This window comes from Sphingobium sp. EM0848, assembly GCF_013375555.1.
Lineage (GTDB): Bacteria > Pseudomonadota > Alphaproteobacteria > Sphingomonadales > Sphingomonadaceae > Sphingobium.
On the sequence record NZ_JABXWB010000001.1, the window covers coordinates 502,804 to 560,474 of the forward strand.

At 61.1% G+C, this 57,671-nt stretch carries 50 protein-coding genes, 1 tRNA gene and 1 pseudogene (2 of these 52 only partly in view); 36 read left to right on the forward strand and 16 right to left on the reverse strand.

The genetic code is table 11. The features are described 5' to 3' along the window. The 18 genes from gspD to tnpA all read left to right on the forward strand — a co-directional run. Positions 1 to 1,716, forward strand: partial view of a type II secretion system secretin GspD gene (gspD, locus tag HUK73_RS02495; RefSeq protein ID WP_176590480.1) — the 3' portion only. It extends 468 nt beyond the left edge of the window; the window shows 1,716 of its 2,184 coding nt (coding positions 469–2,184); its start codon lies beyond the left edge, outside the window; its stop codon occupies positions 1,714 to 1,716. After that, entirely contained in the window at positions 1,713 to 3,260 is a 1,548-nt protein-coding gene (gspE, locus tag HUK73_RS02500; RefSeq protein WP_369805420.1) for a type II secretion system ATPase GspE, read from the forward strand. The genes gspD and gspE overlap by 4 nt, the downstream gene beginning before the upstream one ends. Next, positions 3,253 to 4,470 carry a type II secretion system inner membrane protein GspF gene (gene gspF / locus HUK73_RS02505; protein ID WP_176590481.1) on the forward strand — a complete coding sequence of 406 codons (1,218 nt, stop codon included), beginning with the start codon at positions 3,253 to 3,255 and terminating at the stop codon, positions 4,468 to 4,470. Before gspE ends, gspF begins: the two co-directional genes overlap by 8 nt. A 10-nt stretch (positions 4,471 to 4,480) precedes the next feature. Continuing rightward, the gene (gene gspG, locus HUK73_RS02510; RefSeq protein ID WP_304413749.1) at positions 4,481 to 4,960 is read left to right on the forward strand and encodes a type II secretion system major pseudopilin GspG; all 480 of its coding nucleotides are present in this window, start codon (positions 4,481 to 4,483) and stop codon (positions 4,958 to 4,960) included. Positions 4,961 to 5,012: 52 nt separating this feature from the next. Further along, positions 5,013 to 5,459, forward strand: coding sequence for a GspH/FimT family pseudopilin (locus tag HUK73_RS02515; protein WP_369805507.1), 447 nt, complete (start codon positions 5,013 to 5,015; stop codon positions 5,457 to 5,459). Then, on the forward strand, positions 5,452 to 5,814 hold the full coding sequence (gene gspI / locus HUK73_RS02520) for a type II secretion system minor pseudopilin GspI (RefSeq protein WP_176590483.1): 363 nt from the start codon (positions 5,452 to 5,454) through the stop codon (positions 5,812 to 5,814). The genes HUK73_RS02515 and gspI overlap by 8 nt, the downstream gene beginning before the upstream one ends. Further along, entirely contained in the window at positions 5,811 to 6,452 is a 642-nt protein-coding gene (gene gspJ, locus HUK73_RS02525; protein ID WP_176590484.1) for a type II secretion system minor pseudopilin GspJ, read from the forward strand. Before gspI ends, gspJ begins: the two co-directional genes overlap by 4 nt. After that, a complete protein-coding gene (gene gspK / locus HUK73_RS02530; RefSeq protein WP_176590485.1) occupies positions 6,445 to 7,434 on the forward strand; it encodes a type II secretion system minor pseudopilin GspK in 990 nt (329 codons plus the stop codon). Before gspJ ends, gspK begins: the two co-directional genes overlap by 8 nt. Beyond that, positions 7,431 to 8,546 (forward strand): type II secretion system protein GspL, encoded by a 1,116-nt coding sequence (gene gspL, locus HUK73_RS02535; RefSeq protein ID WP_176590486.1) that lies wholly within the window; start codon positions 7,431 to 7,433, stop codon positions 8,544 to 8,546. Before gspK ends, gspL begins: the two co-directional genes overlap by 4 nt. Next, positions 8,543 to 9,031, forward strand: a complete 489-nt coding sequence (gspM, locus tag HUK73_RS02540; RefSeq protein WP_176590487.1) for a type II secretion system protein GspM — start codon at positions 8,543 to 8,545, stop codon at positions 9,029 to 9,031. The genes gspL and gspM overlap by 4 nt, the downstream gene beginning before the upstream one ends. After that, on the forward strand, positions 9,028 to 9,750 hold the full coding sequence (gspN, locus tag HUK73_RS02545) for a type II secretion system protein N (protein ID WP_176590488.1): 723 nt from the start codon (positions 9,028 to 9,030) through the stop codon (positions 9,748 to 9,750). The genes gspM and gspN overlap by 4 nt, the downstream gene beginning before the upstream one ends. Continuing rightward, positions 9,747 to 10,502: an A24 family peptidase gene (locus HUK73_RS02550; protein WP_176590489.1), complete on the forward strand. Its 756-nt coding sequence runs from the start codon at positions 9,747 to 9,749 to the stop codon at positions 10,500 to 10,502. Before gspN ends, HUK73_RS02550 begins: the two co-directional genes overlap by 4 nt. A 101-nt stretch (positions 10,503 to 10,603) precedes the next feature. Further along, positions 10,604 to 10,680 (forward strand) — tRNA-Met (locus HUK73_RS02555). A gap of 190 nt (positions 10,681 to 10,870) precedes the next feature. After that, positions 10,871 to 12,115 carry a site-specific integrase gene (locus HUK73_RS02560; RefSeq protein ID WP_176590490.1) on the forward strand — a complete coding sequence of 415 codons (1,245 nt, stop codon included), beginning with the start codon at positions 10,871 to 10,873 and terminating at the stop codon, positions 12,113 to 12,115. Between the two features lie 1,118 nt (positions 12,116 to 13,233). Next, on the forward strand, positions 13,234 to 13,563 hold the full coding sequence (locus HUK73_RS02565; protein ID WP_336952809.1) for an AraC family transcriptional regulator: 330 nt from the start codon (positions 13,234 to 13,236) through the stop codon (positions 13,561 to 13,563). A gap of 330 nt (positions 13,564 to 13,893) precedes the next feature. Beyond that, a complete protein-coding gene (locus HUK73_RS02570) occupies positions 13,894 to 14,496 on the forward strand; it encodes an RNA polymerase sigma factor (RefSeq protein WP_176590491.1) in 603 nt (200 codons plus the stop codon). A 312-nt stretch (positions 14,497 to 14,808) separates the two neighbouring features. Beyond that, a complete protein-coding gene (locus HUK73_RS02575; RefSeq protein ID WP_176590492.1) occupies positions 14,809 to 16,023 on the forward strand; it encodes an IS110 family transposase in 1,215 nt (404 codons plus the stop codon). A 327-nt stretch (positions 16,024 to 16,350) separates the two neighbouring features. Next, positions 16,351 to 16,773 carry an IS200/IS605 family transposase gene (gene tnpA, locus HUK73_RS02580; RefSeq protein WP_255326169.1) on the forward strand — a complete coding sequence of 141 codons (423 nt, stop codon included), beginning with the start codon at positions 16,351 to 16,353 and terminating at the stop codon, positions 16,771 to 16,773. 299 nt (positions 16,774 to 17,072) lie between these two features. Here the strand turns inward: tnpA and HUK73_RS02585 are convergent, their stop codons facing one another. The 6 genes from HUK73_RS02585 to HUK73_RS02610 form a co-directional block, all read right to left on the reverse strand. Then, positions 17,073 to 17,876: a MaoC family dehydratase N-terminal domain-containing protein gene (locus HUK73_RS02585; protein WP_176590493.1), complete on the reverse strand. Its 804-nt coding sequence runs from the start codon at positions 17,874 to 17,876 to the stop codon at positions 17,073 to 17,075. Between the two features lie 8 nt (positions 17,877 to 17,884). Further along, a complete protein-coding gene (locus tag HUK73_RS02590; RefSeq protein ID WP_176590494.1) occupies positions 17,885 to 18,211 on the reverse strand; it encodes a hypothetical protein in 327 nt (108 codons plus the stop codon). An 8-nt stretch (positions 18,212 to 18,219) separates the two neighbouring features. Next, positions 18,220 to 19,407: an acyl-CoA dehydrogenase family protein gene (locus HUK73_RS02595; protein WP_176590495.1), complete on the reverse strand. Its 1,188-nt coding sequence runs from the start codon at positions 19,405 to 19,407 to the stop codon at positions 18,220 to 18,222. Positions 19,408 to 19,419: 12 nt separating this feature from the next. Then, on the reverse strand, positions 19,420 to 20,553 hold the full coding sequence (locus HUK73_RS02600; RefSeq protein WP_176590496.1) for an acyl-CoA dehydrogenase family protein: 1,134 nt from the start codon (positions 20,551 to 20,553) through the stop codon (positions 19,420 to 19,422). 104 nt (positions 20,554 to 20,657) lie between these two features. Beyond that, positions 20,658 to 21,794, reverse strand: a complete 1,137-nt coding sequence (locus HUK73_RS02605) for a phosphotransferase family protein (RefSeq protein WP_176590497.1) — start codon at positions 21,792 to 21,794, stop codon at positions 20,658 to 20,660. Positions 21,795 to 21,926: 132 nt separating this feature from the next. Next, entirely contained in the window at positions 21,927 to 22,892 is a 966-nt protein-coding gene (locus HUK73_RS02610; RefSeq protein ID WP_176590498.1) for an AraC family transcriptional regulator, read from the reverse strand. A gap of 178 nt (positions 22,893 to 23,070) precedes the next feature. On the opposite strand from HUK73_RS02610, the gene HUK73_RS02615 reads away from it, so the two are divergent. From HUK73_RS02615 to HUK73_RS02635, 5 genes are all read left to right on the forward strand, one after another. Then, the gene (locus HUK73_RS02615) at positions 23,071 to 23,919 is read left to right on the forward strand and encodes an SDR family NAD(P)-dependent oxidoreductase (protein WP_176590499.1); all 849 of its coding nucleotides are present in this window, start codon (positions 23,071 to 23,073) and stop codon (positions 23,917 to 23,919) included. Between the two features lie 66 nt (positions 23,920 to 23,985). Further along, positions 23,986 to 24,723: a glucose 1-dehydrogenase gene (locus tag HUK73_RS02620; protein WP_176590500.1), complete on the forward strand. Its 738-nt coding sequence runs from the start codon at positions 23,986 to 23,988 to the stop codon at positions 24,721 to 24,723. A 15-nt stretch (positions 24,724 to 24,738) separates the two neighbouring features. Next, entirely contained in the window at positions 24,739 to 25,872 is a 1,134-nt protein-coding gene (locus tag HUK73_RS02625) for a hypothetical protein (protein WP_176590501.1), read from the forward strand. Positions 25,873 to 25,885: 13 nt separating this feature from the next. Beyond that, a complete protein-coding gene (locus HUK73_RS02630) occupies positions 25,886 to 27,304 on the forward strand; it encodes a phosphotransferase family protein (RefSeq protein WP_176590502.1) in 1,419 nt (472 codons plus the stop codon). 12 nt (positions 27,305 to 27,316) lie between these two features. Further along, complete coding sequence (locus HUK73_RS02635; RefSeq protein WP_176590503.1) at positions 27,317 to 28,306, forward strand: zinc-binding dehydrogenase; 990 nt, start codon at positions 27,317 to 27,319, stop codon at positions 28,304 to 28,306. 22 nt (positions 28,307 to 28,328) lie between these two features. On the opposite strand, the gene HUK73_RS02640 is transcribed toward HUK73_RS02635, so the two are convergent. From HUK73_RS02640 to HUK73_RS02650, 3 genes are all read right to left on the reverse strand, one after another. Continuing rightward, entirely contained in the window at positions 28,329 to 29,285 is a 957-nt protein-coding gene (locus HUK73_RS02640; protein ID WP_176590504.1) for a hypothetical protein, read from the reverse strand. Positions 29,286 to 29,287: 2 nt separating this feature from the next. Next, a complete protein-coding gene (locus HUK73_RS02645) occupies positions 29,288 to 30,301 on the reverse strand; it encodes an aldo/keto reductase (RefSeq protein ID WP_176590505.1) in 1,014 nt (337 codons plus the stop codon). A gap of 92 nt (positions 30,302 to 30,393) precedes the next feature. After that, complete coding sequence (locus tag HUK73_RS02650; RefSeq protein ID WP_176590506.1) at positions 30,394 to 31,548, reverse strand: IS4 family transposase; 1,155 nt, start codon at positions 31,546 to 31,548, stop codon at positions 30,394 to 30,396. A 228-nt stretch (positions 31,549 to 31,776) separates the two neighbouring features. Here HUK73_RS02650 and HUK73_RS02655 point away from each other — a divergent pair, with 228 nt between their 5' ends. The 9 genes from HUK73_RS02655 (at position 31,777) to HUK73_RS02695 (ending at position 42,928) form a co-directional block, all read left to right on the forward strand. Next, a complete protein-coding gene (locus HUK73_RS02655) occupies positions 31,777 to 33,000 on the forward strand; it encodes a Rieske 2Fe-2S domain-containing protein (RefSeq protein WP_176590507.1) in 1,224 nt (407 codons plus the stop codon). 35 nt (positions 33,001 to 33,035) lie between these two features. Continuing rightward, positions 33,036 to 34,202, forward strand: coding sequence for an acyl-CoA dehydrogenase family protein (locus tag HUK73_RS02660; protein ID WP_176590508.1), 1,167 nt, complete (start codon positions 33,036 to 33,038; stop codon positions 34,200 to 34,202). An 18-nt stretch (positions 34,203 to 34,220) separates the two neighbouring features. Beyond that, a complete protein-coding gene (locus HUK73_RS02665; protein WP_176590509.1) occupies positions 34,221 to 34,571 on the forward strand; it encodes an EthD domain-containing protein in 351 nt (116 codons plus the stop codon). Between the two features lie 77 nt (positions 34,572 to 34,648). Further along, positions 34,649 to 36,772 carry a TonB-dependent receptor gene (locus tag HUK73_RS02670; RefSeq protein ID WP_176590510.1) on the forward strand — a complete coding sequence of 708 codons (2,124 nt, stop codon included), beginning with the start codon at positions 34,649 to 34,651 and terminating at the stop codon, positions 36,770 to 36,772. 24 nt (positions 36,773 to 36,796) lie between these two features. Then, positions 36,797 to 38,035, forward strand: a complete 1,239-nt coding sequence (locus HUK73_RS02675; protein WP_176590511.1) for a cytochrome P450 — start codon at positions 36,797 to 36,799, stop codon at positions 38,033 to 38,035. 191 nt (positions 38,036 to 38,226) lie between these two features. Beyond that, the gene (locus HUK73_RS02680) at positions 38,227 to 39,474 is read left to right on the forward strand and encodes a cytochrome P450 (protein ID WP_176590512.1); all 1,248 of its coding nucleotides are present in this window, start codon (positions 38,227 to 38,229) and stop codon (positions 39,472 to 39,474) included. An 11-nt stretch (positions 39,475 to 39,485) separates the two neighbouring features. Next, entirely contained in the window at positions 39,486 to 40,598 is a 1,113-nt protein-coding gene (locus HUK73_RS02685) for an NAD(P)-dependent alcohol dehydrogenase (protein WP_176590513.1), read from the forward strand. 99 nt (positions 40,599 to 40,697) lie between these two features. After that, positions 40,698 to 41,705 carry an acyl-CoA dehydrogenase family protein gene (locus tag HUK73_RS02690; RefSeq protein WP_176590514.1) on the forward strand — a complete coding sequence of 336 codons (1,008 nt, stop codon included), beginning with the start codon at positions 40,698 to 40,700 and terminating at the stop codon, positions 41,703 to 41,705. Positions 41,706 to 41,740: 35 nt separating this feature from the next. Continuing rightward, positions 41,741 to 42,928: an acyl-CoA dehydrogenase family protein gene (locus HUK73_RS02695; protein WP_176590515.1), complete on the forward strand. Its 1,188-nt coding sequence runs from the start codon at positions 41,741 to 41,743 to the stop codon at positions 42,926 to 42,928. A 47-nt stretch (positions 42,929 to 42,975) separates the two neighbouring features. Here HUK73_RS02695 and HUK73_RS02700 read toward each other — a convergent pair whose 3' ends face one another. The 5 genes and pseudogenes from HUK73_RS02700 to HUK73_RS02715 form a co-directional block, all read right to left on the reverse strand. Beyond that, positions 42,976 to 44,160 (reverse strand): acyl-CoA dehydrogenase family protein, encoded by a 1,185-nt coding sequence (locus tag HUK73_RS02700; RefSeq protein ID WP_176590516.1) that lies wholly within the window; start codon positions 44,158 to 44,160, stop codon positions 42,976 to 42,978. 45 nt (positions 44,161 to 44,205) lie between these two features. Beyond that, entirely contained in the window at positions 44,206 to 44,811 is a 606-nt protein-coding gene (locus HUK73_RS26655; RefSeq protein ID WP_255326170.1) for a hypothetical protein, read from the reverse strand. A gap of 40 nt (positions 44,812 to 44,851) precedes the next feature. After that, positions 44,852 to 45,775, reverse strand: a pseudogene (locus tag HUK73_RS27095) (MFS transporter); the annotation flags it as partial. After that, complete coding sequence (locus HUK73_RS02710; protein WP_218036409.1) at positions 45,739 to 47,367, reverse strand: transposase; 1,629 nt, start codon at positions 47,365 to 47,367, stop codon at positions 45,739 to 45,741. The pseudogene HUK73_RS27095 and the gene HUK73_RS02710, both read right to left, overlap by 37 nt. A gap of 165 nt (positions 47,368 to 47,532) precedes the next feature. After that, positions 47,533 to 48,615 carry an IS630 family transposase gene (locus HUK73_RS02715; RefSeq protein ID WP_176590518.1) on the reverse strand — a complete coding sequence of 361 codons (1,083 nt, stop codon included), beginning with the start codon at positions 48,613 to 48,615 and terminating at the stop codon, positions 47,533 to 47,535. Between the two features lie 166 nt (positions 48,616 to 48,781). Between HUK73_RS02715 and HUK73_RS02720 the strand changes: the two genes are divergently transcribed. Together HUK73_RS02720 and HUK73_RS02725 are read left to right on the forward strand one after the other, a co-directional pair. Then, positions 48,782 to 49,777 (forward strand): IS481 family transposase, encoded by a 996-nt coding sequence (locus HUK73_RS02720; protein WP_176590519.1) that lies wholly within the window; start codon positions 48,782 to 48,784, stop codon positions 49,775 to 49,777. Positions 49,778 to 50,193: 416 nt separating this feature from the next. Beyond that, entirely contained in the window at positions 50,194 to 52,416 is a 2,223-nt protein-coding gene (locus HUK73_RS02725; RefSeq protein WP_176590520.1) for a CoA transferase, read from the forward strand. 30 nt (positions 52,417 to 52,446) lie between these two features. Here the strand turns inward: HUK73_RS02725 and HUK73_RS02730 are convergent, their stop codons facing one another. Beyond that, on the reverse strand, positions 52,447 to 53,619 hold the full coding sequence (locus tag HUK73_RS02730) for an acyl-CoA dehydrogenase family protein (protein ID WP_176590521.1): 1,173 nt from the start codon (positions 53,617 to 53,619) through the stop codon (positions 52,447 to 52,449). 117 nt (positions 53,620 to 53,736) lie between these two features. Here HUK73_RS02730 and HUK73_RS02735 point away from each other — a divergent pair, with 117 nt between their 5' ends. Both HUK73_RS02735 and HUK73_RS02740 read left to right on the forward strand, forming a co-directional pair. After that, positions 53,737 to 54,492, forward strand: coding sequence for an alpha/beta fold hydrolase (locus tag HUK73_RS02735; protein WP_255325901.1), 756 nt, complete (start codon positions 53,737 to 53,739; stop codon positions 54,490 to 54,492). 211 nt (positions 54,493 to 54,703) lie between these two features. Next, positions 54,704 to 56,923 (forward strand): TonB-dependent receptor, encoded by a 2,220-nt coding sequence (locus HUK73_RS02740; RefSeq protein WP_176590523.1) that lies wholly within the window; start codon positions 54,704 to 54,706, stop codon positions 56,921 to 56,923. 51 nt (positions 56,924 to 56,974) lie between these two features. Here HUK73_RS02740 and HUK73_RS02745 read toward each other — a convergent pair whose 3' ends face one another. Continuing rightward, positions 56,975 to 57,671, reverse strand: partial view of a hypothetical protein gene (locus HUK73_RS02745; RefSeq protein WP_176590524.1) — the 3' portion only. Its footprint extends 62 nt past the window's final position; 697 of the gene's 759 nt are visible here — the last part of the coding sequence; its start codon lies beyond the right edge, outside the window — the gene reads right to left on this strand; it ends in the stop codon at positions 56,975 to 56,977.

Here is a 57,671-nt window from a genome sequence, read left to right on the forward strand (position 1 = left end):
AACAGTGTGGTCGTGGCTGACTATGCCGATAATATCGGGCGTATCCGGCAGGTGATCGCGCGGATCGACCGGGATACGGCGTCGACCACGACTGTCGTGCTGAAAAATGCGGGGGCGCGGGAGATTGCGACGTCGCTCCAGGCCCTTGTGACGACGGGCGGGGAAGGGGCGGCCAAGCCAGCGACCATCGTGCCGATCGACAGCAGCAATGCGGTTGCCATAAGGGGCGATGCCGGGACGGTGGCGCGACTGGCGCAGATGGCGCGGGACCTTGACCGTCAGGCGGCGAGCGGGACGGAGATCCGCGTTTACTGGCTGGAACATGCCGATGCGGAGAAGCTGCTGCCGGTGTTGCAGCAACTGATCGGGCAATCGACCAGTTCGGCGGTGACGGCTTCGACCCCGGCGGCGGGATCGGTGCCTTCGGCTGTGCCGCCTGCGGCTTCGTCGATGGTGGCGAGTTCGGGTGGATCGGGCGGCAACGGCATTTCGACGCGCGGCCCGGCCATCGTGACCCGCTATGAGGGCGCCAATGCGATCATCGTCGCGGCCAACAGCGACGTGCAGCGAATGCTGGGCGAAACGATCCGCCAGATCGACACGCGGCGCGAGCAGGTGCTGGTCGAGGCGATCATCGTGGAGATCAGCGATGCCGCCGCCAGGAAGCTGGGCGTGCAGTTCCTGATCGGCAGCACCAAGACGGGCTTTGCCGCGACCAATTACTCCAATGCTTCCCCCAATCTGTTGACGATCGCTGGGGCTGTGGCGGCCAATAAGCTGGGGACGACCAAGACGACCGTCATCAGCAACGGAACGGTCACGACCACCGAGACGCAGACCAACAGCCAACTTGCGAGCACGCTGGAGCAGGCTGCGGTCGACAGCCTGACGGGCGCGAGCGGCATCATCGGCGGTCTTGGTACCCAGATCGGCAAGAACGGTATTTTCGGGGCGATCATCAATGCGGTGAAGTCCGATACCGACAGCAATGTGCTGTCCACCCCCTCGATCATGACGCTGGATAACCAGAAGGCCTCCATTCTCGTCGGCCAGCAGGTGCCGGTGACGACCGGCGAGGCGCTGTCCCAGAATTTCGACAACCAGTTCCGCACGGTCCAGCGGCAGGATGTCGGCATCAAGCTGGAGGTGAAGCCTCAGATCAACACCGGAGGCGCGATCAAGCTGTTCCTGAAACAGGAAGTGTCGAGCGTCGCCGGGCCGGTTTCCAACAGCAACAGCGACCTCATCATCAACAAGCGCGAGATCGAGACGACCGTGACGGTCGACGATGGCGAGATATTGGCGCTGGGCGGCCTGTTGGATGATAATGAACGCAAGACCATAGAGCGAATTCCGCTGCTCAGCGATATTCCGGGCCTTGGCGAACTGTTCAAGTCGCGCAGCAAGAGCCGGACCAAGACCAATTTGATGGTCTTCATTCGTCCGACCATCCTGCGGTCCAAGGAGGATGCGCAGAAGCTGACGCAGCAGCGTTACGGCTATATTCGCGGCATGCAGTTGCAGCGCAATCCCGACGCCGAACCGAGCATCGATGAACTGGTGCGCGACTATATGGGCGCGACGCCGCCCGCTGCCGCGCCGCAGCCGGGCGACAGCGTGGTCCAGCCGCCCGCCGAAATCATCGAGCCGACCGCTCGCCAATCGAGCGGTGTCGTGCGTCCCGTCGAAATCCCGGCAAGCGGAGACAAGCGGTGAGCGAAGCAGCCGCCATCGAGCCTGATCCCATACCCCCGCATGTGGCGCCCCGCGCCGTCGACATACCCTATGTCTTTGCCCGCAGACATGGCGTGGTCATGTTGGCGCAGGAAGGCGAGCGGCTGACCATCGCGGTGCGCGAGGGGAGCGATCCGCGCGTCCTGCTGGAGGTTCGGCGGCATCTGGCGCGCAGCTTCGACGTGCGTTTCGTCGATGGCTCCCAGTTCGACAGGCATTTGTCCGACCATTATGCGATGGAAGGCAGCGCGGCCGCGATGGCCGGTTCCATCGATGTCGGCGCGGATGAGCTGGACATATTGGCCGCCGATATTCCGACGGCGGACGATCTGCTCGACAGCGCGGACGACGCGCCTGCGATCCGCCTGATCAATGGCATCATCGCCGAGGCGGCGCGGCAGGGCGTGTCGGATATTCATATCGAGCCTTATGAAACCGGCCTGATCGTGCGGATGCGCGTCGATGGCGTGCTGCGTGAGACGTTGCGTATGCCGCCGCATGTCGCGCCTGTGGTGGTCAGCCGCATCAAGGTGATGGCGCGGCTCGACATTGCCGAGCGGCGCGTGCCGCAGGATGGGCGGATCGGGCTGACGCTGGGCGGGAAGCTGCTCGACGTGCGCGTGTCGACCCTGCCGAGCCGGGCGGGGGAGCGGGTGGTGCTGCGTATTCTCGACAAGGAGAATGCGGGCATGAACCTCGACCTGTTGGGCATGGCGGGCGCGGCGGACCGGATTTTCCGGGAGGGGTTGCAGGAGCCGAACGGCATCATCCTCGTCACCGGGCCGACCGGATCGGGCAAGACGACGACGCTTTATGCGGGCTTGCGTCAGCTCAATGACGGGACGCGCAATATCCTGACTGTCGAGGACCCGGTCGAATATGCGATCGAGGGGGTTGGGCAGACGCAGGTCAATGCCAAGGTCGGGCTGACCTTTGCGGCGGGGTTGCGGGCGATTTTGCGGCAGGACCCCGATGTGGTGATGGTCGGTGAAATCCGTGACCGGGAGACGGCGGAGATCGCCGTGCAGGCCTCGCTGACGGGCCATCTGGTGCTTTCCACTGTCCACACCAACGATGCCGTGGGCGCGATCACGCGGATGCGCGACATGCGGGTGGAGCCGTTTCTGCTTGCCTCGACCCTGCGCGCGGTGATCGCGCAGCGGCTGGTGCGGCGGCTTTGCCAGCATTGCCGTGAGCCGGTGCAGGCGGACAAGTCGGCCAGCGCCTTGCTGGGCTTCGATCCGGGTACGATCATCTATCGCGCGCGGGGGTGCGAGGAGTGCAACGGCTCCGGCTATAAGGGGCGGATCGGGGTGTTCGAGGCGATCCGGGTGGATGATACGATCCGGCGGTTGATCAACGACGGCGGCGATGAGTCGCTGATTGCGCGTCATGCTTTCCTGAACGCGCCCAATCTGGGGTCGGCGGCGCGGGCCTTGGTGCGCGACGGGCAGACCACGGCGGAGGAAGCCATTCGGGTGTCGCGGCGCGATGCGGGCGAGGTGGAAACCATCGCTGATGGCTGAGTATGACTATATCGCCATCGACCCCGCGGGCAAGGAACGCAAAGGGGCGATCAAGGCCGAGACGGTCGAGGATGCGCGGGCGAAGCTGGATGCGCGCAAGCTGTTCATCGTGCGGATCGAGCCGGGGGCGGTGGAGAAAGCGCGGAAGCGGGCGGGCCTGTCGCTGCGCGCCCCGCGCTTGTCGGCCAAGGAATTGACGCTGTTCACGCGGCAGCTTTCGACGCTGATCCAGGTCAGTCCGCTGGAGGAGGCGCTGCGCACCATCGGGCGGCAAAGCGAGCAGGCGCATGTCCAGGCGATTGTCGGCAAGGTGCATTCGGGCGTGCTGGAAGGGCGGCGGTTGGCCGACGCCTTGGGCGCGGAGCCGAAGAGCTTTCCGGCACTCTATCGCGCGATGATCTCAGCAGGGGAGAGCTCGGGTAGCCTGCCGACGATCATGGAGCGGCTGTCCGAACTGATGGAGCGGCAGGCGGTCATGCGGTCCAAGGTGCTGACCGCAATCGCCTATCCCAGCGTGCTGGCGGCCTTTGCGGTGTGCGTGGTCGCGGCGCTGATGATCTTCGTCGTGCCCAAGGTGGTCGAGCAGTTCGATACGGTCGGCCAGCAATTGCCGCTGCTGACGCGGATGGTGATGGGGGTTTCGGCCTTTCTTGCGGGCTATTGGTGGTTGTTGCTGATCCTGATTGGGCTGGCGGGTTTCGGTTTCTGGCGGGCGATGAAAGTCGAAAGTTTTCGCTATCGTTTCGATTCCATGCTGTTGCGTCTGCCGCTGCTGGGCCGCCTGATCCGCGATCTTCATGCGGCGCGCATGGCGCGGACGCTCTCGACCATGGTGGCGAGCCGCCTGCCGTTGATGGAGGGTTTGTCGCTCACCACCCAGACCGTCCACAACCGGGTGCTGCGACAGGCGTCGGAGGAGATTGTCGAGGCCATTCGCGGCGGTGGCAGCCTGTCGGCGGCGTTGCGTCGGGTGGGGGTGTTTCCACCGCTGCTGGTCTATCTGGCGGCCAGCGGGGAGAGCGCGGGGCGGCTCGACACCATGCTGGAGCGGGCGGCGGACTATCTGGAACGGGAGTTCGACAGCTTCACCTCCGCTGCGCTCGCCATGCTGGAGCCGGTCATCATTATCGCGATGGGCGGCATTGTCGCCGTCATCATCCTGTCTATCCTGCTGCCCATCCTGCAACTGCAGAGCCTCACCGGGGCCTGAAGGAGTGTTTATGAAGTTGCTCGACATGAAATCCATCCGGTCCCTGCGCGAAGGCCCATGCCAGCGGCGGGGCGCCGAAAATGGTTTCACGCTTGTCGAACTGATGGTCGTCATCGTCATCATCGGTCTGCTGGCGACCATCGTGGCGATCAACGTGATCCCCGCGACCGACACCGCGCGCGTCGAAAAGGCCAAGGCGGATATTTCGACCATCGAGCAGGCGCTGGAGCAATATCGGCTCGATAATCTGACCTATCCGTCGACCACGGACGGATTGCAGGCGCTGATCAACCCGCCCGCTTCGCTGGCCCAGCCGCAGCGTTACCGGCGCGGCGGCTATATCAAGAAGCTGCCGAACGATCCCTGGGGCCGACCCTATCATTATACCGTGCCGGGCCGGAAGGGCGCGTTCGACATCAGTTCGCTGGGCGCCGATGGCCAGCCGGGTGGCGAGAATGAGAATGCCGACATCTACTCCAGCGAGCTTTGAACGGCTGCCGACTCCGCTGGGGACCAACGGGGAACAGGGCTTCACGCCTTTGCTGCGTTCCGCCGAACACGGCTTCACGCTTATTGAGCTGATGGTCGTCCTGACGATCATCGGCTTCATTTCGGCTGCTGTGGTGCTGGCGATTCCCGATCCGCGCGGGCGGGTGATAGAGGATGCCGACCGCTTCGCCGCGCGCATTGCCGCTGCGCGCGACGAAGCGGTCGTTACCTCGCGTCCCATGGGGGTGTGGGTTTCGGCCTCCGGCTATGGTTTCCAGCGTCGCGATGGGGGGCAATGGGTGCCCCTGGAGGACAAGCCCTTCGTCACCGCCAACTGGAAGGGAGGCACGCGGGCGCTCGTCGGCAAGGATGGGCGGCAGCAGATCGGTTTCGACGGCACGGGCCTGCCGACCGATCCCATGACGGTGACATTGGCGCGCGAGGGTGAGCGGGTATCGGTTTCGATCGACATGGCCGGAAAGGTCATGGTCGGTGGCTAAGCGCGAACAGGGCTTTACCCTCCTGGAAATGCTGGTCGCGCTGGCAGTGTTCAGCCTTGCGGCGCTGGCGCTGGTGCGCTTGCAGGGCGTGACCCTGCACACGGCGGCCGATCTCGACAGCAAGGCGATGGGCCAGATCGTCGCGCGCAACCTGATGGTGGAGGTGCAGACCGATCCCGCGCCGCCCTCGCTCGGGTCGGAGGAGGGCGATGTCGATAATGGCGGCCGCCGCTGGCACTGGACGCGGGAGGTCAAAGCGACCGACGACAAACGGCTGTTGCAGGTCAGTCTGACCGTCGACGGACAGCCGGGAGCCTCGCCGGTGGTGCTGAGCTTCGTGCGGGTGGTGCAATGAAGCGGCCATCGCTCCCTGACGAAGCGGGCTTCACCCTCATCGAACTGCTCGTTGCATTGATGATCTTCGCCATGCTGGCGGCGGCGGGCGTGCTGTTGCTCGGCAACAGCGTGTCGGCACAGGCGCAGATCAAGCTGAGGCTGGACGACATGGCGGCGGTGCAGCGCGCGGGCGGCGCACTGGCGGCGGATCTGGGGCAGGCGGTGCCGCGTATCAGCCGCACCGAATCGGGGACGCTGGCGCCTGCCTTCTGGTCGCATCGGGAGGGGGAGAGCGTACCCGTTCTCCAGTTCGTGCGGGGCGGTTGGGACAATCTGGGCGATTTGCCGCGGCCTTCGCTGCAAAAGGTCGAATATTGGGTGCGGCAGGGGCGGCTGGAGCGGCGGACCTATGCGCAGGTCGATGGCGCGGCGGGCGATGAGCCGGCGGCGCTGCTGGATCATGTCGAGGATGTGGCGCTGCGCTTTCGCGATGCCGGGGGCGAGTGGCGCGACGAATGGGTGCCGACCCAGCCCGACCTGATGCCGCGCGCTGTCGAGATGACAGTGACGCGAACGGGCGAGCCGCCGGTGACATTGCGCTTTCTGGTCGGACCGGGGCCGGTGGAAAAACTGGAAGGGGCGGCGGTAAATGGCTGATCCCCGGAAGAGAAACGAGCGCGGCGCGGCGCTGCTGACGGTGCTGCTGCTGGTGGCGGTGATGGCGGTGGTCGCCTCGACCGCGCTGGAGCGGCTGGCGCTGGCGACGCGGATGACCGGCAATGGCGGCGCGGTCGATCAGGCGCGCGCCTTTGCCGATGCCGGGACGGAGATTGCGCGCTTGCGGATCGGTGATCTGGTGGCGGCCAATCCGGGCAAGACGACGCTGGCCGGCAATTGGATGGGCACGCCGCAGGCGATTTCGGTGCCGGGCGGCATGGCGACGGCGCGGGTGACGGACGGCGGCAATTGCTTCAACCTGAACAGCGTGGTGGCGGGCGAAAGCGAAGCCGACCTCAAGGTCCGGCCGGTGGGCGTTTCCCAGTTTCAGGCGCTCTTGCAGGCCCTGGGCGTCGACGCGCGGCAGGCGCAGGGGGCAGCGGCTTCGCTGGCGGACTGGATCGACACGGACAGCGTGCCCCAGCCGGGCGGCGCGGAGGATGAAACCTATGCGCAGGCGGCGCGCCCCTATCGCACCGCCAACCGTTTCATGGTCGATCCCAGCGAATTGCGCGCGGTGAATGGGGTGACGCCCGCGATCTACGATCTGGTGCGGCCGTGGGTTTGCGCGCTGCCGACGGCGGACCTTTCGCCGATCAATATCAATACATTGCTGCCTGAACAGGCGCCGCTTTTCGCGATGCTGATGCAGGGGCAGATCAGCGTTGCGCAGGCCCGGCAATTGCTGGCGCAGCGTCCGGCGGACGGTTACGGCAGTACGGTGGCGTTCTGGGCCGTGCCCGCTCTGGCGGGGCTGAGTCCGCTGGAAGAGGTTGCCAATCAGGTCAAGTTGACGACGGGATTTTTCAGAGTGGAAGTGTCGGTGGATGTTGGTGGAACGCAGGTGGTCGAACGGGCGCTGATCGACGCGCGCCAGACGCCGGCTATGTTGATACGCCGCAATTGGGGGACCGGCGCATGAGCGCGGAAGGATTGATCGTCGCGCTGGCCGAGGAGCCGGGCGCGGAGCCGCTGTGGATGCGGGTGGCGAACGGCGCCATCGTACAGAGCGGCGCAGGCGCGAACTGGCTGGCGGCCTGTGGGCTGACGGCGCTGCCCGATGACATGGTGGTGATGCTGGTGCCGCCGGCCGCGCTGGTGACGCTGCATGCGGCCTCCTATCCTGACCTTCCTCCTCGGCAGGGACGGGCGGCGGCGCGGCTGGCGGCGCTCGCCGGGGGGATTGTGCCCGCCGACCAGCTTTTTGCGGCGGCCAATGAGAATGACGATCCGGCAAATCCGCATATGGTCGCCGTCGCGGCGCGGGCGGACATGCAGCACTGGCTGCTCTGGGCGCAGCATCATGGGCTGGACCCCGACATCATGGTGCCTGCGCCGTTGCTCTTGCCCGAGGTGGAGGAAGGCTTTCAGCGCGGCATCGTCGGCGGTGCGACGGTATTGCGCGGCGCGGGCATGGTGCTGGCGGGCGATCTGGCGCTGCCGGAACTGATCGGCGACGCCATGGTGTGGGATGTCCCGTCCGAACAGATCAATGCCCGGGCCATCGCCGCGCTGGAAAGGCCGCCGCTGGATCTGCGGCAGGGCGACTTTGCGAAAAGGGTGCGGCGCTCCTTCGACAAGCGGGCGCTGGGACGGATCGCTCTGTGGTCCGGGCTGATCCTGTTCGTTGCGCTGGCGATTGCGTTGGTCGGGTTGGCAAAGGCCCATTTCGCGGCGAGCCGCCTCGACGCCAGCAGTCTGGCCCAGGCCCGTCAGATCGTGTCCGGCGCGACCGATCTGGTGCAGGCGGAGGCGGAAATGGATCGGCAACTCGCGGCGCGCGGGGCCGGCGGCTATGCCTTCACCGCGCCGGTGTCGGGGCTGATGAAGGCGTTGCAGGACGCGCCCGGCGTGTCGCTGACGGCGCTGTCGCGCGATCCGGACGGGATGATTCGCGCGACGCTCGCCTCCGCCAAGGCGGATGACATCAACATCGTGCTGCTGGCGCTTCAGGCGGCGGGCTTCACGATCACGGCGACGCCTTCTCAGGATCCGGGCGGGCGGACGCTGGCGGACATTACGGTGCGATCATGATGGAACGTCTCGGCAATGTGTGGGGCGAACGCTCTCCACGCGAACAATGGATGCTGGGCGTGATGTTCGCGCTGCTGGCGGTGGTGATCCTGTGGTTGGGCGTGCTGCGCCCGCTCGACATGGCGCAGCGTTCGGCACGGGACGCGCTGCGCGACGCGACGGATCGCAATGCGGCGATCCGTGCCAAGGTGAAGCTGCTCAAATCCCTGCCCCGTTCGTCCGGCGCCGCGCAGGCATCGGTGCCGCTCGACCAATTTGTCGGGCAGAGCGCGGGCGAGGCCGGATTGACGCTGGAGCGGGCACAGGCGCAGGGAACGGATCGGCTGGACATGGCGATTGCGTCGGTGCGGCCGGTGGCGCTCTTCTCCTGGCTGGCGGCGCTGGAGGCGCAGGGCGTGCGGGTCGAGACGATGAGCGCGCGCGCTTCTCCCACGGCAGGCAGCGTATCGGTGCAGGCGGTGCTGGTGCGGGGCGGCGGGCAATGATGGGCCTGTCTCTCTCTCGCCGGATGCGGATCGCGTTGATCGTGCTTTTTGCATTGGGCTTTCTGATTTTCCTGCCGATGCGGATCGCGCTGGGCATGGCCGGGCTGGAGCGGTTGGGCGTTGCCGCGCGGGAAGTGCAGGGCACGGTCTGGAGCGGCGGGATCGACCGGCTGATGCTGGGCACGACCTCTCTGGGGTCGGTCCGGGCCGGATTGTCGCCGCTATCGTTGCTGGTCGGTCGGGCGCGGTTCGACATCTGGCGGCGCACCGGCGCGCCGGATGATCTGGCGGGGGCGATGACCGTCGGATTCGGGCGCATCGGCATTGATGATGTCACCGGCGCGGTGCCGCTGGGGCGGACCTTTGCCCCGTTACCGCTCAGCAGTTTTGTGATGGAGGATGTGTCGGCGTGGTTTTCCGGCGACCGTTGCGGCCATGCCGAAGGGCGGGTGCGGGCGCAGATGGCGGGACAGTTTCCGGGACTGAACCTGTCGCAGGGTCTGTCCGGCGTGGCGAGTTGCGACGGCGAAGCGCTGTTGTTGCCGTTGGTGAGCCAGTCGGGGCTGGAGAAGGTGAATCTGCGCATCTGGCGCTCGGGTCGCTATGTAGCGGAGATGCGCGTGGAGACGGCGGACGCGACTCTGGGCGAAGCGCTGGCAAGGGCGGGTTTTGCCGATGTGGGAGGTGCGCGCCTGCTGAAGATTGAAGGAACATTGTGATCCAACCGCTGGCTGCCGGCCTGGGTGCTATTGCAGGCGCCATCGCCGGAAGTTTTCTCTCCACGCTGATCCTGCGCTGGCCAAAGGGGCAGGGCGTCGCGCGGGGACGGTCCGCCTGCGACGGGTGCGGGCGGGTGCTGGGCGTGGCCGATCTCATTCCCCTGTTGAGCGCGCTGGTGCAGCGCGGCCGTTGCCGGACCTGCGGCGCGGCGATCGATCCGTTGCATGGACGTATGGAGGCGGGGTGCGCGATCATCGGCGCGCTGGCGCTGGGCTTCGCGCCCGATCCGGGCGGGATTGGCTGGGCATTGCTGGGTTGGCTGCTGCTGACGCTGGCGGTGCTGGACAAGCGGCATTTCTGGCTGCCCGATGCGCTGACCTTGCCGCTGGCCTTTCTGGGCTTCACCATCGGATTGTGGACGACCGACGCGGGGCTGGCGGACCGGGTTATCGGTGCCGTGACAGGCTATCTGGCGCTGATGGCGGTGGCGTTCGGCTATCGGTGGATGCGCGCGCGCGAGGGGCTGGGGCTGGGCGACGCCAAGCTGCTGGGGGCGTTGGGTGCCTGGTTCGGCTGGCAGGCCTTGCCCTTCATTCTGTTGCTGGCGGCGAGTCTGGGGCTGCTGGCGATTCTGGCGGCGATGGCGGTGGGCCGGACGGTGGATGGCGCGACGCGGGTGCCGCTGGGGACGTTTCTGGCCGTTGCCGCGGTGCCGGGCTGGTGGCTTTCGACGCTGGCCCTTCAGATATGAACGGAATTTTTCGAAAGCGCATCAAACCCGGTTGACCCGTCCGTTCACGCTGCTTATAGCGCCGCCTCACCGCAGGGCACTGCCCGGCGGGATGCCCATGGGGCGGAGTAGCTCAGCTGGTTAGAGCAGCGGAATCATAATCCGCGTGTCGGGGGTTCAAGTCCCTCCTCCGCTACCATTCCTTTCCCCACCTCGAACGACGTTTTTTTGGCGGTTTTCCGCCGGTTTGAGGTGGTGAAGCTGTCACGAATCGCACAAGCAGGTCGTTTGCCGACTTCGACAAATTTGGTCAGTCTGAGCTAGATTTGGACGCCCGTTGTGTCATTATTTGTGTCATCGTTTTATCGCCTCGCATTGCCGAGGTTACGATGGGAAAAGCCCAGAATTTCAGCCCTTCAAGCATCGACGCCCTCTGCGAGGGCAAGCATCCTGACCCGTTGGTGGCCGGTCTTTGTGTCATCGTCAGTGGCACCGGCCGAAAGGTTTGGCAGTTCCGCCGCCGGGTCGCGAAGTCTGGCCTGGTTATCACCCTGAAGCTCGGAGGGTTTCCGGCCCACTCGATTGCTGCGGCGCGGCAATGGGCTTCAGGCCTGAACGACGCGATCGAACGAGGGGAGGACCCTCGTATTGGAATTCGCATCGAAAAGGCGAAGGGGGTTACGGTCAAAGACGCTCACACCCTCTACATGGCGACCATGAAGCGCGGTGAGCGTAAGACGCTCAAGCCCCGCACTCTGGCGGACAAGGAAATCATCTTCGAGCGTGACATTAAACCGAGGCTGGGTGGAAAGACGCTCAATGACCTCACGGACGATGATTGTTGGGATGCCGTCTACGACAAGGCCAAAAGCTCAAAGGACCGGGCAAACAAATTGGCCGGCGAACTAAGCTGCTTCCTGCGATGGTGTGCGGGGCGCGAGGGCAAGATGGCCGGAATCCAATTGCAGGCGCATCCTGCTCCTTCGCTCAATTCCAACTGGTTCGCCACCGGGCCGAAGGCGAACAAGCGGTTCCTGAGCGCCGAAGAGCTCGGATGTCTATTCCAGGCGCTGTTACCGGAGTCTCACGGCTGTCGCCGCGGCGTCCTACTCCTTCTCTTGACCGCGGCACGGAGAAACGAGCTGTTTGGGGCGCCGGCCCGTGAGGTCGCGGGCGGGGTTTGGACTCTACCCGCTGAGCGATCCAAAAACGGCGAGGAGAACATCATCATGCTTGGGCCTTGGGGGCGAAAGCTCGCGCAGACCAACCATGAATGGCTCTTCCCCTCGAGTCGTATTGACGGACCGCAGCTCTGTGGATGGTTCAAGGTGCGCGATCGTGTCCTCAAGCGCATGAGGGAACTTTCGGTTCGAGAGATTCCCTCCTGGCATTTCCACGATCTTCGGCGGACATTCCGCTCTCATGCACGAGGCATCGGCATCGACCGCGATATCGCTGAGCTAATGCTTAATCACAAGCGCAAGGGGATCGAGGGCGTGTACGACAAGAACCAGGAACTGGAACTCCGCGCGAGCGGCTTTGCCGCCTGGGAGCGATTCTTGATTGATATTGCTTCGGCGGCTGGGTTGGCGAGAATTCTCGATGTGCCAGGTTTCGAGAAAATTGCTGAATAAAGCGTTCGCGAATCGGGAGCGTTTCAAAATCCGCGATGGTAATAAATGTCGATTCGATTCCGACCGCCCGCGCCAGTTCCTTGGCGATACCCGAAGGAGATCAGCCGCCTTTTGGTTGGTTAAATATGCGGGCAGGCGTGGATGGACCGGTTCGGACAAAGGGTTCTCGCCTGGGAGGCGCGCGAATGTCCCACCACCATCTCCTTGGGGCCTCGAGCATAACTGATTCGCGCCGCAAGAAAAATGGGTTCGGCACTACAGTGCCGGATGTTGCGGAACGTGCCCGAATGCATGAAGGCGGCCGAGATGGTATCCTGATCGACCACGATGGACGTCGTTCGGATGGAGGTGGCATAACGCTGATGCGACGGGTAGTTCGATTTCCCACTACGGGATCGAACCAGGCACTAGCTCAGGAGTGCCATCCCATTTTCTGGAGGGTTTGACGAATTAAGGAAAATAATAACAAGAGCTTATCTTAAGATTGAGGGGTCTTCTCGTTCGCAAGCTGAGGCGCGGTTTTTTCCTCGGCTCCACCACTTCCATTTGATTTTATTGGATAATTTTCCCCTTCTGGGGACGGGCCTAAGTTGGGGCCTAATTTCAGCTTGACGCATTTTGCTCAAGCATCTGTGATCTCCCTGCCGATGCTAGCGCACATCGCGTTGTCCATGCCCAGAGGTCAGTGTCCTCAATGTGCTAGGGGGCACCGGCATTAAGAGGCATGCGATGCGAATCGGGAATGTTTCAAAGGCGGCCGTTCCGCGTCGTTCTCCGGCCTCAAAAAAATTTCTAGGAAAGGGGCGCATTGAAGGCGCCTCAGGTGTCAGCCTTTTGGGAATGTAAGGGTTGCTTCCTTTCCGGGCTTATTTCGGCTTGCCGTAATTGTCGCCGGATCGGTGGCCGCCAGAGAGGTGGGGCGCCTAATCCCACGGCGTCACTTTAAGCTGCCTCTGGAATTGAAGGGGCGCCGTTATGGCGGAGCGGGTTTGAGCGTGCGTGGCGGATCTGTCGCAGCCGAAGATGGAGCGACTGGCGTATGTGCCATTATTTCAGGAGCAGCGACTGCCCCGGCTGTTCGGGGGCCACGACGACGACCGCTGCTCGCTCCCTGGCAGGTGAGCTTGGCAAAGAACCTCATGCGTGAGCGGTTGGCGTCCACGGTTTCAATTGCCGATATCGCCTTCAACTGCCGATTGTCAGTCAATTATTTCGAGCGGGCGTTCTCGAATTCCGTAGGAATTTCCCCCTATGCTTGGCTGCTGGAGCAACGAGTCGCGCACGCAAAAGATTTCCTGCGCATCTCTGCCATCCCGATAGTACGCATTGCGTTGGATTGTGGGTTCACGGACCAGGCTCATTTCACCAACACGTTCTCGCGCAAGGTGGGTGTGAGTCCGAGGGCATGGCGAAATAGGCATTCGCCAACGAAAGAAGCGCAGCGATGATGACGTTTCTCGCCGTGAACGGGATCAACGCTCTGTCTCCGTGCCGAGAATGCGGAACTTTTTATAGCTCAAGCCGCCCAACCGTGGGAAGGGGAAGTTGGCTTTTTGCGTCGATGTCTCCCAGGGTCGCGTCAGTCCACGCCGCCGGCCTATCAAAGCTATTCAAAAGCCATGGTAATTTTTCGAATTTGACAGATCGAGAGGCGTAGAAACGTTGGCACATCTCTCCAAGCTCGACAGCTGAAATTGCGCTCGATAGGAAAACGGGGACTGACCAAGAGGCTACGTCTAGGGCGCATTTAAAGCCCGAAGTGGAGATCATGGCGCCGAATGAAGCGTGATCGAGCAACCGAGCTTCCCGATCCTGCACGCGCAAAAGCTGATGCCGGACTTATTGCGCCCCGGCGGTTTGAAAAAGAGGATAGAGCCCCGACCGTCGATTTGCTTGATTTCCTGTCGCAGGACTACGTTCAGTTTTTGCGCAGGCTTACCAGAAAGTTTGGTTCGATCGATTTTGCTACCGATGTACTCCAAGACCTGTACGTGAGGATTTGCACCGGATCCCTATCGAGTAGCATTGATAAGCCGAGGGCCTATCTATACCGAATGGCCGTCAATCTGGGCCACAACCTCGTCCGGCGAGAAAAGCGCAACACACCGTTAGACGCGAGTATGATCGAAAATCTCGTGGACACTGCTCCTGATTCGGAAAGGGTGCTGATCGGGATAAGCGAACTAAACTTTGTCCTCCATGAGCTGAGTATGCTGCCGGAACGGCGCCGGGCAATTTTCCTGGCGCGGTGGCGCGACGAAAAGGAGCTCGCGACTATTGCGAGCGAATTCGGCTTGCATCGGCGAACCGTGCAGAAAGAATTGGCTCGAACTGAGGCGCATTTGCGGTTCGTGCTACGTCGCGCCGACAGTTTTGGTTAAGAACACCAATCGAGATTTGGATGGCGCTCAGCCACCGGCGTGGCCTCGCACCCAAGGATAAGGTGATAGGGGTTTTCAAGCGACATCGGAAAGAACATCTTTTAGAGTCCCCTTGAAGGAGGAACCCCTCCGACTTCAGTCGGATGCTGGCTTCAGCCCCAGACTCGGCCAGTAGTCTGTACCCTCGGAGAAAAATGAACAGCCCGAAAGGCGAGAGTTCATTTTTCTCCGAGGGTACAGATCCTATGAAGGGGGTGAACAGCGGGCGACATTCGGCCAGGATGTTTCTGCTCAAAAACGCTGGAGGCAGGTATGTCCGTAACATCCCACCGTACCGAATCATCGCCCGTTGTTCGGGTCGATCTTGGGGCAATTTTCTGTTCATTGGAATTGAGTCAATCGAAGTGGCTGGTGACGTCTTTGTCGCCGGGTAGTGGGGAAAAGTTATCGAGGTTCACATTGGCGGCTCACGACGTGGCAGGGCTCCGCGCCCGCTTTGCTGAACTACAGCGCAAGGCTGAGGCTCGCACCGGACAAGAATATCCAATTATTACCATCCAAGAGGCTGGCCTCGATGGTTTTTGGCTGCACAGGGTACTCGAGGCGGAGGGGGTTGAAAGCCATGTGGTGGATCCCGCATCGGTGGCGGTGTCACGCCGCAAACGTCGTGTCAAAACCGATCGGATCGACGGAGAGACATTGATCCGGACACTTCTGGCCTTCAAACGTGGGGAACCCCGGGTTTGCGCGATGGTCCGGGCACCCACGCCAGAAGAGGAAGACCGGCGACGGGTAGGACGCGAACGCAAGACCCTGACATGCGAGGTGACGCGGCACATCAATAGAATCAAAGGCCTTCTCTACGGGCAGGGCGTTACCGATTATGAACCGCGCAAACGCGATCGTCGCAAGCGTCTTGAGGAATTACGCACCGGAGATGGGCGTACCCTTCCTTCCAGATTGAAGGCCCAGATCAGTCGCGAACTCGATCGTCTCGAACTGGTGCTGAACCAAATCAGGGATTGCGAGGAGGAGCGCGACGCCATGCTTGCCGAGGCCGCAACCGCTTCCCGGCCAAACCCTTCATCTTCATCGACGGCAATCCACACGCCACCGCGACCGACGGTGCCCGCCATGCTGATCGAGCTGAAAGGTATCGGCGCGGAGAGCGCCTCGGTACTGTGGCTTGAAGGATTGTCCCGCCCCTTCGACAATCGCCGGCAGGTAGCGGCCTATGCGGGGCTGGCACCTTCGCACTGGCAAAGCGGGCAGGTCAATCATGATCAGGGTGTCTCGAAGGCGGGCAATCCGCGATTGCGCACCGCACTCATCCAGTTAGCCTGGCTGTGGGTGCGTCACCAGCCGGATTCCGCACTCACGCTGTGGTTCAAGAACCGCGTGGCACACAATGGCGGCAAGTTCAAAAAATCGACGATTGTCGCTTTGGCCCGCAAACTCCTGGTCGCCCTATGGCGATACGTCCAGGCCGGTGTTGTCATCGAGGGAGCCGTCATGCAGCCTTCATGATGAACCATGAATTCGATTTGAGAGATCTTCCAGGATTCTGATCAGTTCCTGGTGGATGTGGGGCAGGCGAACCGACCCATAGTCTGGCTTTACTAGCCGCTAGTACAGAATGGTCCCGTCTACCTCGAGCTTTAGTCCGCCGTAAGCGGGATCATGGTGCAGCCATCAATGAAGCTGACCGTATATAAGGAGGATAGGGCTCGGCCACGGGTCCGGTCATGCCATCAAAGCTCGACCCCCAAATCCAAATGACAAGAAGGAAAAACGCATACTGAAGCAGACTCGCTCTTGATCCCCTTCATATAAGACTATGGGCTACAGCAGCGGTTGTCACACAACATTCCATCATCGCTACCATCTGGTCTGGGCGCCGAAACGAAGTTCAGCAAAGCTAAATATCGGTTCAAGGTGCTGCATGGCGAGGTGCGCCTGCGGGTTCGGGAGATCATACGACAGGTCTGCGCGGAGATGGGCGTGACCATCGTCCATGGGGTGCTCTCGCGTGATCACGTCCATATGTTCGTTGAAATCCCGCCCCACGTCTCGGTCAGTGACTTCGTGCGGCGCGCCAAGGGCCGGTCATCCCGCAAAATCCAGCAGGAGTTCGAACATATCCGCAAGCGCTATTGGGGCCAGCGCTTCTGGCAGCGCGGCTACTTCTCCACCACATCCGGCAACATCACCGACGACATCATCCTGCGTTACCTGGACAAGCATGGCCACAAAAACGGCTTCAGCCCCTCCGCGTGATCCTACCGGCGTCAGCCGGTCAGTCATTCAGCCGGTGATCGCGCGGCTGTCTGTTCTCGGGCGACCACTAGACTCAGGACCTATTAAATTGCGTGCGGTGATGAGGAACGTCGAGGCCGCGAGGTGGATTTTCATATCGACCTTGGTTGTCACGCGGGATTATTGGACAGCAATTGGCGTGTACCACAGCCCGAACAAGGTACGGCAGTTGCGATATGTTGCTAAAGTTGCTGCTCATCTCAAGAAACGATACGGAAGCCAAGCCTTCAAAACGAAGTAGCATGGATGTCTCGCCCCGATCAGGGTGGATGGCCGATGAAATCGACTTGAGCTCGCAGCCGCAGGTCGCCCTTCGCACCCATTACGAAAGCGGTGCCGGTGGCGCTGTCGAAACCGAAACAGACAGTTTCATCTTCCCGTGTCGGCGCAATCATTCTGTATCGAAGCCGACTAATGGGCCGTTCATTCTCGATTTCACCGGCCAGGCTCGTCGCAAGCAATGGTGCATGAACGATCAGGCGTTCGTCGTGCATCACCTTCCGACAATAATCCCTGTCGAAATGGATGCGGTGACTGTTCAGCGTCAGTGCGGAATAGCGTTGCAGCGCGACGTCATCGAAACGCTCGGTCAACAGGATGTTACCGGGCGGAGGAGCGATCGGCCGGCGGTCGCGCGGCGTCATATCCGTGTAAACCAGATCCTGATCCTCAATGAGAACGGATGCGCCTTGTCTACGGTAATCATGTTTGATCGTCACAAACCATAATTTGCCGACGGAACCCTGCTTTGGATCGACCTTGGCGACATGGGAGTGCCGGGTGATCCTGTCGCCAACCTCAATGGGTTGGAGGAATCGAATGTCGCCGCCGGCCCACATGCGATTATGTGCGGGAAGATGCGGAATGAAATCGCCCAACTGTTCATGGCCATCCGGGCCGAGCTTGCTTCTGCGGATGGGCGAGATGCAAAATAGCCAATGCCATAGGGCTGGCAAAGCCTCTCCCTGGGTCGGTGGGTCCCGGTCCAGCAGCGCAGAAATATGATCCAGCCGACGCTGATCGATCCGGTCCGAGACGATCTGGATATTGTCAACACTTGCCATGATGGCCTTCAATGTCTGAACGTTGCCGGGCTGACCCGTGCGAGGATGATGCGGAACCGCAGCAGCATCCAGAAGCAATAGGCCATGCTTCCCAAGGCGAGTGCCGCGATGAGGAACAGGCTCAGGCTGAGCCACAGTCGCCGTTCCACCAATTGAACCATGACCGACAGCAGGAGGAAGCTTGCCATGACGTCCGAAAGGACAAACCGCCCCCACGGCATCGATACAAGCGACAGGGTTTCCTGTACGATGTCTCCCGTGGCCAGCGCCAATATGCACATGACAATGAGTGCCAGGGTCGTGACAGCGACGACGCCAATATAGGTTCTTTCCATTATTCCCCCTAACGAATGCGCGGCAGGCCAAGCCCCATCTGCGCCACGATATCGCGCATCACTTCATTGGCACCCACACCTATCCGGTTGATCGGCGCCCGGCGGTACAGGATTTCCGTTCCTCCGTGCATCGGCGCATCGCTTTCCTCATGACGCAGCAATCCGGGAAGGCCGAGCAACTGCATGCCGAAATCGGCGATCCGTGTCCGCAGTTCGGAAGTGTGAATTTTCAGCCCCAGTGCCTGGGCATCGATATTCTCACCCGCATCCTTGCGGCAGGCAATATCCCAGCCCATCATTTCCGCCAGTTCCAGGTCGACCATGAAATCGACCAGCGCCTCGCGAACGTCGGATCGGCTTGAGAGCAACTCGCCCTCATGCGCCGTGTCCCGGCAATATTCCACCAGTTCGTCGAGGATGAGCCGGAGCGATGGCGCGAGGCCCAGAAAGCTGCGCTCGCCCATCACCGCGTTCATGACGATCGACCATCCCTGGCCCTCTTCGCCGATCAGGCACTCGTCCGGTACGCGAACATCCGCGAAGAACACGTCGTTGAAAACATGGTCGCCCCAACTGTCCACGCGCTGGATTTGGACGCCCGGCGCGTTCAGCGGCACGATGAACACGGAAAGCCCCTTGTGGCGCCCTCCCGGTTCGCCGGTACGGGCAAGAAGCCAGACATGGGTGGCGATATGGCCCCGGCTGTTCCAGCATTTCATGCCATTGATCAACCAGCCGTCGTCATCGCGCTGAGCCCGTGTGCGCAGGTTCGCAAGATCGGTTCCCGCCTCGGGTTCGGAATAGCCGATGGATAGCGTCACCCGGCCATGCACGATGTCGTCCAGCCAGCGATCCTTGTTGGCCTTGGTCCCAACTCGCGCAAGGGTGGGGACCAGCGACGTCACGGTCGCTCGCATGAAGCGCGGCGCGTTGGCATAGTCGATTTCGCTGATCAACAGCATCTTGTCGATGGCCGACATCTGTTTGCCGCCATAATCGGCGGGCAGGTCGGGGATTTGCCATCCGCGCTCGACCATGGCGGCATCGAAGGCGAGCACATCGTCGTCCCAGACTTCCTCGCCGATCGCTTCTCCTTCGTGCAGCAGGCGCCGGAGACGTTCGGGAAGGCGTTCGGTCAGGAAGGAGCGAACCTCGGCGCGCAGCTGCTGTTCGTTTGCGTTCAGGGAAAAGTCCATGGCTGTTTCGCCTCAATATGCCAATTGCTTCAGCAGGGCCTGGCGGTGATAGCGCCGGGAACCGAATGTGGCGTCGGTGACCTTGGCCCGTTCGGACCAGAGGTAAAGCCCGGTTTCGCGGGCGTAACCCATCGAACCCCACAGCTGATGAGCAGAGATGGTGGCATCGGTGTAGAGCTTCCCGGCGGCCAGCTTGGCTAGGGGGAGTGCTTTGCGGACATCTTCGCCCTTTGCTTTCATCGATAGCGCCCGCAACGCCGCGACGCGCGCACCTGCGAGCGTGATGAAGATGTTCGCCAGCATGTGTTGGGGCACCTGATTGGCGCCGACCGGCTTGCCGAACACGATGCGCTCCTTGGCATATTCCGTGGTGCGGTCGAGCACCGCCTGGACGCCGCCGATCATTTCCATGATCTGGAGACATGCGGCCGATTCCTGGATGTCGACAAATGCGGAAAGGGTGGTTGCTATCGCGTCCTGCCCGCCCAACAGCGCATCCTGGCCGATTTGGATATCCGTGAATTCCAGCTCGTAGAACTTCTCTCCGCCAAAGGTCGACTGGAGGCGCGGCTGTAATTTGTCCACCGGAACCGCGAATACGCCCCAGCCCGGAGTTTCCCATGCATCGCGGATCGCGCAGACGATCAGCACGGTCTGGCTGATCCCGGCGAAGGGAACAAAATATTTGCGCCCCGACAGGGACCATCCGGTCGACGTCCGACGTGCCGATGTCCGCCATAGTTCGGGCGTGTCCGAAGCCTGCGGTTCGGCACCGGCGACGCATGCCAGGCTGTTTCCGTTGAGCAAGGGGGGCAGTAATGCAGCCGCCTGCTCGTGCGTGGCGAGCCGGGCAATCAGGAGGGCGGCGTGGACCGACGCATAAAAGCTTGCGGGAAGCAGGCGATAGCCCGCCGCCCGGTAGACCAGCCCGAGTTCGACAAGCCCCATGCCGCCGCCACCAAATTCGACGGGCGACGCGAATCCGATCCAGCCGGCGGCGGCCAACATCCTGTGAAGGCGGTCGTCATGGCCCGTCCCGTCCGGGCCGAGGGTTCTGATCGCCTTGCCAATCGGCCATTCCTGTTCAAGGACTTTGGCGCAATGCTGTTCGAGCGCCAGATCATCGTTGCTGAGAAGTGTGTCCATATCCTGATCTCTGCCGTCATCCCTTTGTTTCGTAATACTCGCGGCATCGGGAAACCCATGCTTGAGATGGACCTTTCGACATGCGCCGTCCGGGAACAGGGCCGTCAGGAATGCCCAAGCAGGCGCATGGTGTCATGATCGACCATGGCGGCATGATATCGTTCCGCAAAGGCCGCAAGCGTCTCGACCGGCTGCATGTCGGATGGCGTCAGGAACCAGGAAACATATCCATGGATGACATCACGCCGATAGGCGAGCCATGCCTCGTCCCAACCGGGAACCGCGATGCGATGTCGGTGCAGTTCGGCCAGATAATGTTGCAGCAGATCGATTTCCCCGCATCGGCGGTCCTCGACGGAAAGCGCTCCGACGAGAAAATAGGCGACATCATGCGCCCAATGGCCTGCATGCACGACCTGCCAGTCCAGGAATCTGGGCTCGCCGTCGCGGGTGAAGTAGATATTGCCCAGATGAGGATCGCCATGGAGGATGCATGTGCCGGGGCCCTGCAAGCGCCACAGCCGTTCAAGCGCTTCGGCCACCTTCTCCCGGTCTGCCAGGATGCCGGATGGTTTTGTGCGCTTGTGCCTTTCGAACTGGGCGGACCAGTGATCGGCGAGGAGCCAGCGTCGGAGGACGACCCTGAGAGAATCCTTCCAGTCGAATTTCGTCAATTGCCGCACGTCATTCCACCAGCGCGCATGCAGCGCCGCGAGCGAAGACAGGGCTGAACGCGCCTGGTCGATGCTCATCGGTCGCGTTGCATCGCCGAAGCTGCATTGCGCAGCCTCGAGATCCTCCATCAGCACCAGTGCCTGATGGTTCGCGCGATCGATTCCCTCGAAATAGGTCCGGGGCAGGGCGATGGGAACGTCCTGCCCGAGTTGACCGTAGAACAGGGCTTCGGCGCGATAGGCCGCCCATACGCGCTTGCGCATCGCGGCGTTGAAACCGCCCTTGAGCAGCATTTTACGAGGCAAGGACGCCCCGGATGGCAGGGCCGAATATTCGAGCGCCAGCGACAGCTTCGTCGCCGTGCCCCAGTTAATCGTCGGCATTGTCACCGATGACACGACAACTCCGGGATACCGCATGCCGAGGACGTAGCTCAGCCATGCGGCGTCCACCCGCTCTATGTCGACCGGCAGGTGCTGGAATTGCAGTTCGGCCGCTACAATCTGTTCGACAGCCAGCCCCGCGGGCTTCGACGATCCGGCGTCCATATCGTTTCGAAACTCCATCTGGAAGCGGCTCCATGTCTGGACTTCCGTTGGTGCGTCTGTACCCGAAACAGGGCATGCTATCTCCGCAGGCAGCATGCCCGATCCCTGTTGATCAGCGGATTTGCAATTTTCCCCGGCGCTGAAGCCTTGTCAGTGGGTCAGCTTTCCAAAACTTTCCCGCTCTATCTGTATCTTCAATTCCCTCGGCGGCATTCCGAACCGGGCCTTGAACGCGCGGGAGAAGTGGCTGGGGCTGCTGAAGCCGCTGTCGAGCGCGATCTGGATGATGCTCTTGCAGTTTCTCGGGTCACGGCCCGCAAGCACAAGGTCTTCATAGGCGCGGGCAAGGCGCCGCTCCCAGATCCACTTTTCGATTCGCGTGCCGAGCAGACCGAAGCGCTCATCCAGATAGCGGCGGCTGACATTCTGCGCCTCCGCCACGCGTTCCGCAGTGAGCCAACCTTCCGCAAGATTATTCTCGATAAAGGCCATTGCGCGCCGCATGCGCACACATGGTTCGATGACGCCCCGAGCTTCGCGGAATGGCGAAGTCATGTGCGAAAGCGTCAGCAGGGAATTCAGCAAGGTGCCATATTCGTCCGGCCGGATGGAAGCCGCATTGTCCCAGATCTGCTGTATCATCTTGAAGAAGACGTCGTTGAAACTGTCGCCGACATTCGCCTTGGACAAAATGATCTTGTAAAAATCGGACCGGATGAAATTCGAATTCGGCATGCGGAAGAACAACTGCTTGAATTCTTCCGGATATGTCATCGTCAGGCGGTTGGCCGCGTCGAAAAAGGCGAACTCGCCCTCGTGAAGTTCAACCGTGCGATCATTTTGCGATAGCGAGAGCACGCCGTTGAGGTTGATGACCACCATCGGCGCAAATCGCTTGTTGCAAGGTGCCGGCCGGATGATCTCCTGCGCTTGCGAATGGAGGTAATAGAGCTTTGCTCCGCCCAGTTCGAAGGACAGGAATTCTCCGCCCATGTCGTGGCAGAGCGGACGCTGCTGAATGCCGGAAACCGCATCGCACAGACCATTCTGCCAATGTATCGATGCTTCAGGATCCAGCGACGGATCCGGCACCCGCGCCAAGACATTCACGCCCATTCCCTACTCCTCGGTCTTTTATATTTGCTATCAGGATATGCCGGTTTTGCGTTCTGTCAACATTCCGGCAAGGCGCGTAAGCAGAGGCTATACGCGGCTTCCAGATCAGGACAGAAACTTCCGGTGCGCAGGTAAAGAAGCGGGCTTTGCGTAGAGTCGAAGAGGAATCCGAACAGCCATGGTTTCGCCAAGAATTGCTCTCGTTACCGGCGCAAGCCGGGGAATCGGCAAGGCCATCGCCATCGCGCTGGGGGAGGACGGCTACACCGTTTATCTGACCGGGCGGGCTGGATCGGCGGATGACGCCTCCATGCCACTCCTGTCGGCCGCGGATGAGGTGACGAACGTGGGCGGCAAAGGCATTCCGGTCATATGCGATCATGGCGACGATAGCCAGGTGCGTGCACTTTTTGATCGGATCGCAGCCGAGCAGAACGGACTCGACCTTCTGGTCAACAATGCGACCTGCCTGCCGCGCGCTCTGGTCGCGCAGGGCGGCTTCTGGGACCGCTCGCTGGAACTGGCCGACATGTTCGATGTCGGCCTTCGTTCGGCCTATGTCGCCAGCGCGATGGCCGTTCCGCTGATGCTGAACAGGCCGCAGGCCCTGATCGCGAGCGTTTCCTTCTTTGGCGCGGTCACCTATTTTCACGGTCCTGCCTATGGCGCGCAGAAAGCCGGGCTGGACAAGATGATGGCGGACATGGCGCTGGAACTGAAGCCGCACGGTGTTGCCGCGCTTTCAGTGTGGCCCGGGCTCGTCAAGACGGAAATGGTGCTGCAACGCTGGAGCGGAACGCCGGAGGGCGAGGAGCGGCTGAGGTCATATGAGACCCCGGCCTTGACGGGCCAGGTCGTGGCGGCTCTCGCCAGCGACCCGGACTTGATGACCTATTCCGGCCAGCAGGTCATTGTCGCCGAATATGCGGAACGTCACGACATTCGGGAGCCGGACGGCAGCCAGCCGGTGTCGCTTCGGGAGAAGATGGGCGATCCTCGGCCGTTTCACATGACGCATTCCATCTGAAGCAAGCCGCGCAGCGCGATGGAGGCCAAGATGTCATCCTGCCGCAAGTAAAAGGATGATAGCGCGATGGGAGTTCTGGACGATAAGGTTGTGCTCATTTCCGGCGGCGCCCGCGGGATGGGAAGCGAACATGTGCGCCGGATCGTGGCGGAAGGCGGCAAGGTCGTCTTCACCGACCTGCTGGAGGACGACGGCCTGACGCTGGCCGGCGAATTGGGCGAAAGCGCCGAGTTCGTAAGGGCCGACGTTTCCAGCGAGGAAGACTGGCAGAAGGTCGTGGCGCTGGCCGAGGCGCGCTTCGGAAAGCTTGATGGTCTGGTCAACAATGCCGGCATCGTGATCCGCGCGCCGTTCGAGACCTTTTCCGCCGATGATTATAGGAAGGTTATCGAGGTGAACCAGATCGGCACCTTCCTAGGCATGAAGGTGGTGATCCCCGCGATGCGTCGCGCCGGGGGCGGATCGATCGTCAATATCTCGTCGATTGCCGGGCTGGTTGGGCGCGTGCAGACGGTCGCCTATTCCTCCTCCAAATTTGCCGTCCGCGGGCTGACGAAGGTCGGCGCGACCGAGCTTGGCGAATATGGCATCCGGGTCAATTCCATTCATCCCGGCGCGGTCATGACTCCGATGTTGAAGGGCATGGACAAGTCCGTTGTCGACTCCCTGACCGGCGCCGTTCCGCTGAACCGCATCTGCCAGCCCGAGGAAGTGAGCTCGTTGATCGCATTTCTCCTGTCGGACCAGTCCGCCTATTGTTCCGGCGCCGAAATCACGATCGACGGCGGAATGACCGCTCATTGACCGGAGGCAACCGCCATGCTGACCTCGCTGGACGAAAGCCTGTTGCATCAATGCGCGCTGCCGATGGCGCATGCGCAGACCAGCGACCACCGCTTCTTCGACCGTTTTGTCTTCGGATGCATCCATCCCGACGGCGATCTGGCGATCGTTGCCGGGATGGGCGTGTACAAGAATATGAACGTCATCGATGGCTTCGTCTTCGTGCAATATCAGGGTCAACAGCATAATATCCGCTTCTCTAGGGCGCTGCATCCGATTGCCGATCCCTATGGATCACGGATCGGGCCCCTGCGTCTCGATCCGCTGCGTCCTTTCGAGGCGGTTCGGCTGACGCTGGAGCAGGGGGATTTTCCCATCGCGTGCGAACTCGATTTCTCGGCGGTGCTGCCGGCGCGGATGGAAAAGCCGCATATTGCCCGTCTCGATGGCCGGATCACGAACGACTATCTGCGGTTTCACCAGCTTGGCAAATCATCGGGCTGGGTGGATCTGCATGGCGCCCGGCATCCGGTGGAAGGATGGTTCTCCTGGCGGGACCATAGCTGGGGCGTCAGGCCCAATGTGGGCGGGTTCGAACCGTTCACCGGGACGGGATCGGCCTCCGGATTGCCTTCCGCCTCGCGCGGGGGCGCCGGCACGCTGGTATGCTATGCCGGGTTCTGGAATGGCGAGCTTGGCGGGCATTTCCAGTTCATCGACAATGGCGAAGGGCTGCGCCTCTATACGGATGGCGAGATAGTCTATCCTGACGGCCGCCATGTCGAGATCACCGCGCTGACGCCGCACATACGCTTCCATGAAGGGACGCGCATCATGGACGTCATGGAGGTGGAGATGGGACTGGCAGATGGCAGCTCGATCGAGCTTGAGGTGGCCACGCTGGGGCGTCCGTTCGTCTACAAGGGGGGCGGATATAATGGGGGTTTCAGCGACGGTCGCGGTCATGGCGTGTTTCGCAGCGAAGCCCTGCTGATCGAGCAGGACGTCTACGATGTCCGCCATGTGGAGAATGTCGGCTTTGCCGATGGTTCTGTGGGCAAGCCTGCCCATCGCGAGCAGTTCGCTCGTGCGCGATTGGGCGGCAAGCCGGGTTACGCCTACACCCCCTGCATCGTCGTGGGCAGCCACCCGCGCTTCGGTTTTGAATAGCACAGGAATTGTGATGCAATTTGATCGATATATGCTTTCGGTGGCCGCCGCCGTACACAATGATGTGGTCCCGGAAATCACGGAAAGCTACCCCCGGCACCGGGTCGAGTTGGCCGAAACCATGTTGTTGCGGCTGGCTGCCGATGCGGCGGGGGGATTTGGCCGGGAATTTGTCGCGGAACTTGCGAAAGTGCGCGGCGGGATGGCGGAAGCAGCGTTGCCGCAGGCGCTTGGCGAAGCCCTGGACCATCTGGCGCAACTTGATCCCGCGGACGATGCCGCAATCGGGCGGGGACGCGTCGCGCTGTCCCGGCTCCTTGCGGAAAACAGCAAGGCCATCGATCGCGCGTTCATTCTCAGCCTGACCGGGGCGATCGCGAAGGCCGAGGAGGCCTGCCGGACCGCCCGCGAGGCCGCGATTGCCCAAATGGCGTCCAGGCTGGGCCACAAGGCCGGATCGGCCGAGGAACTGGTCGTCAGTGCCGACCAGATGAGCGATTATCTGAGGCGGCGGTTCGGGCGCCAGGATTGCCTTGCCACGACGGTCAAGCCCATTCCGGGCGGGCGCTCGAAAGGCACCATCCTGCTGGATGCGCGGGTCGGTGAAGAAGCTCGATCCTTCGTCATCCGGAAGGATTTTTCGAAAAACTTCATGGGCAGCATGGTGAAGGATGAATATCCCGTGATCCGGGCGGCGTTCGACGCCGGGATCAAGGTTCCCGAACCGCTCTGGCTGGAGGAGGATGCCGGGATATTGAACGGCCAGTTCATCGTTTTCGAACGCATTGCGGGCGGACCGGCCGGCACGATGTTCGACATCATGGCCGGACCCGGCGTTATTCGCGACTATGCCCAGCAATTGGCCCGCATGCACCGGATCGACGTTGAAGCGACTGGCCTCGACCGGCAGCTCAAGTTCGGCGACAGCGAAGCGCCGGTCGCGGCGATGGTGCGGCAATCCTATTCCAAGCATCGCGCCAACACGCCTGACGAACTGCTGCTGGAGGTAGCGCACCAATGGCTGCTGGCCAATCTGGACTGCGTTTCGCAGCGGCGGGCGCTGGTCCATGGCGATGCGGGATTCCACAATGTGTTGTATGATGGCGACCGCATGACCGGCCTGCTCGACTGGGAACTTGCTCATGTCGGCGATGCGGCCGAAGACCTCATGAAATGCAGGGCTGCGGCCTCCCAGGTCATCCCCTGGGAAGAGTTCATGAATATCTATACTGATCATGGCGGCGAGCCGACCACGCCCCTGCGTGAGAAATTTTTCACGGTCTGGCGGCTGGTCGATTTCTCGCTCTACGCGGCTGATGCCCGCGCGATGTTCGAATCCGGCGAGGACAGCGACCTGCGCCTGGCAGCAGTCGGCTACAATACGTTCAGCCGATTGCAAAGTGCGCTTGCCGCCGCTCTCGCCCACGATTGATGGATGGATGCCTTGGCTGACGGTCATCGTGTCGCGGCGTTCGATCCTTCTTCGGCAACGCTGAGGATTGAACGGCGCGAGCGCCCGGCGCCGGGGCCGGGACAGATATTGGTGGCTGTCAAGCGGTGCGGCATTTGCAGTTCGGACCTGCAGTGGGCGCGCACGCCCGGTCGTCTTCCGCGCGGTGCGGTGCTGGGGCATGAACTGTCCGGATTGGTCGTTGCGATGGGCGAAGGCGTCGGTCATCTGGCCATGGGCGACAAGGTCAGCTTCATGCCATTTGCCGGATGCGGACGTTGCGACTGGTGTTCCAGAGGGCTGTTCCTGCATTGCCCCGAAAAGCGATCCCAATGGGGCGGTTTCGGTGAATATGCCCTTGCCGATACCCGATCCTGCGTGAGGCTCGATGCTGCACTGCCCTTTGCGCAGGGGGCCATGATCGAGCCTTTCGCCTGCGGGTTACGCGCGGCTCGCCGGAGCGGCCTAGGCGCCGGTGACAGCGCCATGATTTTCGGGGCTGGGCCGATTGGTCTGGCCAGCTGCTACTGGCTCAACGCCATGGGCGTCGACGTCTGGATGGTGGCGCGCAGCAATCGCCGCCGGGCTGTCGCGGAACGGATGGGAGCCAGCCGGTTCATCGCGGGAGAAGCGAAGGCGGAGGATGCCGGTTCGAGGACGATTTTCGAGTGCAGCGGCGCGCCGGGCATGCTGGAACATGTCTGCCGCATCGCTCCCAGGCTTTCGACGGTGATCGTCGCCGGCATGGCGGAGGGCGGGGCCAGCATCGATCCGGCGGTTTGCCTGGTGAAGGAAGTCACCCTTGCTTTTTGCGCGGCATATGGAATGCAGGATTTTGCCGACACGGCAGAACATTTCGCTCGCGGAGATGCCCGGCCGCTGGAGCTTGTAGACCAGGAGGTGTTACTGGATAGGCTGCCCGATATCTTCGGACAGATGCTGACGAGCAATCCCCATTGCAAGGTGCAGCTTGTATTCCCGTGATATTCCCTCCCGGCCCGTACCATTATGATGCCAGAACTGAATTGAGTCCAAGTTCGATGTGGCCGATCCCGGTTCGACCCGTGCGCAGGTCCGTGATCGGGCAGAGATGCTCCATGATCTCGTAGACCGGGCCGCTTTCCCGCTTTTCCGATGTGAAGGGCATGATTGCAAAGCTCTTCGTCAGGTCCGCCTCGATCAGATAGCTGTCGTCGGCAACGCTCTCCAGCGTGAAGCGAACCGCGGAAAAGGCGTTGGCCGTGTGGGTGACGTCAACGGCGATCCCCGTGAGCACGCGGGGACCTTGTGCGTCATCGACATAACCTTCCCGCGCTTCCACGCCCTGACGGCTAAGCATCCGGCTCGTCTTCACGCCGATCACCATGTCGTCGAACAGCAGCCCGCACCAGCTGTGGTTCGCGATCAGGCTGTCCGCGCGCATGCAATAGCTGTGGTCGCGATAGCCAAGCCCCTGGATTCTGCGTTCGCCCGTGCCACCGACAGCCAGCCTGCCCTGGACGGCAAGCGCCTGCTGATGGTGATCGTGCGGCAGGTTGGTTCCCAACGTCATCTGCTCGCGGAAAGTCACCTGATGGGGTGCGATGGCGCGGCATGCGGCGAAATCGAATGTCGGATGGGTGGCGGAAAATTCGAACTCCGCGTCGATCTCGTCCCCCCTGACGGCAAGTCTGAAGCGGCGGCCCGGCTCGACGAAGTCGATGCGCACGGCGCCGTCCGTCAGGCAGCGGTCGAACGCCGAAATGCCCTGAAAGGGACGCTCATTCGAATATTTGAACCGTTTCCCGTCAAGCACCATGTTGAAGGTGAAGCGGGCGCGGTCGAAAGCCGGCTCGGTGTTGACGTGGCACAGCGCATAGCAACCCTGTTCGGGCGCCATCACGACAAAAAGCCAATTCTCCTTCCATCGCAGCTTCGCAATGTCGGGGACGGGGTGGGGCAGGTCGTCAATGGGTAGCGCCACGTTCAATAGCCCTCGTCATGAATCTGTTCGATCCGTTCGTTGTCCGATGCGGAAAGAGCGCCCGCCTCCACGGCGGCCAGTGCGTCCTTCAGGTGCGCGACTTCGGAAAAGCCGCCGATGACGGTGGCGACGCGCGGCTGTTGCAGGATATATTGATAGGCCGCCAGGGCAATCGGCTGTTCGGGCGGGCGATTGAGAAACGCATAGCGCCTGGCAAGCCGGATCATGGGTTCGTGAACCTGCGGCATCATGCGGAAATAGCCGCGTGACAGTTGGTGGATGCCGTCCAGCCCATGTTCCAGAATCTGCCCGGCAAGCGCGCCGCCCGCGAGCGGGCGGACCACCGAAATCCAGGCGTCGTGCCGTTCCGCGGCCTCGAACAGGCCGCTGAAATCTATGGCGGCAGGCACCCCCGCGAACGGACGGACGGCTGATGGATTGGCAAGGTTATAAGTCAGGTTAATCATCGAAAATTCGCCGGTATCCAGCACCTGGATCACCTGATCAGCTTCGGATTCGTCGCAGGCCAGCCCCAGCATGCGGCATTTGCCGGCTTCCTTCGCCTTTACCAGCGCGGGCAGGGCCTGTTCGATGACTTCGGCCGGAGTGATCGCCCGGATCAGCGGGTTTTCGGGGTTGATCGCATGGCGGATGGGGTTGTGCAGCAACAGGATGTCCACATGGTCGCGGCGCAGCCGAAACAGGCTGTCTTCCAGACTTTCCGTGACCTTTTCGCCGATGCGGGCGAAATCATGCGGCGGAATGAAGGCCTTGGTCGTGACATGGGCGTCCCGCGCGCCCAGATCGGCAAGGACACGGCCTATGTTTACCTCGGCCGCACCCTTGCCATAGGCCGCAGACGTGTCGAACAGGTTGATGCCGTGTTCCAGAGCGAATTCGACCAGCGCGATCTGATCCCGCGAACTGCCGTGGACCATCGTTCCGGCATTGTCGCCGGTGCCAAAGGCGATCTCCGACAATTTGAGGGGGTCTTTTCCGATAGAACGATATCGCATGCGCAGGCTCGGTCCTTGTTGTTGCGCGCATATAGGTGCGCTCGCCTTCGGCGTGTGTCTTGACCAATCTAGAACCTCATGAATCCCCTCATTCAAATGATTCCGAAAGTCCGTTTGAGGAGCTGATGGTGGCGGATAAGGTTCTCGAACTGTAGGATGAGAGGGCGTAGTCTTTCCTCGGGCATGTTGGGGATGAGTTGATAGTACATCACGCCCTGCCGGAAGAGTGAATGCACGCGTCGCGATGTCGTGCTGGTGCGCAGATGGCGGTCGTAGCCGATGGCCTCGCCGGCGGCGCCGAGCACGGTCAGGAGGACAATGGCGAGAGCGGCGATCAGCCACAGCCTGTCGCGCCGGGCGGGCGTGGAGACGCGGGTTGCCGACATGCCCATCCCGAACCGCCAGTCCTTGGCATCGCGAAACGAGCATTCGATGCCCCAGCGCCGCGAGTAAAGATCAATGAGGGTCTTGGCCGTCACCGTGGTCAAGCTGGTCGCGAGGCACCACGGCTCTTTCATATCCTTGGCCTGGACGCACACGACCGCCCCGACGGGGCAACCCTGCGCCGTGACCGTGGCCTCGCGCAACAGCCTGGCACGTCCCGATGGGCCGAGCCACTCCTTTGCCGGACGGCACTCACCGGCGGCCGTCACCTTGATGTTGCCACGAAAGCGGATGACATAGTCGAAGTGCAACTCGTCCTTGAGGACGCCGTAGAGCTTGGTGTCGCCAAAGCCGCGATCGGCGACGAGCAGCACCTTCACTTCTGTCGGCAAGAGCTCGGCAAGCCGGGTGACGATCCAATATTCATAGTGATTGCGCCGCTCTTTCAGCTCCGCCTTGCGTACCGTCAACCACAGTAGCGGCGTTGCCCGGCCATGCTCGGTAAGCAGCGACAGCATCAGGGTCGAGTGCCCGTCGGCATCGAAGTCGGTCCAGTCCATGGCGACGGCGATCTCGGTGCGGCTACCCAGGCAATAGCCGGCCCAGTCGGCCATCAGCGCGTCGACATCGATCCCGTCATTCGACAGCATCCGGTCGACCTGCTTGATCGCGTGACGCGACAGCCCTCCCTGGGCCAGTGCGAGACCGTGGCCAATCGCGCTCACCGCCAGCGACGACGCCTGCAACGTGCCCACCGTCGCCTTCGCCAGCGATGTCACCCGCTTCGCGTGCAGGTCCGCGCCAAAAAGTTCGTCGACAAAGGAATGCACCGCCTCAGAAGAAAACTTCGCCTTGCCGCTCATCTCAATCTGATCCCCCTTCGACACGGAGATGCTGAATCATCTTTCCTGCCCTACGTCATCTCAAAAATGAGGGGATGCCTGAGATCTAGAACCCCATTTGTCCGCCCGGCCTGTGGGCGGGGTTAAACCAAAGCATCCATGTCAGGCAGTAACGCGACGCCGTGCTGGGCTATTGATCTGACATCGAAGCGCGATGGCGTTTGGTGCCAACTGACGATGGATTTCATCATGCTCAATTCTGCCGACAATGAACTGATTACCCGAGTGGAAGGCGACGCTCCGATGGGACGCTTCCTGCGCGAAAATTACTGGTTCCCCGCCGGGCTGTCGGTCATGCTCAAGGCGGGAAAGGCCCCCCAGCGCGTGGAGTTGCTGGGCAAGCACTATGTCGCGTTCCGCAGCGATGACGGCCGCGTCGGATTCTTCAACGAAAACTGCCCGCACCGGGGCGCTTCGCTCGCGCTGGCGCGCAACGAGGACAATGCGCTCCGCTGTATTTTCCATGGCTGGAAATTCGGCGTCGATGGTGAAGTGAAGGAAGTGCCGACCCAACCGGAGAATCATAGCGAATTCTGCAAGCGTGTTCCGCTCAAGGCTTACCCGGTGCGGGAGGCTGCGGGGCTCTTCTGGGTCTGGCTCGGCGGCGGCCAGCCTGCGCGGTTCCCGGAGTTCGATTTCACCCAATATAAGGAACCGAATGTTCGAGCGATCCGGCAGGAACTGAAATTCAACTGGATCCAGAGCGTCGAGGGCCTAGTCGATTCGGCCCATGTGTCGATCCTGCACCAGGGCTGGTTGCAGACGGCGGGCGACAGCAAGAAGGGGCTGGCCTCCGCAGGGCAGGATACCGCCCCCGTCTACGAGTTCGAGGACCATAATGGCGGGTTCCGCTATGCGGCCATTCGCAAGCAGGAGGGTGACAACCGCTATATCCGCGTCACCAACTTTACGGCGCCCTTCTACTGCTTCGTCCCGTTCAACACGGGCAATTGCGTCATCTCGGTGCCGATAAACGACCGCCGCACCGCGCTCTACTTCGTCCATTACAATGCCGATGGCCCCATTCCGCCTTCCGCCTACGATCCGCCGAGCGAGCCGTGGAACTGGCCGCCTTATCTGAGCGGGGACGCCTCCACCCATTGGGGCCAGGATCGCGATGCGATGGAGAAGGGCAGCTTCACGGGCTTTACCGACCATTTCATGCTGGAGGATTTTGCTGTGGCGGCCAGCCAGGGCGAAATCGCCGATCGTTCGCAAGAATGGCTCAATGAGGGCGATCGCGCGATCATCAAGTTCCGCAAGCTGATGCTGGACAGCGTTAGGGCGTTCGAGCGCGGCGAGAAGCCCTCGATCGCGCAGCTCGATGAGGTTCCGTTCCCCAATATTCGGGCGGAGGCGGAAATTCTTCCTGAGAACACCGATTGGCGAAGCCACTTCGCCATGACGAAGTGACCGACGCAAAACTTATAGTGCAGGGGATGCTCTGAATGACGGAATTGGCATCATTGGGGTTTGGAAGAAAAATATTCCGGGACGACCACGAAGCATTTCGTGAGACGGCGCGTAATTTCTTCCGCAACGAGGTCGAGCCGAACGTCAAGGGGTGGGAAAAGGACGGCTTCTATCCAGCCGAACTGTTCAAGGTCGCTGCGAGATACGGCCTTCTGTGCGCCGGCATCCCCGAAGAATATGGCGGTGGGGGCGGCGATGTGCTGCACCACATGATCCTGCATGAGGAACATGGGTACAGCCCGGGCGGCGTATCGCTGGAGGCGGGGCTTGGCACCGACCTGACGGCCTATGTCCTGTTCAACGGCGGGACGGAAGAGCAGAAGCGCGAATGGCTGCCCTTCTTCGCGCAGGGTAACGGCATTGCCGAGGTCGGGCTGAGCGAGCCAGGAGCCGGCAGCGACGCCAGGGGGATCAAGACTTACGCCCGTCGCGACGGCGACGACTGGATCCTGAACGGGCAGAAGATGTGGATGTCGAACGGCCCGCTGATGACCGTTCTGTTCGTTGTGGCCAAGACGGATGAGGGGGGACGTGAAGGCACGACCATGTTCATCGTGCCCATGGACAGCAAGGGCATTACGCGGTCGCAGCCGACCGATCTCATGATGAAGAGCTGCGGCGGCGTATGCGAGGTCTTTTTCGATGATGTCCGCATCCCGGCCGGGAATGTTCTGGGTGGGGCCGACGGCGTGGGCCGGGGATTGCGCATCGCGCTGTCGACGCTGGACCTTGGCCGCGCCTCGGTCGGCGTGCGCGCCATCGCGGCGAGTGAACTCGCACTGGCAGTCACCACGGAATATACCAGGACACGGCAGGCCTTCGGCCAGCCGGTCTTCGATTTCCAGAACACGCAGTTCAAGTTGGCCTCGGTCGCCACCGAGATCGCTGCGGGCCGGGCCTTTGTCGATTCCTGTCTCGAAAAGCTCGTGGAGGGCGGATTGCGTCCACAGGACATGGCCATGCTGAAACTGTTTTGCAGCGAGGTCGAGGGCCGGGTTATGGATGAATGTCTGCAACTTCACGGCGGCGCTGGTTTCAGCAACGAATATCTGATCTCGAAGCTCTACGCCCATGCCCGAGTGCATCGAATCTATGTCGGAACATCTGAAATAATGAAGCAGATCATCGCGCGTTCTCTATAAATCGTCCTAGGAGTTTATATGTTCAAGCTGATCGGACTCCTGAAGAAAAGAAGTGACGTCGACTTCGAATATTTCAAGGATTATTACGAAAACCAACATGCGCCTTATGCTTCGGAAATACTGCCCGTTGGACGGGACTACCGACGAAACTATGTGAAGCGTTTGCGTGCCAACGGCGTCGAAGTGGATGATGCGTTCGAATATGACGTGGTTACGGAAATGTGGTTCGACGATGAAGTCGGCTATGAAAGATTCTCCGCAGCCATGGCGGACGCTGAAATTCGCAGAAAAATCATAGCGGACGAGGAGAAATTTCTCGACAGGTCCAAATCGGTAATCATGATCGTAGAAGAATGCATATCGAAATAAGTAATAATAACAATTAATGGAGGGGAAACATGGATTTTTATCATCGTTATTTGTGTGGGATGGTTTCTTCATTTGCAATGATGGCGGCATTTTCGTGCGCCAGCGCCCAGGTGGCGGGAGAGTCGCAGGCGGCTGGCGAAGCGCGCGATGCGCAGGGTTTGCATGACATCGTCGTGACCGCCCAGCGCCGCGAACAGAGGCTTCAGGACGTGCCGGTCGCCGTCTCGACCGTCAGTACGGAGACGCTGGCGGCCGGCGGCATCATCAGCACCGACGGCCTGGAACAGTCCGTGCCGGCGGTCAGCATGACCCGGCAGCTTTCCGGCGCGACCCCCTATATTCGCGGTGTCGGCACGCAGTCGGTATCGGCCGGCAATGAGCCCGCCGTAGCCTTCTATGTCGACGGCGTCTATTATGCTTCGCCTTATGCGAACATCTTCAATTTCAATAATATTGAGCAGGTCGAAGTCTTGCGCGGACCGCAGGGCACGCTGTTCGGCCGCAACGCGACCGGCGGGCTGGTGCATGTCCACACGCGCGATCCCCAGGCGGAGCCGACGATGCGGGCCAGTGTTTCCTACGGCAATTATGGGACGCTGCAATCTTCCGTCTATGCCTCCGCAGGCAGCGACAAGATCGCGTTCGATATCGCAGGTTCGATCGTTTATCAGAGCGACGGTTATGGCAAGAACCTGTTCACGGGCGATGACGTCAATTATCGTCGCGAACGCGGCATTCGATCCAAGATCAAGTTCACGCCGACCGACAATCTGACCATCCTGTTGTCCGGTGATTATTCGCTGCTCCAGTCCGATCTGGGCGTCATTCTTCAGCCGCAACCGAACACTGCGGTCAAGGCGTTGGGTGGCGGACGTTTCGACAGTATCGCCAATCTCGATCAAAGCGTTCACACGCAATATTATGGAGGCAGCGCATCCATCGAGCTAGACCTTGGTGGCGCCACGCTGAAGTCACTGACCGCCCTGCGCAAACTGGACACGCTTATCCGGTTTGACCAGGATGCGACGCCGATCGCTTATGCCGATATTTATCTCAATGAAACCGATCGTTATTTCCAGCAGGAAATAACCTTGCAGGGCAAGCTGGGCGATCTCGTCTATACGGCTGGCGTCTTCTATTTCGACGGCTATGGTCGATATGATCCGCTGGGCGTCCGCTCGATCTCGCCGGCATCCAATATCGACATCTATTCGCCACAGACGACGAAGTCGTTGGCCGGTTTCGTCCAGGGCGACTATAGTTTCGGCAACACCACGATCACCGCCGGGTTCCGTTACACGCGCGACAAGCGCACCAACACCCCAAAACTGGTGGCGCCCGGGGGTGATCAGAATGATCCCACCGATGTCATTGCGGCGTTCCCGACCAAGTCGGCAACCTTTTCCAAGCCGACTTGGCGTCTTGCCGTGGCACAGAAATTCGGTCCGGACGTGATGGTCTATGCGAGCTATAATCGCGGGTTCAAGAGCGGCGCCTATTCCGCATCCTCGCCTACGGCAGCCCCGGTCAAGCCTGAGACGCTGGACGCCTACGAAGCGGGTCTGCGTTCAGAACTGTTCGACCGGTCGCTGCGGTTCAACCTCACCGGCTTCTACTATACCTACAATAATATTCAACTGAACCGCATCGTCAACGGCGCGGGCCTGCTGTTCAATGCGGCCAAGGGTGAGCTCTACGGCGCTGAACTCGAAACGGCCTATGTCACGCGTATCGGTGCGGGTGAACTCAACCTGTCATCGAACCTCTCGTTCCTCCATGCCAATTACACGTCTTTCCCGAACGGCCCGATCCTGACGCCAATCGCAGGCGGGTTCAACGCGCTCACCGCCGGCGACCTCAGCGGACATCGCATGATCCATGCGCCGAAATTTTCCGGTTCCTTCGCGGCCAGTTACAAGGTGCCCGTTGGTGACACCACCAGCCTCGAACTGGGCGTGAACTATTTCCACAGTGCCAGCTTCTTCTGGGAGCCGGATAATCGCGTTTCCCAGCCATCGGTCGACGTGATCAACGCATCTGCGGGGCTGGGCTTCGCTGATGGCAAGTTCAAGTTACGCGCATTCGTCAAAAATCTGACGAATGCAAAATATTACGCATATTTCACGGAGAGCACGCTAGGCGACAAGGGCGGGCCGGCAGATCCTCGTACCTACGGCGTCGGTTTCGACGTTGCATTTTGAACCATGAGATAGGGGAGCAGACCGATGAACCCTGAGATTGATTTCAGCAAGTTCGACATATTGGGGGATGACATCATTCCCCTCTTCAATGATCTTGCCAAGAAACCAGCCGTGCACTGGAATGAAAGCAGTCAAGTCTGGGTCGCGGGCCATCATGATGCCGTTGTCGAAGGGTTCAGCGGAAAGCTCCCGCTATCGGCCGAACGTCACCTGATAGCCATCGGGATATTCCCAGAGGAAGAGCGCGCTGCCAAAACAGGCAATATATTGAAATATTTTCCGCATTTTGTCACGAATGTTGAGCCGCCCGAACATTCGCGATTGCGCAAGCTGCTGATGGCGGCCTTTAGCAAGCGCATAGCGGAAGGCTATAGAGAGGTCGTCCGTGAAATCGTCGGGCGCACCATCGATCAGCTGGGCAATACCACGCAGATTGACTTCGTCGCGCAGTTTGCCAGACCCATAACGGTCAGCGCCATCCTGCATGTGATGGGCCTGGGCCCCGATTACTATGCCGACACGGAGCGATGGGCGCGGGCGCTCAATGAGGGGCTTGCCGGCATGCCGGACCCGGAGCGTATCCAGAAAGCCGATGAAGCGATTGGAGACATGGCCGCGCGCTTCATGCCAGTCATTTGCGAGCGGCGGGAAAGCGGGTCCCAGGAACGCGACTTTCTGGGAGAACTCATCCTTGCCGGGGAGGATGGCGATCGGCTGTCGGACGAAGAGATCGCGGCGCAGCTGATGCTTGTGATCGTCGCGGGTCACGATACGACTCTGAACACCATGGCGCTGACCGTCGCCAAATTGAGCAGTCATCAGGACGTCGTCGAATATATACGGCAAAATCCCGACCATTTTGAGCAGTGTATCATGGAAATGATGCGCGTCGTGAACATGTCAACGCTCATGAGCCGTATCGTGACGGCCGACTTCACCTGGCATGGGCAGGATCTGAAGGCCGGCCAGATCGCGTTCCTCCTGATTGCCGGCGCGAATCGGGACCCGACGGTGTTCGCGCAACCGAACGAGATCGACTTCAGCCGTAATCAGGGCCGGAACATGACTTTCGCGCCAGGCAGGCATTTCTGCATCGGGCACTGGTTTGCCAAGATGATCATGTCCGAGGCGCTGCCAGCTTTCATGGAACGGTTCGAGGATTGGAAGGTCCCGGCGGACAGGCTGGAGTTCAGCAATTCCATCGGCTTTCGCGGGCTGGTGAAACTGCCGCTCCAGCTGATGCCGAGGGGGGTGGATGCGTAGCGCCCTTTCCTGGAGTTTCCGGATTTCGTCTGCCTGCGACGCGGTGGCGGGGCGACCCGGCATGTCATCGGCAACCGGATATCGGCAGACAAGCCGCGCCATCCAAGCCGGTAAAGCTGCTGCCGGCACGGTAGGATAAAGCGGCGGGAGGGGTTGATCGATTGGTCGCCGAACCGCATTTGGAGGCAAGCTTGATAAGCGAAGAAGAAGATCTCAAGCTGATGGACGGCGCATTCTTTGCGCAAGGCTACCCCTATGACCTGTTCAGGAAGATGCGGGATGAAGACCCGCTTCATTGGACAAAGGGCAAGTTCGGCCGGGATTACTGGTCCGTAACGCGGCACGCCGATGTTCAGAAGATCCTTGGCGACACCGAGCGCTTCAGTTCGCAGCGCTGGGGGGTTTCGCTGCCAACATCGGCCGAAATGGTCGATCCGAGCAAATCGGAACATGCAAGATTGCAGCAGGCGGGGGCCATGCTGCCGACGCTCGACCCACCGCGCCATACGGTAGCGCGCGGCAAGTTCACCGCGCGTTTTTCGCCCCGGGCGATCAATCAGCTGGAGGACAAGGTTCGGCAGGTCGCGTCGGAAATCTTGGATTCGGTGGACCCGTCCAAGCAGATCGATTTCGTGCTGGACGTCGCGGCCCGATTGCCTACGTCAATGATCTTTACGATCATGGATATCCCGCGCGAAGACTGGCCGATGCTGTTTCACTATACGAACATGCATACCTGCCCGGAAGAGCCGGAATTCTCGATCGGCACGCCGCTCGAAACCCGGCAGAAGGGGGTGCAGGGCAGCATCAACTATTGCCGGGAACTGGGGCTGCGGCGTCGCGGGGGCAGCGGGGCGGACCTGATCACCCAGATCGCGCAGATCGAGATCGACGGCAAGCTGCTGAGCGATGACGAACTGGGCTTCCTGGGCCATATGTTCATTGTCGGCGGGCAGGAGACGACGCGCAACTCGCTTTCGGCGGGCATGCTGGAACTGGCGCGCAATCCGGCGGAATATCAGAGGCTGCGCAACGACCGCTCCCTGCTCAAGACCCTGCCGGATGAATTCATCCGCTGGGCGACGCCCGTCGCGCATTTGATGCGCACCGCCAAATGCGATGTCGAAATGCACGGCAAAACCATCAGGGAGGGCGACTGGGTCGTTTCTTGGATGGCTTCGGCCAATCGCGATGAACGGGCTTTCCAGGAACCGGACATGTTCGATGTCGGCCGGCGGCAGAACCCTCATGTAAGCTTTGGTTATGGTCCGCATTTCTGCCTTGGGGCCTGGCTTGGCCGATTGCAGATCCGCACCATCATGGGTCTGATACTTGACCGGTTCGAAACTCTCGAATTGCGCGGGGAACCGGAAAGTGTAGCCTCCATCCAGTTCTGTGGCATGAAGCATCTGCCCTTTGCGCTGCATGAGCAGGCCTGAAGGGATGTCCGATGGCAACTGAAGCCGTTGTCGCCCTGCTGTCCGCCATTGGCGAACCGTTGCGCTTGACGGAAGCGCGGATCGCCGATCCGCGTTCGGACGAGTTGCTGGTCAAGATCGCCGGAACGGGCATATGCCACACCGATCTGACCGTTCAGCACGGCAAGTTTCCTTCGCCTGTCCCCATCATATTGGGTCATGAAGGCGCCGGCGTGGTCGTCGCGGCGGGCGACGATGTCGGTGACATAGCGGTCGGCGACAAGGTGGTGCTGACATTCATGTCCTGCGGTGCCTGTCCGTCCTGCCGATCGGATGCGCCGGCCTATTGCGAAAAGTTCGGCCGACTCAACATGGGCGGCTATCGGGAGGACGGCAGCAGCGCGACCTCCTGCAACGGGCATGGGGTCGCCGGTCATTTTTTCGGCCAGTCGTCTTTCGCGACACATGCCTTGGTGAACCGGCGCAACGCGGTGAAGGTTCGCCCCGACGCGCCCATTCACATGCTGGGGCCGCTCGGGTGCGGATTGCAGACGGGGGCAGGGACCATCTTCAATGTCCTGAAACCGGAAAAGGGCAGCAGCTGCGTGATATTCGGCGGCGGCGGCGTCGGCCTGAGCGCCGTGATGGCTGCCCGGCTGGTCGGCTGCGATCCGATCATCTTGTGCGAACCGGTAGAAAGCCGCCGGACGCTGGGCCTGGAGCTGGGGGCGACGCTGGCTGTCGATCCCCGCGCGGAAGACGATATTGCCGCGCGACTGATCGAGCTATGCGGGGGCGGGGCGGATGTCATTTGCGACACGACCGGCATCCCCGCCATGATCGAGGCGGCGGTCGAGGCGCTGGGCATCGGCGGCAAGCTTGGCCTGGTGGGCATGAATTCGATGGACGCCATGGCGAGACTGCCTGTCATTTCGATGCTGAGCAAGGGCGTGACGATCAAGGGCGTGATCGAGGGAGATAGTAATCCCAAGCGGTTCATTCCCTATCTGGTCGATCTCTTCATGGACGGCAAATTTCCGCTCGACCGGTTGATTTCCTTCTTTGACATCTCGCAGATCAATGAAGCCCTGGCAGCGCAGGAAAAGGGTGACGCGATCAAGCCGATCCTGACTTTCGGGCCGTGAACCGCTCCATCCGATGGCAATTTTCCGAAGGTTGGATATCGTCGCACGGAATGATCCAGTCTTGCATCGTGAAATTTTGAGGACACAGAGAGCAGCATCATGAAGTCTTCCCCATTCGCCGATCCTTCAAGAGCCATGGTCGACCATATGCTTGGCGACGACCGCATCGCGTACAGGCGTCGTCTCGACGAATGTCTTGAAAGCGCGGCGGCGGCCGGTTCCGGCAATGTGCTGCGACAGGTGGCGACGGAGGGCCTGCTCGCCGGTCAGGACGGCGATCTGGTGAAGCTGGCCCTTGGGGCGGAAGCGGCGGCGGGCCAGCCGGCGCTGCAATGCCTTGCCAGCGACAGATACAGCCTGCTGGCGAAGCTGTTGGGCAGCGCCGAGCAGAAGTCCGTCATTTTCGCACCCGTGCCGCCCGTGCAGGCGCTGTGCCTGGCCGATCGGGCGTTGACGATCGAAGCAGGCCCGGACCGGGTTGTCGTGAGCGGTACGATCCATTCCGTTCCTGTCGCCGCTGAGGCTGAATGGCTTTATCTTGTCATGTTCGGGGAAGGTGGGCGGGCCTGCTACCTTGTTCCCGCCGCTTCCAAGGGTGTGAACCGCAAGAATATAAGCGTTACCGGTTCGGCCGATGTGGAACTGGATCGGCTCTCGCTCACGGCCGATCAGCGTCTGACGGCGGAGCCGCAGGAGCTGGAGCGTCTTCTGGGTGTGATCGGCCTGATCGACGGGCTTGAGACCCTGGCCGCGGGCCAGCGCCTTTGCAACGAAAGCGTCGCCACGGCGAAGAGCAGGCCGGCAGGGTCGGCGACCGGGTTCGACGATCAGGACATACAGTTCCGCCTGGCGGCGGCGCAGGCGCGCCTGATGATCGCTTCGGGCTATCGCACCGCAATCTTCCGCGATCTCGCCTCGGAAAGGGTGGATCCCTTCAAGGGAGCGGTGGCAAAGCTGTGGCTGAGCGAATGTGCCGAGGAAGTGGCGCGCGCATCGACCATGGCGGGACTCAGCCCCCGAAACGGAACTTCGGAAGTCATTACCACAATGCTGGCGGACGCCATGCGGGGCAATATGCTTCGCGATCTGGTTTCCGGGCAGATTTGATCCCGCTCCAGAGACAGGCGGAAAAGGATAGCGTCATGCGTACAACTGCACGGCTGGAACTTGAAGGTCATGATTTCAATGAAGAAATCTTCAGCACCGAACATGAGATGTTTCGCGAAACCGCGCGTCGCTTCATCCAGAAGGAACTCGAACCCCACTATCTTGAGTGGGAGCATACGGAAATCGGATATCCGCGGGAAATCTGGCAGAAGGCGGCGGACGCCGGTCTGGTAGGGCTGGCCATTCCGGAGGCTTATGGCGGCCCGGGGGCCGACCTTCTCTTCAAGATGATCCTTGCCGAGGAAATGGGCAAATCGGTCGCGGGCGTGAGCACCGGCGCAACCCTGTTCAGCGCCGACCTGATGACCTCCATGCTGGTGGAGCATGGGACCGAGGAACAGAAGCAGCGCTATTGTCCGGGCATATTGGCCGGGACGACGATTTCATGCGCAGGCATATCGGAACCGGCGGCGGGCAGCGACGTCAACGCCATGCAGACCCGGGCGCGTCGCGACGGCAGCGATTATCTGATCAGCGGACAGAAGGTCTATATCAGCAACGGCATGCACGCCGACCTCTGCTATCTGGTCGCCCGGACCGATGAGGATATTGAGAGGGGGCGGGGGGCCCTTACAATGTTCCTGGTCGATATGAACACGTCGGGCATGGAAAGGCAGCGCATGTCGACGCTTGGCGAACGGGCGGGGTCCGTTGCCGAACTGTTCATGGAAGATATGCGCGTCCCTGAAACGGCGATATTGGGCAAGCCGGGGATGGCGTTGCGGGAAAATCTGGCCTTCCTGTTCACGGCGGACCGCGTCGGCCTGGCGCTGCGCGCCATTTCGGTCTGCCGCCTGGCCTATGACCTGACCGTCCAGCATACCAGCGAGCGCCGGGTCTTTGGCCGGCGCGTGATCGATTTCGGCAATAGCCGCGCCAAGCTGGCGTCCATCCGGGCCGATATAGAGGTGATGGAAGGTTTCAAGGACACGTTGCTGCGACAGTTCAAGGCGGGTTTGCTGGACCCGCTGACGTCGTCAAGCGCGAAATACTGGATCTGTTCGAAGGAGTTCGAGATCGCCAATGAGTGCCTGCAATTGCATGGCGGCTACGGCTACATCACTGAATCCCCCATATCGCGGATTTTCACCTTCGCCCGGCTGGAGACCATCTATGCCGGTACGAACGAAATCCAGCTCGGCACGATCGGCAGATTGATCTGAACGCGGCATGCGGGCCCGGCACCTGTCGGTTATAGGTGCGGGATCGTTCATGACGGCCGAACCGGCTTGCCGAGCAGGGCGTCTGCGATGATCCTCTGCTGGATTTCCGATGTTCCCTCGAATATCCTGGTAAGCCGGGCGTCGCGCCAGTGGCGTTCGACGGCATGGAGCGTGGTGTAGCCCGCGCCGCCCAATATCTGCATCGCCTCGCTCGTCACCCGTTCAGACATTTCGGATGCGAAATATTTGACCATCGAAATTTCGGCCCGGGCTTGGCGTCCGGCGTCCAGTTCCGTGCATACATGATGCATGAGCTGGCGGGCGGCCTCGATCTCGGTCGCCATCGTCGCGATCTTGAACCGGATCGCCTGGAAGTTGGCAATGGGTTCGCCGAACTGGACGCGCTCCTTCGCATAGGCGATGGCGTCTTCCAGAGCGCCCTGGGCCAGGCCGATCGAACGGGCCGCAGTGTGGGCGCGCGCAACGCCAAGCGATGCGGCCGCCTCCTCGAAAGCCTTGCCCGATCCCCTCTCGTCCCGTGCCGGCACGCGCAGCCCTTCGAACCGCAGTTCCCAGGTTTTCCAGCCATGATAGCCGATCTTGGGGATCGGGCTTCCGCTCAGCCCGTCCGGGAAGGCGCAGCGCAGCTTGTCGACGATCAGACTGATCGTGCGGGGACGGGCGGCCTGGTCGGCACCCGGTTCGTCGATCCGGCACAGGACGCTGATGAAATCGGCACGATCGGCGAATGTGCACCAATATTTGTTGCCTGTTATCACCCATTCATCGCCATCGCGGCGCGCGCGACAGCTGATCCCGGAAAGGTCGGAGCCGGTGCCGGGTTCCGAAAGGGCGGCGGCGCCGAGATATTTGCCCGTAGCCATCGCGGCAATCTTTTCGCGCCGTTCCGCCTCGCTGCCGGGAATGGCGCGGTAGAATGCGTTTCCGCGCGCGAGCAGGCTGGCGACGCTCATCCAGGCGCGCGCCAGTTCCTCCGCGACGAGGCAATATTCGAAGACGCCGAGGCCAAGCCCGCCATATTCTTCCGGAATGAGGATGCCGAAAAAGCCCAGCGCGGCCATCTTCTCGATCAGCGCATCGGGAATGTCGCCCTTTTGGGGATCGAGTTCATTCGCGACCGGCAGCACTTCCGCGCGGGCGAAGTCGCGCGCGAGATCGCGGATCATCAACCGTTCGGGTGTGAGATAGGGGGAAATGACAGGGTCGGTCATGGCTGTTCCTGTTCGAACTGTTCACGGCGCACGGGCGGGGGGTTTCTATCGGGCTTGCCTGCCCGGCATAGGAAAGGATTTGGTGGAGCACAGGACCAGCAGCATTGCGATCGGCGTGACGCCTGCGGTCACGGCGAAGACAGCTGGACCGATGGCCGCCGGTCCGTTGAAGAAGGTCGCGACATAGGGCGTGAGCACGCCTCCAAGGCCGGCGCCTATGACGTTGCTCAGCAGGAAATAGACAGCGACGAACGGCGCTCGCATCGACGCCGGGGCCAGATGCTGCGCGACGATCTGTGGGAGCGTGTAGGATCCCGCGACGAAGAACAAGGCGAGGGAGGCCGCGACCATCGTCGCCATAAGCGAGTCCGACAGGAAGGCGACACCGGTCGCCGGGATCGCGCAGGTCATCATGGTGGCGGCAAGCAGCGGGATTCGGTCGATGCGGCCGCGCGTGATCAGTTTCGAGCCGAGAAAGGGCGTCGCGGCCGCACTCAACACCGCCGCCATTCCCGCTGTCGAGGTTATCAGCACGCCCGCCTTGCTGGGGGTAAAGGCGAATCCGCGCACGAGATAGGGAAGCGTCCACAGGGTGAAGGCGAAAAGCGGAATCTGGTAAATGGAGATGCCGAGGAAAAATTGCCCGAACAACCGGCCGCAGTAAAGAAAGTATCGAACCGTCTGGCCGAAAGCCGGATGATGGCCTGGCTCGGCATCGGAGCGGTTCGCGTACGAACAGGATGAAGGCGAGGCCGAGGATCACAGCGGGCAGGCCGACGATGGCAAAGGTCAGTTGCCATGGCGAATAGAGCGGGGGCACCGTTCCCGCCGCCAGCAGTGCGGCGTACCAAGCAAGGGCGCCGCCGCCCAGCGCGTGCGAAAGCGCGCCGCCCAGGATGCTCGATCCGAAGAAAAGGCTGAGCGGCGTGGCGCGCCGTTCGACCGGAAACATGTCCGCCAGCAGAGAGATTGCCGAGGGCACCAGAGCCGCCTCGCCAAGGCCGCCGCCCAGACGGAAGAAGAGCAGTATTTCGAAATTGGACGCGGTCGCGGACAGCGCCGTCATCATGCCCCACGACAGCGCGCCAAGGCCGATGAGCCATTTGCGGTTCCCGCCGTCGGCAATCCGCGCCAGCGGGATTCCGGCGGAGCAATAGAGCAGGATGAAGGTGAAGCCCGAAAGCAGGCCGATCTGGATGTCATTGACCCCCAGTTCGGCGCGAATCGGCTCTGCGAGCAGCGATATGATCGTCCGGTCGACATAGGAAATGATGGTCAGGAGGCAGAGCAGCGTGACAGCCAGCACGGGCTGGAACGGCGATGGCGCGCCGCGCACTTCGGCTTTACGGGCGAGGTGCCCGCGCCGATAAGCGTCATTCATGCTTGCCGCGCCAGCACGGCTGGGGCGAATTTGGCGCCCGCGGCGGTTTGCTTCATTTTGTCGAGCCTCGCATCGTCTCTCTCGGCGCGTGGGTTCGCGCCTGCTTTTGGACAAGAGCTTCACGTTCAAACGCATTATTGCAAGCTTTTCAGGCGATTGATTGCATCTGTGCGTAAGCGGGGCAAACTCCCGGGCGGTCAGGCGGGAGCGGCGCTGACGAGGTCCGGCAGCCATGGAACGGATGGCGCGCCGGGAACGGCGAAGCGATCACCGAGGAATTGGTAGAAGGAGACGCCAAGCTTGGCACAGGTTTTGATCAGGCCGAGCATGATGTCGCGAGCGATCCGTCCTTGTTCGCTAACGGTGCCACCGGAAATTTTGCGCTTGGTGACAAAGCTGCGGATATCGTTTTCCGAACCGTTGGTATGCAACGGGATTTCGGGACGTGTCAGAACGCGCAGGAGATCGTTTTTCTGGCGGTAGAGGCGTGCCAATTGCCGATCGAGCATCACAAAGCCGGTTTTGCGGGCAAAGATCCGGTCAAAACGAACCCTGAGGGCACGGCCCCGTTTGGGATCCGGATGCTTTTGCCAGGCTTTGAGATCGGCGTAGAACCACCAGATCAACGTGCGGATGAGTTCGAGCGCTTCACGATCTTTCTTCGAGCGGGGATGGAGTTTGTGGACCAGCCTTTCTGCATGTACCCAGCACAACGCATGGTTGCTGCCGACGCGGAACTGACCGGCGCCATCGGAGACGATAGCTGTGTCGCCGAGCAGACCTTGTTCGCAAAGGGCGCCCCATAGCGCGCCTTCGGTCGCGACCTTGGTGGGATCGGGCGTGACGCTCAACTTGTCAAAGCCCAGCGCGCAAAGATGCGCCTGCCACGCCTCGGGGCTCTCAAAATGCTTGGCTTCGTGGGCTTCCAGCACGGCAATCGGTTCGGACGCGAGGTTCATCTCGCGCATTTTGGCTAGCGCTTCGTCGTTGACGACAAAATGGCTGATGCCCGCCTGAAGAAGATTGAGAAAATTGCGCCGCGATTTGGAAAAGCTGCTGCGAAACACCGCGAAGCGCCGATCCCCAAGATGGGTGACATACCCATTCTTGCGAGCATGCGGAGCGGAAGTGTCGTCGACATTGATCCATTGCGCCGTGGAAATCCCCGTGGCTAAAATCGCCCGATCTTCGGCAACCAGATCGTCGAGCCCACGGCTGAGCAGTCGTACGACCTGGCGTTTGGAAATGGCCAAACCCATCCCGTTCAACATCGAGCACAGCCGTTCGCTGGTGATCTGACCTTGGAAATGACCCGCCGTGATAAAGCGCCGTAGCTCGGGGCCAAAGCCTCCCAAAATGCCCGCCGGCAACTCTGCTGCGATCCGCTTACCATCAGGACCCCGCCAAATCTCGCGACGATAGCGGATGACGTCAACTTCAAGCCGAAGATCCTGCACCAAGACGTCTTCGTAACCCTTGAAACGTGAGCCATCAGGAACTGCCGCTTTCAGCGTCACATCCCGGCTGACGGTGAGCTTCGATTGCACCGCCCCACGCCTCCGCTTGCTCCGCTTCTTCCCCGGTGTCGGTGACGTCGACTTCTCCATCCCCGATGGCTTCGACTTGAAGCGGGGACGCGGCGGATCGCCCTTCAATCGCGCAATCTCGTCCCGTAATGCCTGGATCTCCAGCTTGTCAGCCGCCCTCTCGATCAGCAGATCCTGGTTCGTCGCTTCCAGACGGTCGCAACGCTCAACCAGCGCAGCAACAACCCGACGAATATCCTCCTCGCCTCTTGTACCGCCAATGTCGTTGCCCGAAGTCATCGGCAGTGTGAATCACGCCAAACCAACCTTGTCCAGTCCCCCTGCCCGGAAATTTGCCCCGCTTACCATCTGTGCTGAAATCGGCCCGCGCCGCATGCAATGGGCGAGAGGAACACACGGCCGACCCGTTCTGCGCCAGCGCGCGGAAGAGAGCAAAAATTCATCCTAGTGGATTGATTCCAACGTTTGGAACCCTCGGTTTCGTGCGGCAATGATGTCATCGGGATTGGCTTTCCAGATGAAAGGCTTGGGGTAGGCCGCGTTGTATTCACGGATGAAGCGGTTGATGGCGGCCTGGAGATCGACGAGGGAATGGAAGACGCCGTTCTTGAGCCGGCGCCGGGTCAGCTTGGCGAAGAAGCCCTCGACGGCATTGAGCCAGGAACACGAGGTCGGCGTGAAGTGGAAGGACCAGCGTGGATGGCGGGCGAGCCATTGTTGGACCTTGTCCTTCTTGTGGGCCGCATAGTTGTCGAGGATCACGTGGATCGCCTTGTCCGCCGGCACTTCGCGCTCGATCCGGTTGAGGAAACGGATGAATTCCTGATGGCGATGGCGCTGCATGTTCTGTCCGATGACGGTTCCGTCCAGCACGTTGAGCGCGGCGAACAGCGTGGTCGTGCCATGGCGCTTATAATCATGGGTCATGGTGCCAGCCCGGCCCTTCTTCATCGGCAGGCCGGGCTGAGTGCGGTCAAGCGCCTGGATTTGCGACTTCTCATCGACCGACAGCACCACCGCATGAGCCGGTGGTTCGACATAGAGGCCGACGATCTCGGTGAGCTTCTCGGCAAACGCCGGATCGTTCGACAGCTTGAAGCTGCGCCAGCGGTGCGGACTGAGGCCATGCGCCTTCCAGATCGCCTGCACCGTCGAGGCGGCAATCCCGGCCACCTTTGCCATCGCGCGTACCGTCCAGTGGGTCGCCTCATGCGGAGGCGGTTCCTGCGTCAGGCGGACAATCTCGGCGACACGCTTGGGCGGTATCGGCGTCTTGCCGGGCGGACGGGATTTGTCGCGAAGCAGGCCATCGACGCCTTCGTCCATGAAGCGTTCCTGCCAGCGCCAAACGCAGGTCTTCGATTTGCCGGTTTCGGCCATGATCGCAGAGGTGCCCAGACCATCGCCGCTCAGCAGCACGATCCGTGCCCGCCAGACGTGCTTCTGCGGGCTCTGCGGGGCCGCTGTAATGTCGCACAATCGCTGACGGTCGGCGGCGGACAGGGTGAAAGTGATGCCATCGCGCATCCTCTCAGACTCGCACGCCAGCAAGCCGATGGGAATCCCCCACCGGACTCTTTTGTTCCGGTCAATCCACTAGTTGTCTGGTTGCGACACATCATTGGGACATGGTAAGCAGCGCTATTGCGGATCACGCATGGCGCTTTGCTGCTCTTGTTGATGAGGTTTTGTGATGGTGCAGATACATCCCCAGGCCCGAACCACGCCTGTTGTGCGGGCGGAAATCGCTCGTTCTACCGAGTCTGCCAGTGTCGTCGCAAAGCGCTATGGCATCAGCGACGAAACCGTCCGCAAGTGGCGCAGACGCGGCGAGAAGGAGGTCCAGGATCGCTCAAGCCGGCCCAAGCGCCTGGCTTGGTGCATGTCCGAGGAAGAGCGCGCCATCATCTGCGCTGTGCGCAGGTCGACTGGCTTCGCCCTGGATGATCTCACCTTCGTGCTCCGGCACTTCCTGCCACACCTCAATCGCGACAGCATCTATCGGGTGCTCAAGGCCGAGGGGCTCAACCGCCGCCCACCCAAACCCACGACGCAGCCGCGCAAAGGGCAAGGCCGCTTCAAGGACTATGATCTGGGCTTCGTCCACATCGACGTAAAACATCTGCCCAAGCTGCGTACCGCGGACGGTGAGATCCGCAAGCGCTTCCTCTATGTAGCCATCGATCGCTGCTCACGGTTCGTCCATCTCGACGTCTACGACGCCGAGAATGCCGCCAACGCTATCACCTTTCTCAACGCCGCTAGGAAGGCGTTCCCTTTCCGCATCACCCATGTCCTGACCGACCGGGGATCCTGCTTCACCGCCGACGATTTTGAACGCACTTGCGCCAAGATCAAGGTCACTCATCGCAAGACAAAACCCTATACACCCCAGACAAATGGCATGGTCGAGCGCTTCAACGGCCGCATCGCCAGCGAGGTGCTGGGCATCAACGTCGCCGGCCACGCGGATCTCGAAATCCTGTTGGCCGGCTTCAACCGCGCCTACAATCGACGACGACAGCGCGCGCTCCAAGGCAGCTCACCACGCCAGAAGGTGGAGGAACGGATCGCACTGGCACCCGCGCTCGCCAATCCTCTTTACAAACCGTCGGTACCGGACGATCTTATGACTAAAGTCGACGACATCTTATATTATGCCAATGATGTGTCGCAACCAGACAACTAGCGTTCGGCTTATATTTTTGTACCGTCCCGATACCCGCGCAGATTGTTACGAAACTGAGCTCGACGAACTATATGACTTTTATCTGAAGGCTCTCAACAAAGCATTCAAGGGTGTTGGAAATTCCAGTCGCAACCGACGGTAGTGTGACCTGTCGCGCTGACACCGGACGCTTACCAGCAACAGAACGGCCGAGAGCATTACAGGTGCGATCAAATTGTTCGCTATTTGTTCCGGAATCGCCAATGTCATGCACCGATTCCGATTATTGCGGGGGCAGGGATAATCTGGGCCGAAGACGAAGAGAACAAGGTTCCAGTCCAGGCCAGATCATGATGCCTGCCAGACGCTTCTTTCATAGACGGACTTTCTGGTTCATGTAACCTGCAAACAGATTTCAGACGGGGAGAGGTTGACGCATGGCCGATGCCGGCAACCGCAGCGAAAATGCGCGGGTCAGGACCGCGTTTCACGACTTGCGTGTGGTCGACTTTGGCGCGGGCATGTCTGCGGCTCTTGTGGCGAAACAGCTCTCGGAGTTTGGCGCGCGCGTCGACCGTATCGAACCGCGGGCGGGCGATCCGTTTTACGATATTTATTCCGCCTATCGTTTCTGGCATCGCAATGCCGTTCTGGCCGACCCTGAGAGCGCGGTCGATCTGCTGGAGCGGGCCGACATCTGCATAGTGGGTGGAGAGGATTATCCGGGGTTCGACGCCGGTTGCCGGAGCGCGGAGGCGCTGAGCCGGGATTATCCTAAACTGATCGTCCTGAAACTGGTCGGCGATCCTGTGTCGTTTCATGGTCGCCACCCGGCCGTCGATCTTCTTGTTCAGGCGCGGCTGGGCATCGTTCATGAACAATATTCGGCCCGGCCGAATGTGCAGTCATTTCCCATGCCCAGTTACGGGGCCGCCCTGCTTGGATTGATTGGAACCCTGACCTGTCTGGTGGAGCGGGAAAAAAGCGGGTTCGGGCAAGTCGTCACGGCTTCGCTCGTGGCGGGTGGGGCGATGTTCTGGGGGCCGTTCTGGATGACGGCGGAAAGGCCGGATCACGGTTTCCGGAGCATCACTCCGCGAGACGTGCGACATCTGACGCTGCGCTGTGCCGACGCGGAGTTCGTCCAGATCACCATGGCGGTTCCCGGCGCCGTCGCGGGTGTGCACACAGCCCTGAAGATCGGCGGCAAGGTGTGCGATGCCGATCGGGGCATGCCTGACCAGTCGCGCGGGCCGGCTGCATTTTTCGGTGATGTCGAGCTTTACGACCGCCATGCTCGCGCATTCGACCGCGTGACGCTGGTTCAGGCATTTCGCGACAACGGGGTGCCGGTGGAGGCCGTTCTGGAACCCGGAGAATGCTGGGATGACGAACAGCTCAGGTTCAACGGTCTGATCCAGGTCGACCCGGACGGGTGGGAATATGTGGGCAACCCCATCCGCGTCGGCCTTGCTTCTGAATCGTCCCGACCGTCGCCAGCCGGGCCAGTCGACCACGATGCAAGCGGCCCCCCGCTCGCCGGTGTCCGCGTCATGGACTGCGGCATTTTCGTCGCCGGTCCCTATGCGGCAAAACTGTTGGGCGATTATGGCGCTGACATCATCCGGGTCGAGTCCCCGTCCGGTCCGGCGACCTTGAGCGGGGAACGGACGATCATTTCCGCGAATATCGGAAAGCGGTCGATCCGCATCGATGCGAAGTCGCCCGATGGACAGGCGGTCCTCGATCGGCTCTGCCGGACGGCCGACATCGCCCTGAACAACTTCCGGCCGGGAGTGAGCAGCCGTCTGGGGCTAGACCAGGAAACGCTGCGTGGCGTCAATCCGGACCTCATCACCCTGGAAACGACCGCCTATGGGCCGCAAGGACCAAAGGTTGCGATGCCGGGTTTCGACATGGTGATACAGGCGCATTGCGGCTTGCAGGTCCGGGCTGGCGGAACGGTCAATCCGCCGCTCTGTACCAGAACGCCGATCGTCGATTTCACGGCAGGCGCTGTCGGCGCCATCGCAGTGCTGGCCGGGCTTTACGAACGGGTGAAGACAGGTCGGACAATGTCAGTCGAAACCAATCTGCTCAACATCGGGGCCTGGATGATGTCGGAACTTGTCCGTTCGCCAACGGGCCAGAATATGGGAGCAGAAGTGCTGGACGGGAGCCAGACCGGCTTTCATCCATCAGAATGCCTGTATCGAACATCGGACGGCTGGATCGCCGTTGCTGCCCGCTCTGATGCGATGGCTGCGGAGTTCGCCGCAGTCCTTGGCGTTGAAGTTCCCGCGTGCAGGCGGGATTGGGGGGCAAGCGAACATGACAGGCTGGGCGCCCGGATCGTACAGGAGACTACGCAGCGGCAACTGGATCGGCTGCATGCCGCGGGCGTCTGGGCGGAGGCCTGTGTACGGGACGGTTGGCAGGAGGTCCTCAAGGCAAGTGACATCCTGCAGGAAGTGGACGATGCCGACTATGGACTGGTTCGACATTGCATCGGGCCGCTGGTCCGCTTTTCGCGCAGTAGGACGGCTTCGCACCAACGTCTGTCGAGGGCGGCCGGCGCGGACAGCGGTGAGATTCTTGCGGAGCTGGGTTTTTCACCGGAGGAGCGCGCCAGGATGTTCGGAAACGGAACCGTCATGTAGAGATCGGCGCGCCGTGCGAGCGCCCGGTCCTTAAAAAAACCGGGCCATCGTCTTTTTCTGGACTTCGCTCGTGCCGGCATAGATGGACGCCAGCCGCGTTGCGGTGAATATCTGCGAAATGGGCGCATCCGTCATATAGCCGTAGCCGCCATGCAGTTGCAGGCATTCGTTGGCTGCGTGAAAGGCGCGGTCGGCGAACCAGATCTTCGCGGCGGAGGCTGTCTCGTCGTCCAGCGTCCCATTGTCCAGCTTGTTGAGGACAGTATCGAGAAACGCTTCGCCTGCAAGGATGTCCGCGCGGATCTCGGCAAGCTTGAACTGGGTGTTCTGATATTGGATCAACGTCTTGTCCGAAATCTTCCGTTCTTTCGCGTGCGCGACGGTCAGGTCGAAGGCCAGTTGCATCGCCCCAAATGAACGGGCTGCGGAAATCGCGCGGTCCGGGGGAAATAGAAGGCGCAGATTGTCGGACAGGCCGCACCCCCGCTTTCCCACGATGGCCGTCGCCGGAACCCTTACATCGTCGAGGAAAAGTTCCGCCACGCCCTGAGCCTTCATGCCCAGCGTGTCCATGCGCCGCCGGGCAAAGCCCTTTGCGTCGCCCTCGACAAGGAACATTGTCATCGCATGGCGGGGACCGTCGCAATCCTCCTGGGTGCGCGCGAGAATGTAGAAAAGATCCGCATTGCAGCCATTGCTTATGTAGACCTTCTGGCCGCTGATCCGGTAATCGCCGCCATCCTTGCGCGCAATGCTGCGAAGAGACAGGACGTCCGATCCGGCGCTAGGTTCCGTCAGGCCAAGGGCCTGGTTGGTTTCGCCTGCCAGAATGGCTGGAAACCAGTGGTCCTTCTGTTCACGCGAACCGAATGCCACCAGCATTTCGGTCAGCATGTCGTTTTCGAAAATACCGCCTACCCACGCTCCGGCAACCGCTCGGCCCATTTCCTGGGCATGGATGATGTTGAAGAGCTGCGTACCGCCGGGGCCGCCCCAATCCTCCGGAACGAGCGTGCCGACAAGGCCGAGTCTGGCCGCCGTCTTCCAGATTTCCTGCGGCACGCCGCCGGCGCGAGGATCGCACCATGCGCGATAATGGGGATCGATTTCGTCGCGGATGAAGCGGCGCAGGGTATCACGGAAAAGATCATGTTCCAGTTTGAAGGGCGTGAATTGGGAAGAACCGTCTTGCCTCGTCGTCATCGCGCTTGTCCTCACATGATGCGTTCGCTCGGCAGGGTTCAGGATATGGCCAGGCATGGCTTGCCTGAACTGGATTATGGTTGTTGGACCATGACAATTAATCCTGTCCAATCCGGCATGGGCAGTTCATGTCCATGCCGGCAATCATATGGGTCGAACTTCTGCACGGAACGGAAATTGGCAACATTTTTGCTTGTTCATGGAGCATGTCACGGTGCCTGGGCGTGGGAGAAGGTGATGCCGCTCCTTGCAGCCAATGGACACAGGGTGTCGGCGCCCGACTTGCGCGACGCGCCGGCCAGGGCCGGGCTGGACGTCATGAGCGCCCGTGCCGAACATGTCGCCGCGCTGATCGAACGGCAGAAAGAAAAGGTCATTCTGGTCGGGCATAGCCTGGGCGGTGCGATCATCAGCCGCGTGGCGGAAATGGCGCCTGAACGCATAGCCAGGCTGGTCTACCTCGCGGCGCTGCTATCGCCGTCCGGTTCCGACATCGCATCCATGCCCGTGACGGAGGATGCGCCGCCGCTTGTGTTCCAGGCTGACGGTACGACCTTCATCTTCGATCCGGCCACCGCGCATGAAACGCTGTTCCACGATTGTCCGATGCCCGATGCCTTCGCGGCGATGAAGCGGCTGCATCCCGAACCTGTCGAAGTGCTCAGGGCGCAAATGCCCTTGCTGTCCGACCGATATGAATCGGTTGCGCGGGCTTATATCGTAACCGCGCTCGACCGGGCCATTGCGCCCGAACATCAACTGGCGATGATAGCGGCCATGCCTTGCGCGCAGGTTGAGACTGTCGAGAGCGGGCACTCGCCATTTTACAGCATGGCCGAAGGTCTGACCGATATGCTGGTTTCCCTTGCCTGATCGCCTGGAATTTTCGTGCGGTCGTGCAATGGTTAGAGCAATGAATTAAAATGAGAATCGATAGGTTAGATTACTTCTTCGACATTATAGTGCGCGATTTTCATCCAGTTGGGTCAATCGCCGGCACTGATAATTTGTGAAAGAAGGGGCATGATACACATGACGCTGGCGTCCGGAAAACCGGCAGCAGGATTAGTTCAGGGAGAGGGATATGAAATTGAAGTTTGCCATGCTGGCATCCTTGGTTGCGATGCTGCCAGCCCATGCCGCGATGGCGCAGCAAGCGGGCGATGTGGGCGAGGGACAGGGATCGGCTGTCGATAGCGGTGGTCTTTCCGACATCATCGTGACCGCGCAGCGGCGCTCGCAGAGCCAGCAGTCGGTGCCCATCACGATCACGACGATCAGTGCGGAAACTCTTGGAGCGACCGGCATATCGGCTACCGACGACCTGGTACAGATGACGCCAGGCCTTACCTTTACGCGGCAGCTGAAAGGCGCGACGCCCTATATTCGCGGTGTCGGCACGCAGTCGGTTGCGGCAGGTGTCGAAAGTCCGATCGCGACCTATATCGACGGCGTCTATTACATGTCGGCTGTCGGCAATGTATTCTCCTTCAACAATATCGAACGGGTCGAGGTGTTGAAGGGCCCGCAGGGCACATTGTTCGGACGCAATGCCACGGGCGGCTTGATAAATGTGATTACGCGCAAGCCAAGTTACGACACGTCGCTTGAGGGCAGCCTGTCTTTTGACAATTATGCGACGCTTGAAGGAAAGGCCTATGCGACGACGGGTCTATCGGACAATCTGGCGATAGATCTGGCCGTACAATATGAACGCCAATATGATGGCTTCGGCAGATATATCGCAACCGGTGACGATGCGCTCTATCGCAGAAGCGGGGGGCTGCGGTCGAAGATCCAGTGGGAACCGACATCCGAGGATCGCCTTACCCTGTCGGCCGACTGGTCGCGCGACAATAGCGATCTGGGCGCCACGCGCGATGTCGTGGCAGGCACTGTTTCGGCGCTGGGCATCAGACCCGCGGGTGGCTTCTATGATATGCAGGGGGACTATGAAACAAAGGTCCGCACCGATTATTGGGGTGTGAGCCTGCAATATGAACGTCAGTTGGGAAGCGGCTCCCTGACGATATTGAACGCCTTCAGACAGTTGAAGTCCCAGGTCAACATCGATCTGGATTCGACCGGGGCGCCCTTCCTCGTAGCGCAGATTCACGAAAGTAACCGGACCTGGCAGACTGAAATTCTTTACAACGGCTCGCTGCCGAATTTCGAATATACCGTGGGCGCATTCTATTTCAATGCGCGCTCCGCCTACGATCCTCTGACGATTACAAGCGCTTTCATACCTAGCCAGAATTATAGCACTTATCCTGTTCAGGATACCAGATCCTACGCCGGTTATGCGCAGGGAACCTACGATCTTGGGCAGAGCACGCAATTCACGGCCGGCCTGCGTTTCACGAACGACGCTCGCGAATTTTCGGCCGAACGATATGCGCTGGCGCCAAATCCGGCGGGCGCGGGGACCATATTGTTGACACGGGCCCGTACCAAGGCGAACTACAGCAAGCTGACCTGGCGTCTTGCGCTCGACCAGAAACTTGCCGATCACGTCATGGCCTATGTAAGCTACGACCGCGGTTTCAAGAGCGGCGTCTTTAACTCGGCGCAGGAGCTTCAGCCGCCTGTCAGGCCCGAAACGCTCGACGCCTATACGCTCGGCCTGAAGTCGGAACTGTTCGACAGGACGCTGCGCCTCAACATTGCCGGGTTCCATTATGATTATAAGGACATCCAACTCGCACGACTTGAAAACGGCACGCTGTTCCTGTTGAACGCGGCACAAGGGCGCATCAATGGCGCAGAGGTCGAGGGCGTATTCTCGCCTCGCCTCGCCAATGGTCGCCTGGACATCAACTTTGGCGCAACCTATCTCGATGCCAAGTACAAGTCGTTTCCCGATGGCCCGTCGCTCGTTCCCGCGCCTGGCGTTTGCACGCCGACGCCGCACTCGACCGGAACGCCGACGGGCGGCAACGTTTCCTGTTCGACCGATCTCAGCGGCAACCGCATGGTCCGTTCGCCGAAATTCGCCTTCAACATCGGTGGAACCTACGCCATTCCCGTGGGTCAGACCGAACTTGCGCTAACCATGAACTATGCCTGGACCGGCAAATATTTCTGGGAAGCGGACAATCGCATGGTGCAGGACAGCTACGATCTGTTGAACGCCACGGCGAGGCTTGGCTTCGGTCCGGATCAACGGTTCGGCATCAGCGTCTTCGGCAAGAACCTGACCAACAGCCATTACAGTTCCTACCAGACGCAAAGTGCGTTGGGCGATACGCAGTCGCCAGCTCCGCCCCGGACTTACGGTGCGGCCATCGATTTCAAGTTCTAAAATGAGATATGCCCCGTTTCAACGTGAAACGGGGCATATTGCGATGTTTTTTCAGAACTCCAGCGGCAATCCGATCACATCCTCGAAAATATGATCGCGATGTGCGATCAGGCGGTCGCTGAGTATGTCGGCGACCCGTGGTTCGCATGTATCGTACATCGCACGCTGATAGGCGGGAATCCGATCGGCCAGATGATCCGGTACATCGAACATGATCGAAAAGCTGGCCCAGTAGAGGTCGGCCGCTGACGGCCTGTCGCCCACCAGATAGCGGCGTCCGAGCGCATGTTGCGCGGCCAGCCTGTGGTCGAGCCCGGACAATATCTGGCGCAGCCGTTCGGGTGCGCTGGCGGCGGTGACCGGCGAATAGCCATATTGATCGCGCAATCCTTGCGAACCGCTGGTCTTGGCCGGACCGCTCAATGTCCACATCGAAATGCGCCGACACCATCCAAGGCCCCAGAAGCCGCAGATTTCCGCGCCGATGCCGAGGCAGATCTGGCGATCCTCCGGATCGGCGGGCAGGAGCGATGGTCCCTGTCCCAGCCGTTCGGCGAGAAACAGGATTTCGAGCCACCCGCTGCAAGGCGGTTCGTCGTCAAGCACGGCGATGGGCGCGTTGCGCATCCCGGTCCAGTCGACAAGCTTGTTATTCGCCTCACCAGCCATCTGGGCGACGGGGAGATAGGCGACGGACCTGAAGCCAAGCACCGCCTTTGCCGCCTGCCCCCATGGACCGGGAACATGG

Coding starts and splice junctions, on each gene's coding strand:
- gspF (WP_176590481.1), top strand. CDS start 3,253: ATGGCTGAGTATGACTATATCGCCATCGACCCCGCGGGCAAGGAACGC.
- gspG (WP_304413749.1), top strand. CDS start 4,481: ATGAAGTTGCTCGACATGAAATCCATCCGGTCCCTGCGCGAAGGCCCA.
- gspJ (WP_176590484.1), top strand. CDS start 5,811: ATGAAGCGGCCATCGCTCCCTGACGAAGCGGGCTTCACCCTCATCGAA.
- gspK (WP_176590485.1), top strand. CDS start 6,445: ATGGCTGATCCCCGGAAGAGAAACGAGCGCGGCGCGGCGCTGCTGACG.
- gspL (WP_176590486.1), top strand. CDS start 7,431: ATGAGCGCGGAAGGATTGATCGTCGCGCTGGCCGAGGAGCCGGGCGCG.
- gspM (WP_176590487.1), top strand. CDS start 8,543: ATGATGGAACGTCTCGGCAATGTGTGGGGCGAACGCTCTCCACGCGAA.
- gspN (WP_176590488.1), top strand. CDS start 9,028: ATGATGGGCCTGTCTCTCTCTCGCCGGATGCGGATCGCGTTGATCGTG.
- HUK73_RS02560 (WP_176590490.1), top strand. CDS start 10,871: ATGGGAAAAGCCCAGAATTTCAGCCCTTCAAGCATCGACGCCCTCTGC.
- HUK73_RS02570 (WP_176590491.1), top strand. CDS start 13,894: ATGAAGCGTGATCGAGCAACCGAGCTTCCCGATCCTGCACGCGCAAAA.
- HUK73_RS02575 (WP_176590492.1), top strand. CDS start 14,809: ATGTCCGTAACATCCCACCGTACCGAATCATCGCCCGTTGTTCGGGTC.
- HUK73_RS02585 (WP_176590493.1), bottom strand. CDS start 17,876: ATGGCAAGTGTTGACAATATCCAGATCGTCTCGGACCGGATCGATCAG.
- HUK73_RS02590 (WP_176590494.1), bottom strand. CDS start 18,211: ATGGAAAGAACCTATATTGGCGTCGTCGCTGTCACGACCCTGGCACTC.
- HUK73_RS02595 (WP_176590495.1), bottom strand. CDS start 19,407: ATGGACTTTTCCCTGAACGCAAACGAACAGCAGCTGCGCGCCGAGGTT.
- HUK73_RS02600 (WP_176590496.1), bottom strand. CDS start 20,553: ATGGACACACTTCTCAGCAACGATGATCTGGCGCTCGAACAGCATTGC.
- HUK73_RS02605 (WP_176590497.1), bottom strand. CDS start 21,794: ATGGAGTTTCGAAACGATATGGACGCCGGATCGTCGAAGCCCGCGGGG.
- HUK73_RS02610 (WP_176590498.1), bottom strand. CDS start 22,892: ATGGGCGTGAATGTCTTGGCGCGGGTGCCGGATCCGTCGCTGGATCCT.
- HUK73_RS02615 (WP_176590499.1), top strand. CDS start 23,071: ATGGTTTCGCCAAGAATTGCTCTCGTTACCGGCGCAAGCCGGGGAATC.
- HUK73_RS02620 (WP_176590500.1), top strand. CDS start 23,986: ATGGGAGTTCTGGACGATAAGGTTGTGCTCATTTCCGGCGGCGCCCGC.
- HUK73_RS02625 (WP_176590501.1), top strand. CDS start 24,739: ATGCTGACCTCGCTGGACGAAAGCCTGTTGCATCAATGCGCGCTGCCG.
- HUK73_RS02630 (WP_176590502.1), top strand. CDS start 25,886: ATGCAATTTGATCGATATATGCTTTCGGTGGCCGCCGCCGTACACAAT.
- HUK73_RS02645 (WP_176590505.1), bottom strand. CDS start 30,301: ATGCGATATCGTTCTATCGGAAAAGACCCCCTCAAATTGTCGGAGATC.
- HUK73_RS02650 (WP_176590506.1), bottom strand. CDS start 31,548: ATGAGCGGCAAGGCGAAGTTTTCTTCTGAGGCGGTGCATTCCTTTGTC.
- HUK73_RS02655 (WP_176590507.1), top strand. CDS start 31,777: ATGCTCAATTCTGCCGACAATGAACTGATTACCCGAGTGGAAGGCGAC.
- HUK73_RS02660 (WP_176590508.1), top strand. CDS start 33,036: ATGACGGAATTGGCATCATTGGGGTTTGGAAGAAAAATATTCCGGGAC.
- HUK73_RS02665 (WP_176590509.1), top strand. CDS start 34,221: ATGTTCAAGCTGATCGGACTCCTGAAGAAAAGAAGTGACGTCGACTTC.
- HUK73_RS02670 (WP_176590510.1), top strand. CDS start 34,649: ATGATGGCGGCATTTTCGTGCGCCAGCGCCCAGGTGGCGGGAGAGTCG.
- HUK73_RS02675 (WP_176590511.1), top strand. CDS start 36,797: ATGAACCCTGAGATTGATTTCAGCAAGTTCGACATATTGGGGGATGAC.
- HUK73_RS02685 (WP_176590513.1), top strand. CDS start 39,486: ATGGCAACTGAAGCCGTTGTCGCCCTGCTGTCCGCCATTGGCGAACCG.
- HUK73_RS02690 (WP_176590514.1), top strand. CDS start 40,698: ATGAAGTCTTCCCCATTCGCCGATCCTTCAAGAGCCATGGTCGACCAT.
- HUK73_RS02695 (WP_176590515.1), top strand. CDS start 41,741: ATGCGTACAACTGCACGGCTGGAACTTGAAGGTCATGATTTCAATGAA.
- HUK73_RS02700 (WP_176590516.1), bottom strand. CDS start 44,160: ATGACCGACCCTGTCATTTCCCCCTATCTCACACCCGAACGGTTGATG.
- HUK73_RS02710 (WP_218036409.1), bottom strand. CDS start 47,367: ATGACTTCGGGCAACGACATTGGCGGTACAAGAGGCGAGGAGGATATT.
- HUK73_RS02715 (WP_176590518.1), bottom strand. CDS start 48,615: ATGCGCGATGGCATCACTTTCACCCTGTCCGCCGCCGACCGTCAGCGA.
- HUK73_RS02720 (WP_176590519.1), top strand. CDS start 48,782: ATGGTGCAGATACATCCCCAGGCCCGAACCACGCCTGTTGTGCGGGCG.
- HUK73_RS02725 (WP_176590520.1), top strand. CDS start 50,194: ATGGCCGATGCCGGCAACCGCAGCGAAAATGCGCGGGTCAGGACCGCG.
- HUK73_RS02730 (WP_176590521.1), bottom strand. CDS start 53,619: ATGACGACGAGGCAAGACGGTTCTTCCCAATTCACGCCCTTCAAACTG.
- HUK73_RS02735 (WP_255325901.1), top strand. CDS start 53,737: ATGGGCAGTTCATGTCCATGCCGGCAATCATATGGGTCGAACTTCTGC.
- HUK73_RS02740 (WP_176590523.1), top strand. CDS start 54,704: ATGAAATTGAAGTTTGCCATGCTGGCATCCTTGGTTGCGATGCTGCCA.